Raw genomic sequence first — 57,671 nt, forward strand, 5'->3', positions numbered from 1 at the left:
AGAGAAATGTTGGAAAAACAACACTACCTAAATTCAGATCAGACCCAATCTGGTTTAGGTCGAGGAGAAGAACCCATGAGTGTAATTAGAGAGATCATTGAGGGATTATTCATCGGATTTACTTCTGCGGTGGGTGTAATCGGCACATATCAAACATTAGTTTCATGTGCAGGCCTGTTCCGCAAAAAAGAGCAAGTAACAACTGAGCCGCAAAAGACGTTTGCTGTGCTCGTGGCAGCTCACAATGAGAGCGCCGTAATTGCTCCGCTAATTGAAAACCTGAAGAAACTCGACTATCCACGTGAAATGTACGACATCTTCGTCATTTGCGACAACTGTACAGATAACACGGCAGAAATTAGTCGGGCGCATGGTGCAATTGCATGTGAGCGTTTTGACACATCAAAGCGTGGGAAAGGCTACGGCATCGAATGGATGCTGGAGAACCTCTGGGCAAGACCTAAGCAGTACGACGCTGTCGTCATGTTTGATGCTGACAACTTGGTTGAGAAAAACTTCCTGAAAGTAATGAATGACCGTCTCTGCAAAGGGGCGCGTGTGATCCAAGGTTACCTCGACTCCAAGAACCCGTTTGATTCATGGATTACGCTGTCCTATGCGGTTACCTACTGGTTTACAAACCGTATGTGGCAACTGGCTCGTCACAATTTGGGACTGCCGAACACTTTGGGCGGAACCGGCTTGTGCATTGAGAGCAACCTGCTCAAAGAAATGGGTTGGGGAGCAACCAGTCTCACGGAAGACCTGGAATTTGCAACACGTTGTATTGAACGCGGTATTTACCCGACATGGGCACATGACACCAAGGTCTGGGATGAAAAACCGATTGACTTAAAATCGTCTATGCGCCAGCGTTTGCGTTGGATGCAAGGGCACTACGATGTGGCAGGACGCTACATTCGATCTGTCTTGTTTAATGGTATGAAGTCGAGAAAGCTGGGAATGCTTGATGCAGCCTTCTACCTCTTCCAACCGATGTACGTGCTAATGGTGACGATGATGTCGGTATTGTTCCTGGCAAGATTTTTTGATGTTGGTACCCTGACAACGGTATCCACGATCTTGCCTACGTGGCTGGTATACGGTTCTACTGCCGTGTTCTACCTGTTGCCGATCCTGGCCCTCTATTTGGATAAAGTTCCGTGGAAGGGGTACTTCGGGCTCCTCTTGCTACCATTCTTTTTCCTGACCTGGCTTCCGATTATGTTTTACGCGTTCTTTACGAAGAAAAACCAAGAGTGGAGTCATACCTCTCATACACGCGCGATTCGTATCGAGGAGATTCAGCAATAGTGACATAAACAAGCAAAAACCACAGGGGAATCTTCACCTGTGGTTTTCCTATTATCTTAAAGTAGCGAGACCGTTGCCGAATTTGGTATAATGACGTGATCAAGCAAGTAGCGTTCGCCAACGGGATTAAGGCACCAGCGCCAGACGTAGCGGTGCCCATAGGAGGAAAACAGCAATGAAGCTCGCGACAGATATTCACAACAACGACGTCCCATTGTTGTGGGGCGATAAACGATACCATACATGGAATTACCATTTAAGAGGGACTTTTCACGAAAAGATTTTCAAGGTTCCATTGGATGGCGGTTTTAGTTGTCCGAATCGGGATGGGAAAGTAGCGACAGGCGGTTGCACGTTTTGCAGTGCGAGAGGATCTGGAGATTTTGCTGGTGATCGCAGAATGGACCTGGAAAGACAGTTTCATGATGTGAAAAACCGGATGCACGAGAAATGGCCGCAAGCCAAGTATTTGGGCTTCTTCCAAGCGTACACGAATACGTATGCACCTGTAGAGGAGCTGCGGGAGATGTACGAAGTCATCCTCCAACAAGAAGGTGTAGTCGGACTCTCCATTGCTACGCGTCCTGACTGCCTGCCAGACGACGTTGTGGAGTATTTGGCTGAATTGAATGAGCGCACATATTTGTGGGTGGAGCTCGGTCTACAGACAGTCCATGAGCACACAGCCCAGTTAATTAATCGAGCGCACGATTATCAATGCTACGTGGATGCTGTTGAGAGATTGCGCAAGCACAACATCCGTGTATGCTCTCACATTATCTACGGATTGCCAGGAGAGAGCCACGAAGAAATGATGCAGACTGCAGAAGCTGTGGCACATCTGGATGTGCAGGGGATCAAGATACACCTATTGCACCTGCTGCGCAAAACGCCGATGGTGAAGCAATATGAAGCAGGACTCTTGGAATTCCTGTCACAGGAAGAGTACACGAAGCTCGTTGTGGATACATTGGAAATTTTACCTCCAGAAATGATCGTCCATCGAATCACAGGAGACGGACCACCTGATCTCTTGATTGGGCCGATGTGGAGTCGTAAAAAGTGGGAAGTTCTGAATGGTATTGATGCAGAACTAAAAGCCCGAAATAGCTGGCAAGGAAAATTTTTTGTACCACATACGTAATGATGCAATTACAAAAAGGGAGCCTTTTCTTGGCTCCCTTTCTTTTTTATAGATTGCGAATCAGATTTCTCGCACGCTTCGGGTAATTGGTGATCAGACCATCTACACCACAGTCAATGGCTCGCTGGATTTGCCGACCAGTATTTACCGTCCAGCTCAAAACTTCAAAATGATGCTCCTTTGCTTGTTTGACCAAGTCTTCCGTCAACTGATCAAATGGGACGTGCAATTGATCAGCTCGATAGTTGCGGGCTATTTCCCAAGGCTTGGCGAGTGGTCCAACGTATAAAAGTCCTGTCGTTTGTGTTGCATCCAATTGCTTGATTCGTAAAAGGCTGTCGAAGTTAAACGTTGAAATGATGGTTCGCCCTGTTAGCTGGTATCGCCTGATTTGTTCGATGACGAGCTCCTCTAAGTGGGGTTGATCCTGGAAAAAATTTTTCATCTCGATAATGAAGCGCAGAGGTGTGTCGACAAACGTCTGGAATACCTCCTGTAAGGTTGGGATGTGGGCTTTTGGTACTCGCATAGAGGAGTCTTTATCCGCACGTAGCTGACGCAGTTCGCGCAGTGAGTAATGGCGCACCAAACCTGAACCATTGGTCGTGCGCTCCAGGCTATGGTCATGAATAACAACCAGCTTATTGTCACTGCTGAGCTGGACGTCCAATTCGATCCCATTGGCTTTTCGCCGGACGGCTCCTTGAAACGATTCCATCGTATTTTCCGGAAACAGGCCGGAAGCTCCACGATGGGCATAGATGAGTGGGGGCACGAGGGCTTCCTCCCTTCTCGAGCGTGTCATGTAAAGGGCCCCTCGATACGACCTGACATGAGAGGCATCTCCAAAAGTCTATCCGATTACGACGAGTACGATGACCAAAAGGACAAAAAGGACAAGGATCAGGGCAAAATTGTTATTGCAGCTCACAAAAAACACCCTCCTTCTCGCACATGAAGCATCTACTTTCATGGTATGAAAAACGAGTGAATATGACCCAACAGAATGCCCACCTTGTGTTTTTTTGTGCATGAGGAAAGCTTTTTTATACAGATTGGCAGATGACGGTCTTATTTGTTTTGCTACAATGAGAGGAGGAGTACTGTAGGGGAGGATGAAGACCGTGATAAATGTTGGAGGTGCACAGGACGCTGGCGACCTGATCATTGATCGACAAAATCGCCGGGTAAAGCTGCACGTGTATGAACCATCACAAATCGAGCAGTGGGATCGGGTCTTGAAGGAGCTAGCCGAAAAGTCAGAGGCAACAAAAGTCATTGTGTACGGGAAAAAACAAGATATTACGCAATGGCAATCCCTGGGTTACGAGCTAGAGGGAACCATCGATGGTTTTTTTCAAGGGGAAAACGCACAGATGCTCACCTGCTATCTGACAAAAGAGCGGGCTACCTCTGGGGCAGCAAAACTTGCCGAGGAAATTCTTACGCTGAGCCTGTTACGAGCGGGGAGTACGATAGAGAAATCATTACCTGAGGGATACTACCTGCGTGAAGCAACGGATGCAGACACGAAGGAATTGGCGTGTTTGTATGGACTGGTATTCGCGACGTATCCTACACCGATGAACGATCCGTCCTACATTCGCAAAACCATGCAAGAGGGCACCATCTACTATGTCGTTGAATTTGAAGGCAAGATTGCATGTGCTGCGTCAGCTGAAGTCTCCGAACGATTTGGTTCAGCGGAGATGACAGATTGTGCAACCCATCCAGATCATGCGGGGAAAGGTCTCCTCCAACCGCTGTTTATCGCGCTGGAACAAAGGATGGAGGAGGCGGGGATTTACTTTTTGTACACCTTGACCCGGGCACAATCTGCAGGAATGAATGTGACGGCTGCCAAAATGGGCTATGCATACCGTGGACGGCTGATTAACAATTGTACGATCTTTTCAGGCTATGAAGACATGAATATATGGGTAAAGCCACTTCGCCCGACGAGGGAATAACGGGCTACCTGTTTGTAGGATACAACTGCTGTTGCAGACGACGGGCCATCAGGGCCAACTGAAGCTGCCAGCGTTGATGAGCATCCTCCAGGCGGTAGCCTGTTTTTTCTTCAATTTGGGTCAACCGGTACTTGAGCGTGTGTCGATGGATATACAAGGCTTGCGAGGTCTGTAGACCGTTTCCATTCTGGGCCAAATACACTTCAAGTGTTTCGAGAAGCTGTTGATTGTATTTCGTATCATAGCGAATTAATGGTTCCAGCAATGGGTTCCACAGGCGGAGCAAGCTTTCTTTTTCACGATGGTACGGAAACAAAAACTGATAGCCCTGCATATCCCGGTATCGCAAAATTTTCGGGGATTGGGCCAACAGTGGGTACGCTTGTAGAGCAAACATCGCTTCTTCGGAGGCACTGACGACGTTTGGCAATTGCTCACAGGGATTGCTCAAGGCGATTTGTAGGTCAAGTGAAGGATGAAGCCCTCTCCAGCGGGAAGTGAGCTGTTCTAATAAGCGCAGGCTCGTCTGATCATCCGGCAAAATAAACAAGAGGCAATGTGGCCGTTCACGCAGCAAATAAGAGCGCTGATGACGGTCGCTAAGCCTCCGCATCAACGTAATGACACTTTGATGCATGTCTCCGAGCATCGTCTGATCGGCTACATCTACGCGAACAGCGACACAGAGATGATGTCCAGCAAGGGGGTACCCCAGCATGCGGCAACGGCTCTCCAGCTCCGTATGGGTCATTTGCTGTCCGTTTAGGAGTTCCTCCACAAAATCCCCTTTTAACCGCCATTCCGTTGCGGCTACTGCCCTTTCCTTTACATATTCGAGAGCACATAAGGTAGAAGCATGCTGTAGTGCGACGTCATCGAGCTCTTTCCAGGCGTGCTCGGGTTTCGTTAATGTCAACGTGCCAAAATGCTCGCGATTGGCTCGAATCGGTACACGATGCGCGATTTCCTGGGACTGATCATGCGGCAGTGCTTCCGAGCTGCCATGCTGCGTGACTTCAAAGCCTAATGCATCGATGAGCGACACGGCGCCTCCGGTAAGTGCAGCGAGCTCGCCAGCGATGGCGGGAAGGCCTCCCTTGGACAGGGCAGCATCAATCATTCGGTTATGAATCGCTGAGGAATAAGCCAGTGTTTCAAATTGCCGATTCATGATCGGCTGCAAGATGGCTTTGGTTATGGTTGAAAAGTTTATCTCCGTGGGAATTTCAATCAATGGAAGTTGATAGTGATCTGCCAAAGTCAAAAACGTCTCGGGAATTTCCCGTAAATAAAAGCCCGTATGAATCGCAACACCACTCAGCTTTTGCTTCGCCAACGAAGGAATAAAAGAAGCGAGCTTTTCCGTATGTTCAGCAAGCCCAAAGCCGGTTGTAATCAAAAATTCGCCTTCCTGCAAGCGACTTGTATCCTCCAGCACCTCGACAATTGTCACCCAACGAATCGGATTGTCCAGTCCGCCTGCTCCTGCGATCAGCCTGGTGTGAACCATGTCCGGCAGTTGCAGCGCTTCTCTTATCGTGATGGTCATCAGGTATCTCCTCCAAAAGCCTCGGTAAAGGTTCTCTTATACAAAATGTACAAAAGATTTTGTCTCTTTACCATGTTTTTTTGCCAGCACGTAGGATGGCTCTTGCGTGCTGGTCAGCTAGGATAGAGGTAGAGAATAAGCGAGGTGGCGACGAAAATGACGAAAAGCTATGTAATCAAGCCTGAATTGGGCAAAGAGTATCCGGTTATTTCTCACGGCAAAGGGATCTATCTTTACGATCAAGAGGGGAATCGTTACATCGACGGTTCCAGTGGAGCGGTGACGGCAAGCATTGGTCACGGTGTAGAAGAAGTGGCTGAGGCGATGTATGCGCAAGCCAAGGAGGTTTCCTTCGTATACCGCTCGCATTTTAGCAGCGATGCTGTGGAGAAGCTGGCTACAAAGCTGGCTGAGTGGGCACCGGGCTCACTGAACTGGACGTTTTTTGTCAGTAGCGGTTCGGAAGCAACAGAGACGGCACAAAAAATCGCGATTCAATACTGGCAGGAAAAAGGAAGGCCAACGAAAAACCGGATCATCTCCCGCTGGATGAGCTATCACGGGATTACAATGGGTGCTCTTTCGATGTCTGGGCACGTCTTGCGCAGAAAGCGATTCACTCCATTATTGGCTGACTATCCGGCGATCACAGGACCATATCCGTATCGCAAACCAGAAGACATGTCCCTCGATTCGTATGCGCTTGCGTGTGCAAACGAGCTGGAGACGGCGATTTTGCGCGTCGGACCTGAGCAGGTAGCGGCATTCATCGCTGAGCCTGTCATCGGGGCTTCTGGTGGAGCGGTCGTGCCGCCAGATGGTTACTTCCAACGCATTCGCGAGATTTGCGACAAATATGAGGTTCTATTTATCGCAGACGAAGTGATGACAGGGGTAGGTCGCACGGGGAAAGCGTTTGGGATCGACCATTGGGGCGTCGTACCTGACCTGATGACATTGGGCAAAGGTATGAGTGCCGGTTACACACCTATGGCTGCTACGATTGTCTCGGACGAAATCATTGAGACCATTACAAAAGGCAGCGGCTCGATTATGGCAGGACATACGTATAGCGCCAATCCACAATCTGCTGCTGTTTCTCTGGCTGTCCTTGACTATGTGGAGAAGCATCAGCTAGTCGACAAAGCAAGAGAACAAGGTATGTATTTGCTTGCCCGCCTAAAAGAACTGGCTGACGAGCTCCCGTTGATCGGAGATGCACGCGGTCTTGGCATGCTGTGCGCGCTGGAATTTGTGAAAAACAAGCAGACAAAAGAGCCGTTTGCGCTTTCGCAAGGAGTAGGTGTGAAGGTCATTGAAAAAGCATTTGAAAAAGGCTTGCTTATTTATCCGGCAATGGGCGGAATCGAAGGAGTGGCAGGAGACGCTGTCATCATCTCGCCTCCACTGACCATTACTACAGAGCAAATCGATGAGCTGATATCTCTGCTGAAAGAAGCGGTGATAGCTGTTCAGCAAGAGCTCCAAGACAAGGCACTGATCGGATAGAGAAGGAGGAACGAGGATGACAAACCGATTTGAAAAGGTCGTCTCCCTGTCCGAAGCGCTCACCCATTTTCGTGATGGGATGACGCTGTTGGCAGGGGGCTTCGGTGGGGTAGGCAACCCGCCTACTTTGATTCAAGGGATTTTGGATAGGGGCGTGCGTGATCTGACGCTGATCAGTAACGATACTGCTTTTCCGCATATCGGAATTGGCAAGCTGGTGACCGAAAAGCGCGTCAAAAAAGTGATAGCTTCCCACATTGGCTCCAATCCGAACGCAGGGGCCCAAATGACGGCTGGAGAGCTGGAAGTAGAGTTCTGCCCGCAGGGGATACTTGCAGAGCGTGTACGGGCAGGTGGAGTCGGTCTGGGAGGCATCCTATCAGATGTCGGTATCGGGACGATCGCGGAAAAAGGGAAACAAAAGGTCGTTCTGGATGGAAAAGAATATCTATTGGAGACACCGCTCACTGCCGAAGTGGCTATCGTACATGCGAAAAAAGCGGATCGCTTCGGCAATTTGGTGTTTGATACAAGTGCACGCAATTTCAATCCATTAGTGGCGATGGCAGGCGACATTACCATCGTGGAAGCGGATGAGATAGTTGAGGTAGGCATGATCGACCCGGAAGAAATCGTCACCCCGGGCGTTTTCGTGAACTTTATCGTCCAAAGTGAAGGGGTGAACTGGCAATGGGCATGGGAGAAGTAAAAGAAACAGAGAGCTATCGTGAACGTATTGCCCGCCGCGCAGCATTGGAAGTAGAAGACGGCATGATTATTAATCTGGGAATCGGCATTCCAACGTTGGTTGCGGATTTTATCCCATCTGAAAAACGAGTCATGTTTCACGCGGAGAACGGTATTCTTGGTACAGGACCAAGCCCTGCGAAAGGCGAGGAGAATGCCATGCTTTGCAATGCGGGCGGTTTTCCTGTCACGCTTGCCACTGGGGCATCCTTTTTTGACAGTGCGACTGCTTTTGCCATCATCCGCCGTGGGCTATTGGACATGACGATTTTAGGAGTCCTGGAAGTCAGCCAAAATGGTGACATTGCCAACTGGATCGTTCCAGGCAAACGCGTCCCAGGCATGGGAGGAGCCATGGAGCTGGCACAAAAGGCCAAGAAGGTCATGGTTGTGACCACGCATCTGGATAAAAACGGACGTTCGAAAATCGTTCGAGAATGCTCACTGCCGTTAACCGCGACAAAAGCTGCGGATTTGATCATCACAGACATGGCAGTAATGGAGGTCATGCCAGATGGCTTGTATCTGCGAGAAGTCATGTATCCATACAGTGTCGCTGACGTAATTGGAGCAACGGAAGCCGAACTCAAGATGGACGGAGAGGTTGGCGTTTTCCGCTAAGCAAAGACAAAAACCATGGAACGGAGGAAAAACATGGCAAACTGGCAGGTGCTTATACGGGAGCAATTGGAAAAGGATCGCGAGGCTGCTGTTCAACTGCTGCAGCAATGGGTAAAAAGCCCGAGTGTACAAGGAGAAGAGCAATCTATCCAGCAAAGTATTGCAGAGCTTTTGGGGCAGATGGGGCTGGACGTTGACTTATGGGTCATGGAAGGCGAAGAGCTGGTGTCACATCCATATTTTGTCTCCCCGCGTACTACCTTTGAAGGCAGCCCGAATGTCGTCGGTGTGTGGAAGGGGCATGGGGATGGGCGTTCCATCATTCTAAACGGACACGTGGATGTAGTGCCCGCGGGCGATCTGGCACAGTGGAGCGATGATCCTTTTAGCGGGAAGATTGAGGACGGCAAGCTTTACGGACGCGGAGCAACCGACATGAAGGGTGGAAATTTATCATCGTTGTTGGCGATCCAGGTTCTACAGAAGTTGGGTGTGCAACTGAAAGGCGACGTCATTTTTCAGAGTGTCGTAGAAGAAGAAAGCGGCGGTGCAGGCACATTGGCGACGATCATTCGCGGGTACAAAGCGGATGCTGCCCTGATTCCAGAGCCGACCAATATGAAAATTTTCCCGAAGCAGCAAGGCTCCATGTGGTTCAGATTAACCGTCAAAGGGCGTTCTGCTCACGGAGGTACTCGCTACGAGGGAGTCAGCGCCATCGAAAAGAGCATGCTCGTCGTTCAAGCAATTGGCCAATTGGAAAAAGAGCGTAACGATCGACTCGACGATCCGCTCTACGCCAAGCTGCCCATTCCGATCCCGATTAATCTGGGGGTGATTGAGGGTGGCAAGTGGCCTTCGTCTGTAGCTGACCTCGTCAAGCTGGAAGGAAGGATGGGGGTTGCCCCAGGAGAGCAGATGGACGATGCCAAAGCCGAAATGGCAGCAGCACTCAAAAAGCTGGCAGAGGTCGACCCGTGGTTTGCAGAACAGCCTGTTGAGCTGGAGTGGTTCGGAGCTCGCTGGGTTCCGGGAGCAGTGGAGCTCGATCATCCGTTGATGGATATTTTGCAAGCGCAGTTTGAAGCTGTGACAGGAGAGCGTGCCACTGTGGAAGCATCGCCTTGGGGAACAGATGGCGGTTTGTTGACTGCTTTGGTCAATACCCCAGCGATTGTTGTTGGACCCGGAGTCACACAGGTTGCACACTACCCGAATGAATACATCGTTTTGGATGAGGTATTCCGTTGTGCTGAGATCTTTGCGCTTACGTTACTCGAATGGTGCGGTGTGGCTGAAAGTGTGAAAGAGTAAAAGAGATATCTAAATATTTCAAAATCGAGACAGGAAGGCACGCGTATGAGGGAGAATGATTGGAAGATGAACGCCAATCCATGAGAGTGGGGATATGCCGATGAAAAAAACGTGCTTTATCGGGGGAGAGTGGGTGCCAGCTACTGCTCATGCACCGCTATTGTCTCCATGTACGGGACATGAGATTGCACAAATTTCGCAAGCAGACTCATCATTGGTTGAAAAAGCAATTGCTGCGGCCCACGAAGCGACTGCCGTCATGCGTCGCCTTCCTGCCTATCAACGCGCCTTCCTGCTTGAAAAAATCTCGATCTTGATGAATGAACGTTTGGAGGAAGCGGCGCGGATCATCGCAATAGAAGCGGGAAAACCAATTAAAACAGCCCGCGGTGAAGTGATTCGAACGATTCAGACGTATAAGTTCGCAGCAGAGGAAGCCAAACGCCTTCACGGAGAAACTGTACCACTCGATGCAGCTATCGGGGGAGAGGGACGCTTGGCTTATACCGTGCGTGAACCATTGGGAGTCATTGGAGCAATTACGCCCTATAATTTTCCGATGAATCTCGTCGCCCATAAGGTCGGACCTGCTCTCGCTGCTGGCAATACCGTTGTTCTCAAGCCTGCATCACAGACACCGCTTAGTGCATTATTTCTTGCAGAGCTCGCAGAGCAAGCTGGGGTGCCAGCAGGAGCGCTCAATGTGATCACAGGCAGTGGTGCGAGTGTTGGCGATAAAATCGTGTCTGACCCGAGAGTCAGGGCGGTGACGTTTACAGGGAGCCCAAGTGTTGGGCTGGATATACGTAATCGAGCGGGTATGAAAAGAGTCACGCTCGAGCTGGGATCGAATTCGGCAGTGATCGTTGATCGTGATGTGCAACTGAATGAAGTAATTCCCCGATGCGTTTTTGGCGCCTTCGCCTACTCTGGGCAGGTATGTATCTCTGTGCAAAGAATTTATGTGGTCAAAGAGATCTATCAAGATTTCGTCCAACGTTTTGTTGAACAGACACGAGCACTTCGCGGTGGTGATTCGCTCTCTGAGGACGCGGACTATTCCGCCATGATCCATCCACGCGAAACAGAACGTGCGATGGAGTGGATTCATGAGGCGCTCCAGCAGGGGGCACGTTTGGAGTGTGGAGGACAGATCGTGGATCGGATGCTAGAACCTACGGTGTTGACGGGTGTTCCGGCAGATGCAAAAGTATCTTGTCAGGAAGTATTTGGTCCTGTCGTTCTGATTAATCCAGTGGAGTCCGTCCGGCAAGGCATTGCGTTGGTCAATGATTCACGGTATGGACTACAGGCTGGTGTCTATACCAACAATCTGTCATTGGCTCTGGAAGCCGCAGAAGAACTGCGCGTGGGTGGTGTGATGGTAAATGACATTCCGACTTTTCGCGTAGACCATATGCCCTACGGTGGCGTAAAGGAAAGCGGACTTGGTCGGGAAGGGGTCAAATACGCGATAGAACAAATGACGGAATTGAAACTCGTTGCGATCAAACGATAAAGGAAACAAATCCGGGCTCTTGCAAAAAATAGTAGAGCTGTGATATAGTAAGTATTGTTGAAATACGGAGGGATACCGAAGTGGTCATAACGGGGCGGTCTTGAAAACCGTTAGAGTGCAAGCTCACGCGGGTTCGAATCCTGCTCCCTCCGCCATAAATACAAATGAACCGACTCCAGTTGAGAAGCTGGGGTCTTTTTTATGGTTGAGAAAAAATATCAGAAAATAAAGAAAATTATTATATAATGGAGATGAGACTATAAGTGATGGGGGAATTTGCATGCTCGAAGCGCAAAGAGTTCGTAGAAATACACTTGGCGATATTTTGCGAAGAAGTCGTAGGCGAAATCCTGATAAGCCTGCCCTGTACTTTGAAGAAGAAGTATTGACCTACACGCAGCTTGATCAGCTTGCAAATAAGACGGCTCATACGCTTCTTTCAAAAGGCTTGCAAAAAGGGGAGCGGGTAGCAGTACTGTCACGCAACTCGATGGATTTTGCGATTCTGAACTTTGGGCTAGCGAAAGCAGGAGTCATCATGGTGCCGATCAACTTCATGTTGAATAAGGAAGATGTCGCCTATATTTTCGGTCATGCGGAAGTGAGTGCGTGCTTCGTAGCTCCCGAATTCCTGCAGCTCGCTCAAGACGGACTCCAATTAGCTGGAATTTCCCCCAATCTGCTTTGCCTCGTGTCCAAACCAGCAGTACAAGCAGGAGAATGGTTGCCTTTTCGCACGGTGATTGAAGCGGCAGACGACCATGAGCCTGAAATAGACATAGCGGATGAAGATGTTGTGCAAATTTTGTATACCAGTGGAACGGAATCAAAGCCAAAGGGCGTTATGCTCACTCATAAAAGCATCATCTCCGAATATGTCAGCGCGATTATCGAAGGCGGGATGACAAAGGATGATGTGGCTGTTCACGCACTTCCCTTGTTCCATAGTGCGCAGCTTCATTGCTTTTTGGGACCGTACGTGTACCTAGGTGGGAGCGGAATTATTTTGGAACAGGCAACCCCTGCGTTGATGTTGCAGACGGTAGAGGCGTACAAGGCTACTCAGTTGTTTTGCCCGCCAACCGTGTGGATTGCTTTGCTGCGTTCTCCTGATTTTGCCGCGCGTAATTTGAGTTCTTTGCAAAAGTGCTATTACGGTGCAGCAATCATGCCGGTAGAAGTGTTAAAAGAACTTGGTCAACGCCTCCCGAACGCCCAGTTTTACAATTTTTACGGGCAGACGGAAGTGGCGCCATTAGCAACTGTTTTGCCACCGAAGGATCAAATGAGAAAAGCAGGCTCTGCAGGCAAGCCTGCGTTAAATGTGGAAACGAAAATCGTCGATGATGATGGAAAAGAAGTCCCTCGTGGGAGTGTTGGTGAGATTGTTCACAGGACCAGCCATGCGATGCTGGGGTATTTCCGTGATGAGGAAAAGACACAGGCTGCCTTCCAGGGAGGGTGGTTTCACAGCGGGGATTTGGGCATCATGGATGACGAAGGCTATATCACCGTCGTTGATCGGAAAAAGGACATGATTAAATCGGGGGGAGAGAACGTTGCAAGCAGAGAGGTTGAGGAACTTATTTATCAACATCCGAAAGTGTCTGAGGTCGCAGTGATCGGAGTTCCCCATCCGTACTGGATCGAAGCAGTGACGGCTGTCGTTGTACCAAAAGCAGGTGAGTTACTGACTGTTGACGAGATGCTTGCTTTTTGCAAAGATCGTCTTTCCTCCTTCAAAACACCCAAATATGTAGTGATTGCTGACAATCTTCCAAGAAACCCGAGCGGCAAAATTTTGAAAAGAGAGCTGCGCCTCCGATACGAAACGCTGACGACTTAGCCAATTATAACAAGGTCAAAGTACAGCAAAACCCGCTCTGTTACTGAGCGGGTTTATTTGCTGCTGAGATTATTTTACGTTGGAAACAGTTGGACGATCAGCTTGAATGACTTCAAAACGATAGCCTTTTTGTTTCAAATACGAAATGATTTCTGGGAGAGCTTCAACTGTTGGCGACTTTGTGCTGGAATCATGCATCAAGACGACGATTTCTTTTTGTGACTTTACTTGCTGCTTTATATTTGCCAGTGCTTGAGCGGCTGTGTATTTGTTGCTTCTTGCATCGCCGTTTGTTACATTCCAGTCGATAAACGTATAGCCACGTTGTTGCGCCTCTGCTTTGATCGCCTGCATGACTGTGTGCTGCTTGTTATAGCGTTTGGGATCTTGATATTTCAAACTGACTGTATTCGTGCTGCCACCTGGATAGCGGAATACTGTTGGTTTTACGCCGGTTACTTTTTCAATCATTTGACTTCCTTTTTCTACGTCTGCAAAAAAGCTCTCCATGTTTTTGTAAACAAGCTGATAATTATGGGAATACGAATGTCCTCCCACCGCATGGCCTTCGGCTACAATCCTTTTGAGAATGGCCTCATGACCAGCTACCTCACGACCTACAATAAAGAAGGTGCCTTTGACCTGATGCGTTTTCAGCGTATCCAAAACGCGTGGAGTTACAGGGGAGGGTCCATCGTCAAAGGTTAAATAAGCGATCTTCTCAGAAGACTTCGGTGTCTGAGGGACCGGTTTTGTAGCTGGTTCAGGCTTCTTCGTCTGATTGGCTGTTCCATTATGCTTACCAGGCTGCGTTGGAGTCGGTGTTTCTGGCTTTCCTGGCTTGGATGGTTTCGGTTGTTCTGGTTGTTCTGGTTGCTTTGGTTGTTTCTGTTGAATCGGCTGCAGCGGGATTAACGGTTCATCGCCATAGATCAAATATTTTTGTCGGAGCTCTACAAATTTCTTAAGATCCGCTTCATAGGAAGAAACAATCTCCTGTGGGGATTTGCCTTGTTCGAGAAGCAGACCGATTTTGTTGGTACCCATCACCTTGTCGAACATGGAGATTTGCGTACTCGTACTTTTTGGTATAGGGAATGGCTTCAATTGCTTGGCATAAGCAAGCGCGTAAATACCTGTTTTTACCGGGTTAAACTGATGTGAATCATTGATTTGAAGGCGTACGCCCCCGGCCGTTCCTTTATTCTCAGGAATAAAGATGACACCAGGTAGAAGACTTCCATTTAACAGATCGGCGTACTTGTGCGAATCTAAACCCTCTGCCCCAATCCAGGTGAAATGGTCGCCTTGCCGAATAGGAGTACCCTCACCCAAACCAGTTGCCATATACCCGAAAACCGAGGTCAAGTTAGGGATATGCGGAGAACTCGGAATCCAGGCCAAACCTGTCTGTTGATAAATCATGTTGCGTGTATACCCTTGCATTGGAATGACGGTAAGATCTACACCGATGGTACGATTGAAAAACAATGCCAGCTCTCCGATTGTCATGCCATGTGCAAGCGGGAGGGTATCCACTCCGATAAAGGAGCGGTAAGGCAGTTCAACGACAGGACCCTCGACAATTGTTCCGCCGAGAGGATTCGGTCGATCCAGTACCATTACTTCTTTTCCTTGTTCCTTTGCAGCAGTCATGGCGTATTGCAAGGTAGATATGTATGTGTAGGTTCTCGATCCGATATCCTGTAAATCGACGAGAAGAACATCAATGTCTTTCAGCATTTCTGGTGTCGGCTTGCGAGTTGATCCAGACAAGCCGTAGACCGGTATAGCGTAGACAGGATGAACAAAGCTCGTTACTTGTTTTCCTGCGACCGTTTTTCCGTCGAGGCCATGCTCAGGTGCATACAGAGTGGTTAAATGGACCGAGCGATCACGTCGTAGTATGTCGATCGTGCTAACCATTTGACTGTTCAGACCTGTTTGATTCGTAATCAACCCGACTTTCTTGCCTTCAATGAGATGGTGGAACTGATTGAACAGTACATCACTTCCCAATTGAATGGCAGTCGTATTGGCGGAGCTTCCTACTGGAGGAATTAAAGTTAAGATAAGTGCCAGGATGAGGAAAGGGAGAAATTTGTTCATCATTCATTGCCTCTTTCAAGATAAAATACTGTCGCTTCTTGTCTATTGTAACGTTTTTGGAAAGCAAGATGGTTGCATTTTTGTAACAATTTGAAATTAGGTCAAAAGGAGGAGGAAAAAGTAACGTAAAAGAGGGAGCTACTAGGAAAGAACGATCTTTTAAAAGGAAGACTACAGGAAATTCTTGAAACAGCCCTCATCCTATAGTAGATTAAGAATCGTGTGAACCTTTTTGGAAATGGAGTGAATGTTTTGCTTAAAAAAGTAACCTCATTACTGCTAGCAATCGCCTTGGTACCGATGGCAGCATTTTCTGCAGCGGCAGCACCTGCATCTGTAGCGCCTAAAGCCGTACAGAATGCTGTTAAAGTGGAGTACAATAAAAAACAAATCGCGTTTCCTGACCAAGCACCTATTATCAGCCAGGGGCGTACACTGGTTCCGATTCGTCCGATTGCAGAAAGCCTTGGTTTTGAAGTGCAATGGAACGAAGCTACTCGTACCGTAACGATTAATAAAGGGAAAGATAACATCAGACTGGTCGTTACACAAAAAATTGCCAAGAAAAATGGACAAACGATCAACCTGGACGTGCCTGCACAGATTGTGAACAAGCGCACTGTAGTACCTGTTCGTTTTATTGCGGAAGCGCTGAGTTACAAAGTAGATTGGGATCCAAAAACGCAAACCGTTTTGATTGCGGATAATGTGAACCCTAATCAAGCCGGACAACAAGAAAAACCAAAAGATCCGACGAAACCAGCAACAGACGAGAAAAAGCCTGAGCAGGTTGCATTTATTGACAAGGAAAGTGTTGAAGGTAAGACCTTTTCTTTAGCCAATTTGGGAGTTTACCAAATCGTCGGTAAAGTAGAACCTGGAACAGATGTTACCGTAACGTTGGAAGACAAAACATACGAAGTTGAAGTAACTGCTGAAGGTACTTTTGAGTTTTACCAATCCACGAATGATGGAATCAGAAGTTACACGCTCAATGCTGAAAAAGGCGGCAAAAAGGATACGTTTGAAGGGGACTTCAAAAAGACGAATTAAGGCAGCTACTTCCTGAGTAAGAACACCTCCTGCACATCACACTAAGTGCAAGGAGGTGTTTTTGTTGTGAGACGAATGAGTGGGAGTATCATTGCTGTGCTCCTGTTTGCCGGCTTGCTGACAGGGTGTTCGCCTAACAAAGAACAGGGCACCGAAGATCAGAACGGAAATAAGGCCAAATTTGAATCTCTCGGGATTAACATCCAGAACGATAACGTCGCTAGGGACAAAGGACCGGCAGCCATGATTAGCCAAAAGATGGTTCATCAGCGAGAGCCGCAACTCGTGACGCGCTTGGAAGGACATGCGGAAAAGCTACCCGGTGTAACCGATATCAAGGTGTTGGCCTACAAGGATAACTTGATTGTAGGTGTGCTGCCAGTCGATACACCAAAGCCTGACGAAGTGAATCCGCGGCCGTCGATCCCGTATACGCCTGGGAAAATTGTGCGAGTCGATAATGGACATCCAGATTCGCTGCACAAACGTGTTGTGGATCGGATGAGATCACGCTTACAGGCAGAAACACGCTTCAACATTTTGTACGTGTCTACCAATCGCGCAGTTTACGACCGAATCGCAAATTTGCATTCACGAATTACGAACGGAGAGCACATCAGTGACGAAGAATTCCAAGTCCTGTTAAATGATATTGGCTATTCAGTCATTGGATATAATTTAGTGGATTGAAAGAGCACCACCTGGACTCCCGGGTGGGCTTTTTGTCGATTAAGGGCTAAATGGCAGGAGAATAGTTAGAAATGGGGAAATAGTCAAAGAAGAGCAGGAGAACGGCAAGGAGTGCACATTCTATGATTCCAATCCACATCCCTATATCCAAGATAACTCCTCCAGGACAGAAGCCATACGTCTTACGGCGACCTGCATTGGCAAAAAAAATGCGTCTGTTGAAATATACGCAGCTTTGTCTCATTCATGCAGGGACAGGCTATGGCAAAACGACATCTCTGGCTACATTTCTACATGATGAAGCACTGGCTGCGTCCTGGTATACCATCCAGGATGGAGACGATGCTCTTCTTGCGTTTGTCATCTGTCTCGTCGAAAGTGTTCGTCAGGTTCATTCTGATTTTGGTCAGGTATTGCGAGAGCAGCTTGTACGTATCACAGAGCAAAGTCCGGTGCCTTCCATAGACAGTAAGGTACTGGTCGACTGGTTCGTCGGGGAATGTGTACAGCTCCAGGTGGACCACATACTTGTTTTGGACCATTACCAACGAATGGATAGTGATAGTGACGTCGATCGATTTGTTCAACGGTTAGCCGAGGCTCTTCCACAAAAGGTCAAGCTGGTCATCTTAACGCGCGCTCGACCGAAATGGTCCAATCTCGACTTGTTGTCCGCAAGAGGAGAGTGTCTCGAACTTACAACAAATGACCTTTCTTTTACGTTGGAGGAGAGTGAAGCCTTTTATTCTGATCAATACGATATCACGCTATCCGAAGACGATTGGGGCCGAGTAGAAGAAGTGGCACAAGGCTGGGTGATGGCGCTTCGCACTTTTGGGGAAATGGTAACGAGGGGGCAGACGGTTTCTGACAGTCTGCGTGAGTTATCCCGATTGTTGCATTTGCTGGAAGTGGAAGTCTGGACACAGCTTGATGCAGGTATGCAGCGCTTCTTGATGGAGGCAGCGGTTCTCGAACAATTCGATCTGGAGGATTGTAAGCAAATACTCGGGGAAGGATGCATTGAGTATCTGCTGGAAGCACAGCGTTGTAATCTTTTTCTTCATGTCCATGCAGGATCTCATTATTCCTTTCATCCGCTTTTCCAGCGCCTCCTATCTAGCAAGCTGGCTGCGAACCAAGCGACATACGTGCATGTCAATCACAAGGCCGCAGGATGGTACAGACGTAAAGGGGACGAGGCAAAAGCTTTTGGGCGGTTGCGTCTCGTCGAGCAGTGGGAGGTGCTGGGTGAATGGTTGTGCCAAGCATCGGAAAGATTGCTGCAAGCAGGGAAGCTGGACTTTTTATACGAGTGGATAACACTGTTACCAGATAGCATCAAGTGCGAACAGCATTGGCTGTTGTTTTATCAAGGTGAAGTAGAACGCTATCGCTGTCTATATGCGAAGGCCTTTTCTTCTTATGAGCAATTTCTGAAACAATGTGAACAAAAGCAAGATCAAATCGGATTGTGTCGCGGGCTGGAAGGGCAAGCTCGCGTTCATCTCGACAGCGTACAAGGCGTCCGGGCAGAAGAACTGCTGAAGAGGGCGATTCAACTGTTGCCTCCATTTGAGCAAGAGAATGAAATGGCACCGAGACTATACCGCTTGCTGGCAGAAATTTATACGAATCGCGGAGATGCCAAACAGGCGGCAGCATGGTATGAACGGAGTCAGGAATTAGAGCAGCAGACGGAGGTGGAGCTGGAATCGCGCCTGTTGTTCCGTACCGGCCGATTGCAGTCCTCCATTCAGCTCTTGGAGAGTAAGTGGCAGGTAGAACAGAGGAAGCATCCTCCGCTGACGAGATCGTATCGCGAAACCTCTTTGCTGCTATCTTTCGTCTATGCATTGAATGGCGAATGGGAGCGAGGGTGGGAATCGGCAGAAACGGCCATACAACTCGGACGTGCAGCACATTCCCCTTTTGTAGAAGCGAATGGCTATGTTCGAAAAGCCCATGCAGCCCTCATCAGTCAAACATTGCCTACGGATGAGATTCGTCAGCTTTATGAAAAAGGCTTGCAAATCATGGAGGAGCTCCAGTCGACACGCGGCAAGTCAGAAACGCTTCTGGGACTAACCTTGCTTCACGCAAGAGAAAAGGCACTCGACCAAGCTCTTTTGTATGGCAACAGGGGGATACAAGAGACTGAGGCGATGCGCGACGACTGGTTAGGCAGTCTGGTACGGATGGCGATTGGGATTGCATACGCCAAATACGGTAAAGAAGAGGAAGCGTGGGCTACCTTTATCGATTGTGCCGATCGACTTAGTCACTGCGGGGATAGCTACAGTGTCGTCATTTGCCAATTATGGCTGAGCTTCTTGGCTTATCGTAAAAAGCAATGGGATTTGTTCATACCTGCGGTGACGCAAGCTCTGTCCTTGATGCAGTCTGGTGAATATCAATTCCTTCTGCAAAGGCCTACTCTGCTTACCCCCCATGATGTGCAGCAGCTTATGCCAATTCTGATTGAGGCAGAGCGTCGAAAGGTATCGCAGGATTACGTCTCTCAGCTGTTAAATGATTTGGGCTTGCAAAACGTGACATTCCACCCCGGCTATACCCTTCGCATTCAGACGTTGGGCGCGTTCCGTGTATGGCTGGGAGAGCGGGAACTGAGCGAAAAGGCATGGCAGCGAGGGACGGCAAAGCTGTTGTTTCAGCTTTTATTGACAAAGAGACATCATTTGTTAGCCCGGGAAGAAATCATGAACCGACTTTGGCCAGACAGTATCGAGGAAGCGGCAATCCGCGACTTTAAAGTGTCGCTGAATGCATTGAACAAAGCACTCGAGCCAGATCGTGCTGCAAGAACAGATACATTCTTCATTCAACGCCATGGCAGCTCTTACGGTTTTAACCTGGCATCGGGCTACCATATGGACGTCGAGGAGTTCGAGAAGCTCGTTACCCTGGGCCTGGCAGAATCAGACCGGCGTCAGAGCGCCATCCTTTTGGAAAAAGGGCTTGCGTATTACTTGGGCGATTACATGCCGGAATGCCGTTATGAGGATTGGTGTGTAGAAGAGCGTGAGAGAGTGCAGGCACTGTTTTTACGCGGAGCAGAGAGGGTAGCCAAAATCATGCTTGAGGATGGGCAATTGGAAAAAACGATCCGCTGGTGTGAAGCGATTCTGCGGGTGGACGATTGCTGGGAGGAGTCGTACCGCTTACTTATGACTGCGTATTATCAGCAAAATAATCGGACACAGGCCATTCGCTGGTACGAAAAATGTGTAGCAAAACTGAGGGAGAACCTCGGTGTCGCACCAATGCCTGCAACCATGGAGACATACCTTCAAATTATAGAGAAGTAAAAGATCGCCTACAAAGCGATCTTTTTTTGTACATAGAAGGAATGGCTGCTTGACAAAACTAGGAAGTATTCGTAATATAATCTTTGTACTGACCAGTCAGTTCAAAAGATCGAAAGGGGACAGGAGTGATGGCACCATCCAAAAAAGATCAAATTGCAAATGGAGCTTTAACCGCATTTGCCCAATTGGGATATAGCGAAACAACCATGGATGCAATCGCGGAAATGGCGCAGGTGGCAAAAGGAACACTCTATTATCACTTTTCCACAAAGGAAGAGCTGTTTTTGTACGTGATAGAAAAAGGCGTGAAGATGCTGATTTACCATGTAGATAATGTCATGCAAAATGAAGAGCTTTCCTTGGAGGATCGCATTCTGAATGTGCTGGATGAGCATCTTCGCTTCTTTTCCGAGAATCAAGATTTGTGTTTCCTGTTGCTGAGCGCCTTTTCAGGAGATGGACAGCGCGACAGGATGGTTGGCAATCTGTTAGGTGGCTATTTCAGCACAATGGAGTCACACATGCTGGAATTGCAGCAGCAAGGGTATATCCGGGCAGATATCGATATTCGTACACTTGCTTCCGCATTGTTTGGCATGGTTGGCTTTACCGTGCTTCGCAAGCAATTTCGCAAAGAGCCAGTGAATAGTGCCGCAGATAAACAGACGCTTCGTTATATGCTTTCAGGAATGTTTCAAACCAAATAACGTCTAGAGAAACGTAAAACAAGAGGAGAAGACAGATGAACAAACGTGCATGGATCGGTGTAGGTAGCTTTGTAGTTGGCATTGCAGTACTGGGAACCGTATTGTTTGGTTCAAATGTGAGTAGCATGGCTGGTCAGAATACAACGAAATTAGCAGGTGTAATCGAGGGAACAGAGGTAGACCTCTCTTTTAAAATGGGCGGTTCCATCGAACAGCTCTCACTAAAAGAAGGAGACGAAGTAAAAGCAGGGCAAGTAGTTGCCACGCTAAGCAGCGCGGAGATTCTCGCGAAAAAAGAGCAGGCTGAAGCTGCTTACAAGCTCTCTCTAGTCAAACTTGACCAGGCGAAAAAAGGAGTATCGGTGACGGATAACTCCAGCAATGCCCAAGTCGACCAAGCAAAAGCAGCAGTTAACTCGGCGCAAGCACAGCTTGACGCGAACAAAAATGGAGCGCGTTCAGAAGAAATTACGCAGCTCAAAGCGAAATTGCAAGCAGCACAAACATCGAATCAAATTGCCGCGACGAATTTGGAACGAATGAAAAAATTAATGGCGGAAGGTGCCGTTCCACAAGTGAAAGTGGAAGAGGCGCAGATGCAAGCAGAAAAGGCGCAAGCGGAGTTTAAAGCAGCAGAAGAGCAGTTGAAAATGGCTCAAACTGGATCGCGCAAAGAGCAGGTGGATGCTGCACAAGCACAGCTGGATCAAGCAAAAGCTGCATACAACCAAGCTGTCGCAGGGAGAGGTCAAGTAGGCTTGAAGGAGCTGGATGTTAAATCCGCAGAGGCGAACGTGATGCAGGCAAAAGGTGCACTGGCAGAAATGGAAGCCTATGTGAACAACACCAAGCTGACAGCTCCAGTAGACGGTATTGTAAAATCAGTTGCCGTTCAAAAGGGAGAGCTGGTTTCCCAAGGCTTCACCGTTTTGACGATCCAAACGAAATCAGACAACTATGTCAAATTTTATGTAAATGAATACATGCTCGCGAATGTGAAAACAGGCGATCAAGTGAAATTGTTTGTCCCAGCCCTGAGCAGAGAAGTAGACGCCAAAGTGGTTACTGTAGCTCCTGCTGCTGACTTTGCCGTAAAAAAAGCCACACAAGAACTCGGTGATCGTGACATTCGTTCCTTCCAGGTGAAGCTGCTGGTGTCCGATCCGGAATTACGTCCAGGCCTGACGGTTGAGTGGAAGCTTGAAGGAGCTGGTAATGGTGAATAGTTTCTATCACCTGTTCTGGAGCGAATGGAAAAATCTTTTTGCAAACAAAACCATTCGTAATATTCTCTTTCTTGTTCCGCTGATTTATCTGACGATGTTCGGATTTCTGTACAGTGAGAAAAAAGTGATGGAGATCCCTACTGTGATGGTGGATGCCGATCAAACCGAATTGAGTCGTGAGCTCTATCGCGCCTTTGAGGTCGATCACACATTTCGAATCACGTCTGTTGTAGGAACAGAAGAAGAAGCAATGAAATTGGTTGACAAGGGCGAAGCAAATATCGCCCTGATCATTCCTGCTGGATTAGAAAAGGATGTGAAGGCTGGGAGAGAGGCAGAGGTACTGACTGTTATCGACGGCAGTAACATCATGATTTCGAATACGGCAGTTCGAGCAGCGAATACAGCGATTAAGTCTGTTTCAGCAGGAACCACGCTGAAGAAGATGGAAGCACTTGGAGGCTGGGGAGAAGAAGGAAAAAACATGTTTACCGGTATCGACTATCGATACAGAGTGCTGTATAATCCGACCTTCAGCTATCTGTCTTTCATGGTATTCGGACTTGCAGGTACAGTACTTCAGCAAGTGCTGTTCCTCGGAATCGTATTGTCTGTAGCCCAACAAAAAGAAGAGGGTACCTGGAAGGATACACTCTCTCGCTATAGCTTCTTCGCAATCACAGCGAGCAAATTGCTGCCGTACTTTCTGGCAGGAACCCTCAACATGTTCCTGGCGTTTACACTTATGTTAAAAGGTTTTGATATCCCTTATTACGGAAGCACTGTCGACGTGATGCTACTGGCTACCATGTTTAACTTGGCGGTGTTGGCTATTGGTTATGCCATCTCCTTTGTGTCTAGCAGCCAGCTCCAAGCTACTCAGATCGGGATGATGATTGCCGTACCTTCGTTCATGTTATCTGGCTATACCTGGCCACTCATGTCGATGCCGACCGGAATTGTCGCGATTGCAAAATCTTTGCCACTGACGTATTTCTTGAATGGTGTCAGAGAAATATTGACGAAGGGACATGGTCTGTCAGCAGTGAGGAACGACTTTGTAGTTCTCGGCTTCATGACTCTCATCGGGTTGTTCGCAGCCTATGTCATTTATTTGTTGCAGATAAGGAAAATTAAGGGAAAAGTTAGTGAGCAAACAGCAGCATAAATAGCAATTGCATAGGATAACTGGGCTGCGCCAAAGCTTTGGCGTAGCCTTATTTGCGCTTATATGATGTTCCTTATCAACTTCCAAAGCAGCCTGGTTGTATAAAAATAACCCTTGTGTAATAAATAATCTTTCCTTTATACTTATTATAAAAAAGGCAGATTCTTCAACATTAGGGGGACTTTATGTCAGCGACTCATCTAAAGCAATTGTGCGAAGAGACGTACACCAAGTTGAAAAAGGTCAGCATGGAAGTGGAACGTTTTTTGAATCAGATTACCTTAGCTGGTCTTGTATCCGCGTCAGGTGATCCTGAAGAATTTGAAACGTATTACCGTAACTATCTTTCCGACTTGCGCCACCTTTTGGTTTACTGCGAAAATGCATACGAAAGGCTGGGAGTATCGCTCCGACGCGCACGATTTCATGAGGAGTTCGCCGAGGAAGTATTGTATCAGGTATACCATACCTGTATAAATAACTTCTACTATCCCAAAGGTGAGGTTTACGAAGAAGATGGGCGATTGGCCTATACGGGTCAGGACTGTATCATTTTTCGCAAGCAGGTGACCCCTGAGTTACAGCAGTTGACTTTGTCCCTGTCCAGAGTGTTCGAACAGATGCGTAATGATCTTCAATATTACGAGACAGACTATATCGCGAAAAAAAGTATGCAAATAGAAAAAGCACAGGCCTAATAAGCCTGTGTTTTTCTATGGCTTCCCGGTCGGGGGAGAACCCTGATGGAAGTCCTATTATTTATAAAAGTGTAGCGTAATGGATAATGGCTGTTTACATTATGCTTCGAAGGAATCACTTTTTTCCTCATCAAAAGAGAGAGAAGAGTTCACAAGAAAAAAACGAATTTCCTCAATGCTTAATCCCATTTTTCGTGCTGTAAGGATTAAATCGATCCATTCCTTATCCAGGAGATCTTTAGGAGACGGAGTGGTTTTCATGTTAGTTCCCCTTTTACCCTCCTTTTGTAAAAACAAATAAAATACCCAAAAAATGGTTGGAAAAAGATAGGTAAAAAGCTTATATCAGAAATGATACTTAATTCAGTTTCATATGTAAATCTAGTATTTGTGACTTTTATTTTAAATTCATGCAAAAAATAATAAGCCACCACTATATTAGTGCTGGCAAAAATGTTATTTATGTCGATTTAACCGCCATTTATTGTACTCCAAAAACTCCCGAAACTGTTCTTTACTTACCCCGGATTTCATAGCCTCTTCGATCAGCTTGTACCATTCTTCATCAACATTCTCGCTTGAAGGAATATCTTTTTCCTGAAGCAATGTGTCTACTGTCACATTTAATACTAGTGCGATTTTCTCAAGAAATTGAATAGAAGGATTTCGCTGAATGCCGCGCTCGATTGAGCTCAGATAAGACTTTGCGACACCAGCGCGTTCAGCTAAATCAGAAAGAGAAAGGCCTTTGTCTATTCTAAGCTGCTGTATACGCGAGCCGATCATGTAATAGCCACCCCTTTAAATCTCTTCGTTTATTATAACGTCAATATAGCTGAAACACAACTTTTTGTGGGACTAGTCCTGTGTCGTTTGGCTCATTTATTCGATTTGACTCTACTGACATTGCTAAAAAATTACCTTTCTACTAGATAAAATGAAGCGTCATTATGGCTAAGTATCTATAATTGTGTTCGTTCTTTATAAGAAACGAAGTGTTCGTTATTAAGGTTGAGAAAAAACGAGATATTCAGACGATATTCTACAAAATAGTCGATTTTCGCTGTTTTTAGTCTATTTTTAGAGAAAATTGATATTTTACATTCCATTGCCCGTACAGGATACTAATTTCAAATCGTTCTTTATAAAGAACAAAACGAACGAATTGTTCTCTATAAAGAAACGTTCGACTTTGAATGGTGCTAACCGCTGTCGACTTGAAATGGATAGGAATGCACAGAAAAACTTACAAAAACTGGAGAGGAGAGATCCATTCTGCATGCCAATTTGTCAGAAGCAGTAACGGTAATCTGCCTGCTAATTGTAATAATTATACTATTTTTTATGGGGATCTTGGTGATTAAATCAAGGAATTTGTTGATAGAAAGGAGAACGCGCATTTACCTGGGACAGTTTCAAGACTACTTCACGTATATCCAGTCTCATATGGACTCGCCTGAGAGGTTGAAACCGCCTTACTGGCAGTTAAATCGTTTGGAAATGAGCGTTCTGCAACAAAAACTCATTGATTGGATCGAATCTCTTACAGGCAGCCACCGAAAGAAAATGATCACACTATGTGAGGATACAGGGCTCGTCAAGCAAAACCTCCAAAGGCTGTATAGTCGCTTCCATTGGATAAGGATCGATGCGGCCTATCATGTAGGAGCAATGCGATCCGAGGAAGCCGTACCAAGACTTCTGCAATTGTTGCAGACAAAAAAACTCGATCCCACTCATTTTATCATCGCGAGATCTATCGCCAAGTGTGCGAGAAATCTGGACGATTTAAGGAACATGCTGATGCTCCTTGTAAAGCATCGAAAAAGCAATCATTACCTTGCTGTTGACATCATGAAAGAGACAGAGCTGGATTGTACACCATTATTGCTTGAATGCTTGCGAAGTACGGACAAGGATTTGATTAAAATCGCTTTGATTGGATGGTCTGCTCCATTAACTGCAGAGATTGCCGATTTGGTATATCGGCAGATCGATTCGGAAGACAAGGAAGTCCGCATCCAGTCAGTGAGGCTGCTTTTCGAATATGATGCTGTTTTGGCAACGGCATTATTCGAGTCGTTGATGAAGACGAACGATACGGAAGTCTGTCAGAATACTGAAATGATTGAGATGTATGCCAGTTGCAAAAAGCAAATCACTGAGGAGGAGCAAGAGGACAAGAAAAATCGATATGTTTATGCCGTGTAACTACACCTGAAAGGAGATTGACATGAGGGACTTTTTGCAAGCATACGGGATCTTTGCTGTTTATTACGTAATCGTAATTGAGACGCTCTATTTAACGATTCTAAGTCTGTCCATCAAAAATATTTTTTCCATCATAAAAAGCTCCATGTATTCTCGCTTTCAGTCACTCTCTGGGTCAGAGTACGTACCACAAATTTCGATTCTCGTTCCCGCTTACAATGAGGAATTGACCATCATTGAAAACGTTCGCTCGCTTCTCGCGCTAGATTATCCCAAGTATGAAGTTGTTGTTATTAATGACGGTTCAAAAGATGACACGTTGCAAGTTTTGTTACAGGAGTTCCAGTTAACCCGCACAGAGTATGCAGGGGGCTCCAGAGTATTGGAAACCTCCAACGTACGAGGCGTTTATTACAATTCGCAATATCCCAATTTATATCTCATTGATAAGGAAAACGGAGGAAAAGCCGACTCGCTAAACGCCGGGATTAATCTTTCCCATTACCCATTGATTGCTTCCATTGATGCTGATTCGTTATTGGAAAAGGACGCGTTGATCCGCATTGCCAAGGTGTACATGGAAAACCCTGAAGAAACGGTCGCGATCGGCGGTATCGTCCGAATCGCAAACGGCTGTGAGATCGAGGATGGAATGATAAAGAAAGTCAATCTTCCAACCAAAATCTTGCCTATGTTCCAGTGTGTCGAATACTTAAAGGCATTCCTAGGGGGAAGGATTGGGTGGAGTTCAATCAACGGGCTGATTATTGTGTCTGGTGCCTTTGGGGTATTTCGAAAAGATTTCGTTGTCAAAGCCGGCGGTTATCGAGGGGGATATCCCGGCGAGGACATGAACATCATCATCAAGCTTCATAAATATATGCTTGAAAATAAACTTCCGTATCGAGTGGCTTTTTGCCCCGATGCCGTTTGCTGGACCCAGGCTCCTGATACCCTGAAAATACTTGGCAGCCAGCGAAGAAGATGGGGACGCGGCAACCTCAAAAACATGCTGGAGTACGGCATTTATATAGTAGGCCGTCCCAAGTACAAAGTTATGGGGTTGATTACATTTCCCTATAACATCATTTTTGAAACACTGAATCCATATTTCAGATTTACCGGTTTTTTGGCTCTGCTGGGATATACATTGATGGACATGACTCAATGGAGAATACTAGCTATCTATGCGTTGCTGAATCTCTTGTTTGGCGTACTGCTCGGGATAGGCTCCCTGTTTATGGAAGAGTTGGCCTTCAAGCGTTACACAAGAGTTCGCGACAACCTTAAGATGTTGGCATTCCTCTTCTTCATGTTTCTTGGATATCAGCAGTTGGGAGTCATCTGGAGATTTTTGGGTCATATCGAGTTTCTGCGCAACAATAATACATGGGGAACCATGACGAGAACAAGCTGGAAAACATAGAGAACCAGGGCACAGGAGGGAGATACCATGAGTCAGATTGCAAAAGCGTATTCGTTTCCTTTATTTCAAGCCTTTGAACATGTGCTTACCTTCTATGAATCGAGTCAGTTGCCATGCGGGATTATTCTGGCTGTAACGAATGGAAGCAGTGAAGAAAAGATCCAAGATTTGAAAATATCTTTGGCAAAAGCAGAGGGGTTTACGGATATCCATTGTTTTTACGACAAACAAAGCAGCATTCTCGGTATTCTCCTCGGCGACCAAATGCTAGGTAATACTCATTTCCATTCTCTCTTCATCAAGGAACAGCTACAGACCCAACGTATGTTGGCAGGGCCAGTATTCATCGCGAGCTTCCCTGAACAGGGGGAATCAGCAGCACAAGTTCTCAGTGGTATGGTACAGGAGATTACTGCTGGAATGGGAAGTGCTGGTGATATTCACATATATAGCGGTAAAAGATCATCGGAAGTAAAGAGGAGTCTTTTGCTTGTTTCGCAAGATGAAACTGTGAATGAGTTTTTACGCATCTATTTACAAAGAAAAGGTTACTGCGTTTATTTGGCGGACAATGGGAGAGAGGCTTGGGAAAAATACAAGCGATTTTTACCGGACGCTGTTATCACCGATGTCAATTTGGCCATTGAAGACGGTTACCAGCTTATCAGCAAGATCAATGGAGTGGAGCATGGCACCAAAATTGTGGTATTAACCCACAAACGGTTGGAAGACGACAAGAAAAGATCATTCGAGCTGGGAGTCTCAGATTATATAGCGAAGCCATTTTCACCAGTAGACCTGGAAGCACGAGTGAGAAGTCTATTGTCTTAAAAACAGATAAAAGGGAGGAAGAAAAATGAGCTACTTCACAAAATTGAAGCAAAAAATGGAATCAAAAACCGTAAAAGTTGGGGTAATTGGACTTGGGTACGTTGGTCTGCCCCTCGCTATGGAAATGGCAAAAAGCGGTTTCTCTGTTTATGGGATCGATTTGGACCAGCGGAAGGTAGAAAGCTTGCTCGCAGGCAGATCATATATCCAGGACGTTCCTTGCGATGTGATCCAATCAAGTCTTTCTGCTCAGCGATTCTTCCCGACCACTGATTATCGGGTGCTCAAGGAGCTGGATGCGGTCAGCATATGTGTTCCAACGCCGCTCAGTGAAAATCAAGACCCGGATACGTCCTTTATTAAGGGGGTTGTCCGTGAAATTATCAAATACAAAAAGAAAAACCTTCTGATTACGCTTGAAAGCACAACGTACCCTGGTACGACAGAAGAATTGATCCAATGGGAGTTCGAAAAGCTGGGTCTGACTGTCGGAAAGGATTTCTTCCTTTGCTTCTCTCCTGAGCGTGTCGATCCAGGTAACTATTCCTTCAACACGCACAATACGCCAAAAGTAATCGGGGGAACCACGCCGAAGTGCTTGGAGTTGGGAGCTCTGCTCTATAGCAATCTGGTTACTAACGTAGTAACGGTTTCATCCCCGAAAGTCGCAGAAATGTCTAAATTATTGGAAAATACATTTCGGAGTGTAAACATTGCCTTTATCAATGAAATGGCTATGATGTGCGACAAAATGGGCATTGATGTGTGGGAAGTTATCAAAGCTGCGTCAACGAAACCGTTTGGATATATGCCGTTTTATCCAGGTCCTGGAATTGGGGGGCATTGCATTCCGCTTGATCCGATGTACCTCTCTTGGAAGGCAAAGGGCTTCCGTTTTCATAGCAAATTTATCGAACTGGCACAATCGATTAACGACAATATGCCAGACTATGTGATCAATAAAACCGCACAGGTACTGAATCTTTATGCCAAATCAATCAAAAACTCGCGGATTCTCATTTTGGGGATGGCCTACAAGCCTGACATTGATGATCTGCGTGAATCCCCTGGCTTGCATATATACGAACTATTCCAGGAAAACGGGGCACGTGTCGATTACTACGATCCTTATGCACAAAGCTTTGTAGACAAACGAGGGAACACAATTCGTTCCATTCCGTATGACTTGGAACAAATGAAAAATTACGATTGCATGGTACTCGTTACGAATCATAAGAGCTTTAACTACCAGATGTTTGCTGATCTGGGTGTAGCTATCATTGATACACGAAATGCTTTTGACAGCATAACGGGTCAACACATTTACAAGCTGGGGAATCCAGCAAGGATGCACGTCGGAGAAGAACGAGTCGTACTCCTGGCTTAACTAGAAAACTGGCTGATGATTACGGAACAGGGAGGCAATCGTATGTGCGGTATCGTGGGATATATTGGTGAGGGACAAGCGCAACAAATCCTGACAAATGGTTTGCAGAAGTTGGAGTATCGCGGCTATGACTCGGCAGGTGTCGCAATATTTAACGGTGAAAAAATAGAGATTTGCAAATCGAAAGGAAGGCTGGCCGTTTTGGAAGAACGGCTCGTCCAATCTCCTATTCGAGGTTGTTTAGGAATCGGACATACGCGTTGGGCCACTCACGGCCGTCCATCCGATGAGAACTCACATCCGCATACGGATGAATCAGGAAAGTTTTCTGTTGTCCACAACGGTATAATCGAAAACTATATGGAAATCAAACAGGAGCTATTGGACCATGGGGTTACGTTTACATCCGAGACCGATACAGAAGTCATTGCACATCTGATTGCTGTCCTATACGAAGGCGATCTCGTCGCCGCGGTTCGAAATGCAGTACTGCGTATGCGCGGCGCATATGCTCTCGGTGTTGTTTGCGAGTACGAGCCAGATAAAATGGTGGCAGTCCGATTGGCAAGTCCTTTAATTATCGGGGTAGGCAAAAGAGAAAATTTCATTGGCTCCGACATCTCTGCGGTTCTTGAGCACACACGAGACATTGTCATCTTAGAAGATGGGGAAATGGCGGTTCTCAAGAAAGACAGCGTTTCTCTTATGAAAGTGGAAACATGCGAACCGCTTCAGAGAGAGTTGTTCCGCGTAGATTGGAATGTGGAAGAGACGGAGAAGGACGGTTTTGAGCATTTCATGCTAAAAGAAATTTACGAGCAGCCAAATGCATTTCGTAACACATTGCTCAACCGGATTGACGAGGAAGGAAAGCAAATTGTTTTGAAGGATTTCCAATTACAACTAGAACAGATCAATCAATTTGAGAAAATATTCATCGTAGCGTGCGGAACAGCATTTCATGCAGGTTTGATCGGCAAGAATGTAATCGAAGAATTGGCGAGGATACCTGTAGAGGTCGATGTCGCTTCAGAATTCAGATATCGACGCCCTATTATATCTGAAAAAACACTGGTCATTGTCGTGAGTCAGTCGGGTGAAACAGCTGATACGCTGGCAGCGTTGCGGGAGAGCCAACGCCTGGGAGCCAAGGTCTTGGCCATTACAAATGTACAAGGCAGCTCGATTGCCCGTGAAGCCGATTATGTGCTTGCTACCTTTGCCGGACCTGAAATTGCTGTGGCTTCAACGAAGGCGTACACCTCTCAGGTAATCGTTTTTTATCTACTCGGATTGTATCTGGCTCAAGCGAAGGAGACGCTTGCGGAAACAGAACGGGAATTCATGATTGCCAATTTGAGACAGCTGCCTGAGCAGGCTGAAAAGGCACTCCAACATGCGGATGATATTCGCGTTTATGCCGAGTCGATAAAAAATCATACCAGCCTGTTCTTTATCGGTCGAGGCATTGATTATGCTGTGGCGCTGGAAGGGTCCTTGAAGTTGAAGGAAATTTCGTACCTTCACTCAGAGGCATACGCTGCAGGGGAATTGAAGCATGGAACACTGGCTTTGATCGAAGAGGGTACGCCTGTCATTGCCTTGGTGACACAAAAAGAGCTGGAAGAAAAAATGATTAGCAATATTACAGAAGTGAAGGCACGAGGTGGGAATGTGTTAGCGATCACATTGGATGGGAATGTTGAACTGCACAGAAATGTAGATGAAGTATGCTTTGTGCCTGCGACATTACCTGTGTTTACCCCTATCCTGTCCGTTATTCCACTGCAGTTGATCTCGTATTACACTTCTCTGGCATTGGGCAATGATGTAGACAAGCCCCGGAATCTTGCCAAAAGTGTAACCGTTGAATAAAAAATAAGATTTGGAAGAATCCCGGAACAGCCAGCTTATTGGAGAGAACGGGATTCTTTCCCCATTTTGACTTGTCGGATTTACATTATTTCCGTAAGGGGCTGAATTGTCCATGATGGATACCACTGACCAAACTCTTGATCAAAAAACATTGATAGAAATCATGCTTCAGGTTTACGAGAAGGGTCAACAGACAACGACAATGGGGACGAGAGATATTGTTGAGGATATTGTCAACAGAGTAAGGCCGTACTTCAAAGAAGCCAAATAAGTCGATCTGTTGGGAGGATCACATGAGTAGTCGTTATGCAATTGTATTGGCAGCGGGAAAAGGGACACGGATGAGGTCTACGCGTTGCAAAGTGCTCCATGAGGTTTGTGGAAAACCAATGATTCAGCATATTGTCGACCGATTACATGGTCTTGGCATCCATGAGATTATTTTGATTGTAGGGCATGGGGCCGAGCAAGTGAAAAAGCAGTTCGGTGCTTCTGTCCGCTATGCCTACCAGTCCGAGCAATTGGGAACTGCCCATGCAGTGATGATGGCAGCTGACCTCCTGCAAGACAAACAGGGAACAACGCTCGTGTTGAGTGGTGATACACCATTGGTGAGGGAGAAAACACTGGAGCAACTGCTCGAGCAGCATGAAACGCAACATGCAGCAGCAACTGTATTAACGGCACGAGTAGACGATCCTACAGGGTACGGGCGATTAATCCGCGACGCAAACGGTCTTGTAGAACGGATCGTGGAGCACAAGGATGCGACAGCCGAAGAACGGCTTGTATGCGAAATCAATACAGGAATGTATGGTTTCGACAACCAAAAGCTGTTTCAAGCCATATCCCGAGTGAAAAATAATAATGCTCAGAAAGAGTATTATTTGCCTGATGTTATGACTATTTTAAGCGAGCAAAACGAGCCCATTGCTGCTTTCATGACCGATGATGCGGAAGAGGGGGGCGGCGTGAATGACAGAATCCAGCTGGCTTGCGCCGAGAGATTGCTCCGTATGCGAATCAATGAGCAGCATATGCAAAACGGGGTCACGATCATTGATCCAACCGCCACCTATATTGATGCCGATGTGTGTATCGGATCTGATGCGGTTATTCATCCGGGAACGTATCTCCGCGGGAAAACAACAATAGGACCCGGTTGTGTCATCGGACCGAACGTAGATGTAAGTGATTGCATCGTAGGAAGTAACGTAGAAATTCGCTACTCAAATGTATGTAATAGCACGATTCGAGACGGAGCAGCTGTTGGTCCTTATGCCTATATTCGTCCAGGTTCAGATGTAGGTGAGGAGGCGAAGGTCGGAGATTTTGTCGAACTAAAAAATTCACGTCTCGGGAAAGGAGCAAAGGTTGCTCATCTCTCGTATATTGGTGATTCCGATATTGGTGAACAGGTAAACGTAGGCTGCGGTACAATCACTGTCAACTACGATGGCGTACACAAGCATAAAACGATCGTTGGTGATCACGCCTTTATTGGTTGCAATGCCAATTTGATAGCTCCAGTTACCATCGGAGAGGGCGCTTATGTAGCCGCAGGCTCTACGATCACAGAGGATGTTCCGAACGACGCTTTGGCCATCGCCAGAGAACGCCAAAGCATCAAAGAGCAGTATGCCAAACGATTGATGGTAACCCGCACATAATTGCAGTCAGTAGGAGGATGTCTTATTTTTACAGCTAACACAGAACCAGAACAGAATCGATCAAGCAAAAAAAAGCTGCTGCTTGGCTTTTTGATCATCATCATACCAGTCATCGCAATCATTGCTTATTTGTATAGGACTCCGCCGATGATTGCGACCTGGATTTGGAATACGCAGCTCATTGTCACTGAAAGAGAAGAAATCATCGCATTTGCCAAGCAACATGACGTCAATCTCATTTATTTGCATATTGACCAAGAAAATGTTTCCACTCAAGATTATCGTTCCTTTATGAAGGAAGCAAATGCTTCTGGTATTCGCGTGGATGCTCTTGCAGGAGATCCGGTCTGGTCTCTCGTTTCCAATCGAAAAAGTATTACCACCTTTTTAAACTGGGTTCAGACCTATAATCAATCAGCAGGAGAAGGTGAAAAATTTAGTGGCCTCCATCTCGATATTGAACCTCACGTACTACCCGAATGGAATGAGAACAAGGAAGTAATCAAAAACGAATGGGTAGCTAATATCGAGTATTTGTCCGCGGAAATCAAAAAGGACCCGGCTTTGGAGTTAAGTGTCGATATCCCGTTTTGGATGTACGAGCTGTCGCTGGCAGACAAATCGGAAACTGTCAGCAAATGGCTGGTCAGCACGCTAGATCATGTAACGTTAATGGCCTATCGCGACAGGGTAGAGGGACCGAACGGGGTATTGGAAATTGTAAACCCGATCATGAACGAAGCGGACGATCAAAAAAACAAAGTGGTCGTAGGCCTTAACCTGCTGCAAAGTGCAGAGGGAGAAAACACAACTTTTTATGAGGAAGGGCATGGCGGATTGGAGGAGCAACTGACCGTTCTCGAAGATAACCTCGAAGAATTTGCAGGCTACGCCGGATACGCCATCCATGACTACGAGAAGTGGAGGGAACTGGTCAAAAAAAGTGAAGCCCAGATGGAAGCAAGCAAAGCGTCAAAACCGATGCCTGTATTCGAAGGTGAAGGCAAAAAGCTGGTTGCCAAAGTAGATGGTGGGGATATTACCCTCTACAACGGGCAAGGCTGGGAACCCGTGTTTTGGGCGGGAATCAATCTGGGTGCAACGACACCAGGACACTATCCTGGAGAGCTCTCCCCAACCCGCGAAGATTACTTGCGCTGGTTTTCGCAGATGAAGGAAATGAATAACAAAGTCGTCCGCATTTATACGATTCTACCTCCGATTTTTTATGAGGCCTTACACGAGTTCAACCAAAAGCAGGAAGAGCCTTTGCTCCTGCTGCAAGGAATCTGGTCGCCGGATGAAGCGCTCGCGGGTGAAGATCGGAAAGGACGGGATGCATTTACTCCCGAAATCACCAAAGATTTTCGCCAAGAGATTAGAGACGCTGTACAAGCAGTCCATGGAGACGTGACACTCCCGGAGCGGTACGGTCGTGCCAGCGGTGAATATCGGACAGATGTGTCACAGTACTTGGTAGGATGGATACTCGGTACCGAGTGGTATCCGTATACGGTACAGGTGACGAATGCATCACATCCGGACATGCCTCCTTATCAGGGAAAATATATCACGGCATCGGAAAAAGCGTCTCCTTTTGAAAGCTGGTTGGCCTTCATGCTTGATTATTTGGCTGAGGAAGAGATGAAATATGGATGGCAGCATCCCGTATCGTTCACAAACTGGCTGACGACCGATCCGCTGTCGCATCCTAATGAGCCGCTATCGCAAGAGGATATGGTCTCGATCGACCCGATGAATCTGAAGGCTTCACCGGAATGGGCAGCCGGTTACTTTGCCGCTTATCATGTTTATCCGTATTACCCGGACTTTTTGCGATATGAGGAAAAGTACCAAGCGTACCGGGATTCGAGCGGCAAGATAGACCCGTACGCCGGATACTTGCGCGATTTGCGTGCCCACCATAAAGGAATCCCGTTGTTGGTTGCAGAATATGGGGTACCTAGCTCACGGGGAATGACTCATTATGGGCCTGCTGGACGGAACCAAGGAATGCATACGGAACAAGAGCAAGGCGAGATGAACGCCGATATGCTGCGCAATATTTATGAAGAAGGTTATGATGGCGCACTTTTATTTGCATGGCAGGATGAATGGTTCAAATTTACCTGGAATACAATTGACCTAGAGTTGCCGTGGGAGCGGAGGGCGATGTGGAACAATCCGTTGACGAACGAGGAAAAATTCGGCGTCATTGCGGTGGAACCGGGTAACTACGCCTCTGACCAGATCATCCTTGATGGGCAAACAGCAGATTGGGAAAAAAGGCTTCAGCGAGTCAAACGTGCTTATCCGGGATTTGATCTATCTGTTACACACGATGAAGCGTACTTGTTTCTCATGCTAAAGAAGAGCGAAGGCGTTTGGGATTTCTCAAAGGACAGGCTGGATATTGGCTTCGATACGCTGAGTGGTGGGAGTCGAACTGCTGATAAAGCACCAGGTATTACATTTTCCCAAGAGATCGAATTTTTGTTGCAAATGCAAGGGGACAGCAATTCTCGCATTTTTGTCAACAGCGCCTATGATCAGCATAGTTGGCTATATGGGTACATCAAGGGAATGCTGCCTTGGGACGAGCGTTATGATCAAGCAGATAACGGCATATTCTTGCCATGGAAGCTGGCACTGAACAAAGCATTGTATTTACCAGAATCAAAGAAAACAGTACCTTTTGAAGAGCTGGAAGTGGGTATTATGAAGCCAGGGATTTCCGATCCGCAAGATCCGGTGTACTACTCACTGGCAGATTGGTATGCAAAGGGAAATGTCTTGGAAATACGCATTCCTTGGATGCTTTTGGGGTATACTGACCCGAGCAGCAAGCAGGTTTGGAAATATCCGTATGAAGCGAATGGAGTTGTACCAACCGAAAGTATAGGTATCGGCGTGGAAGTATTTGCACATTCCAATCAGAAGCCATTCTCGCGGGAAGCTTCCAAACCACTCTTGTACCAATGGGACAAATGGGATCTGCCAACGTACCATGAACGAAAAAAGCAGAGCTTTGAGATTCTGCGCAAGGCCTATGAAGCCTATGGTATGCCAAAGTCTGAGTAATATCCGATTTAACACCGAAAAACAGAGAGGTGGGGGAGTGATCCCCACATAAAAAAGGCGTGCGAACCCGAAATCAGTTCGTACGCCTTTTTGTTCATTGAACTTATTACCCACCAAAACGCAGTCGTTGAAAGAATTTATTAAGCAAGCCGCCGATTGTTTTGGGCGGTTGTTCTGTTTTGACTCGCTCGGCCGGCTGGGCTTGGCGAAGGGCCTGGTTCACATTGATCATACCGTACCCGTATAACTGATCGTGCCCAGGAGCACCGAGGTCAGTCGAAGACTGTCTAATGAGATTCATCACGTCTTGGGTATTCATATTGGGATGAATGGAACGGATGAGCGAAGCGAGTGCAGCGACATGAGGGCACGCCATCGAAGTACCTGATAGCGAGGCATAGTCACTATAAATGTACGTGCTCGGAATATCCACCCCAGGAGCAGATACATCCACATAATCACCAAAGTTGGAAAAATCGGCGCGTTCTTTACGGTGATCGACAGCGGCGACGGCAAGGACTTCATCATAGGCAGCAGGAAAGCTAGGCTGATCGCTCGCATCGTTTCCGGAAGCCGCGACTAACACGACATTATTATCAAAGGCATAGCGACAAGCTTCCCGCAGAGCAGCAGAAGAGGTGTAGTTACCTACACTCAAGTTGATGACATCTGCTCCGTTATCTGTCGCCCAATAAATACCTTGTGCGATGTCCACCGCTGATCCGGAACCGTCTGCGCCAATAGCTTTGACCGGCATGATCTTGCTATTCCAGGACATTCCAGCAATGCCATCTTTGTTATTCGTTTTCGCCGCTATGACACCAGATACGTGGGTTCCATGGCCATTATCATCCTCCGGTTTGTTACTGCCATCCAAAACGTTGTAGCCTTTGACCAGCTTACCAGCAAATTCCGGATGCTTCATATCCACACCTGTATCGACGACTGCAACAATGACATCACTGCTGCCTTCGCTGACGTCCCAGCTTTGCTCCATGCCGATCAGAGGAAGATTCCACTGGTATTCCTTGTAATACGTATCGTTTGGTTTCACGTTAGGAAGTAAGAGGTAATTTGGCTCGGCAAATACGGAGTCAGGGTGTTCAGCCAGTTTTTTCATGAGCTGCTTGGTAGTCATACTCTTTGATTTGATAATGAGAAATTTGTCAAAATCATGTTTGATCTTGGCATCCAAAGAAGAAACGAGCTGATCAATTTTTTCTTGCTTGGGGCGTGGTGAAAAGCGCACGACGACTTCGTTTTCTACATAATGACTGCGGTCACGCTGGTTATGATGAAGCGTTTGAATATGGCTTTTTTTCTCCAGGTCACGACGAATGTCTTTCACCTGTTCAATGTAGTTAATGCGGGGAATTCTCGCTTGAACCGATGTCACGCGGGGATGAGGTTCGCGCATTTCCTGTTCTGCATTCTGATTCATCCGATACGGGACAACTACGAGACCAACCAAGGCAACAGCGGCAATAAAAGGCCAGACGCGCAAAAAAACTCACTCCCTCCAGTGCTGTTGTCTATAGCGTGCACATGAAGGGAGTGATTATGAAGGAAATAGCTTACAATTAGCGTAACTAGATTAAACCAAGCTTTGCTAAGCCATGCTGGATGCCACTGTCGTTTACATGGCGCGTAATCATATTGGCGAACGGCTTCAATTCTTCATGAGCATTACCCATCGCTACCCCCATACCAACATAGGAGAGCATCTCTTTGTCGTTCAATCCATCTCCAAAGGCAACAGCATCCGCAGGAGTGAGTCCAAAATGTTTTAAGACGGCTTCAATTCCTTTTGCTTTTGAGCCGTTTGGGGGCAAAATATCCATGCAGTGCTCATGCCAGCGAATGTAAGAGACGTCATGGAATTCACCCGTGTATCTTGATTCATCAGCGCCACAGTAGAGAAATGCTTGATAAATCGGCGTTTCCTCCCAGTAGCGATGGCGATACGCTGGAGATTCCAGTCGCAACCAATCAAAAGACTCAATGATATGTGGGTGGTCCATCGCATTGGCATAGCAGTGTTCTGCGCTCAAAAATACCATGGGATGGGAATGACCCTCAGCCATTTGTTCGAGCGTTGCCAATGTATCTGTAGCAATTGGCGTGTGATGGATGATCTTCCCTTCGCTCTTCACATACGACCCGTTAAAGCCCACGAATGTCTCAATGCCCAATTGCTCAGCGATGGGCATCAAATGATAAGGAGCTCGGCCAGTTGCGATCGCGACATGGACACCGTTTTGTTTTAATGTTTGTACGGCGTCCACTGTTGTTTGTGGAATGATGTGATCGGTGTTCAGTAAGGTTCCGTCAATGTCAAAAAAGACGATTTGATAAGCCACTTCTTATCCGCTCCTCTCCACGCTATCTCTAGTTGTTCTCTTTATATAGGTTTTGCACAAAAAAATAGGAAAAGGAATGCCTGCTGGGACACTCCTTCTCATTTCGCTATTAGAATACAGCTACTTCTGTCTCGCTGTCAAATACATGACATTTGGCAAGATCCATCGCTAGTTTTACCTTCATCTTTGGTTTTAGCGCTTCACGAGAATCCACGCGTGCTACCATCTGGGTATCCCCGATATTGTGGAAATAGACGTACAATTCGGAGCCCATGTTTTCTACGACTTCCACTTCTGCTTCCAGTGAGCTCTCAAAGGGATTGGCTTCCATAAAAGAGGCGTCGCTGTAAATGTCCTCCGGGCGAATACCAAAAATAACCTGCTTATTTACATAACCTTTTTCCCGTAAAGTTTTGGCTTTATCTTCTGGGAAGCGTACATGAATATTTTGTGCATCAAAATAGAGTGCCCCGTCTTTCTCGGAAAGACTCCCTTTCACAAAGTTCATCGCAGGTGAGCCGATAAAGCTCGCAACAAACAGATTGACTGGATAATTGTAGATTTCAGTAGGGGTTGCCACCTGTTGGATCAGGCCGTCCTTCATGACGACAATCCGGTCTCCCATGGTCATGGCTTCCGTCTGATCGTGCGTTACATAAATAATCGTCGTATTCAACCGTTGGTGCAGTTTCAATATTTCCGTGCGCATTTGTACACGCAGCTTCGCATCGAGGTTGGACAACGGTTCATCCATCAAAAATACTTGCGGCTCACGAACGATCGCACGACCCAACGCGACACGCTGTCTTTGTCCCCCTGACAGCGCTTTTGGCTTGCGGTCTAACAAATGGGAAATATCGAGAATTCGAGCTGCATCTTGAATGCGCTTATCAATATCGGATTTGGAGAATTTGCGCAATTTCAGGCCGAAAGCCATATTTTCGTATACATTCATATGCGGATAGAGTGCATAGCTTTGGAAAACCATGGCGATGTCGCGATCTTTGGGAGCCACATCGTTGACACGGCGATCGCCTATGTATAAATCACCTTCCGAAATCTCTTCCAGACCTGCAATCATGCGCAGCGTAGTAGATTTTCCACAACCAGATGGTCCGACTAGAACGAGGAATTCGCGATCTTGAATTTCCAAGTGAAAATCGTCAACTGCCGTAACGTTGCTTCCATATCGTTTATAAATGTGGGAAAGACTTACCTTTGCCATGAAAAAGGCACCTCCTCGGGTTTGTGAAGAGAGCAAATTCTTGGATGACTGTAAGGGTAGGGTACCAAGTCATAGGCAAGATGGATACGGACAGTATATACAAAATGTTTCGTCAATTTTGACGAAAGAGAAGGTAGAGCTGAAGCATGACGGCATCAGGAAACAATCGCGGGTCTAATCCGGTTTGTTCTGTCAGCTTGTCCAATCGATACAGCAGTGTATTCCGGTGAAGGAAAAGCTGCCGCGCTGTATCGCTTACATTCAATTGTCTGGCGAACAACGTATCTAATGTTTCCCGTTGTTCATCTGTCATGTGCGGAACGGTTATGACAGCGGCTAGCTCGTTGGCGATTGCGGCTGCTATTTCTTTGGGGAGAGAAGCTGCCCATCGTTCTAACGGATAAGACCAATCCCCAGCAACCATCATTTGTGGTCGATAGGATTGGAGGGTGCGGGCGAGTGATACTTGTCGTAAAAGAGTGTCGCCCAATGCAAGTGGACTCGTGATTGGCGATCCAACAACAAGGCGAACGGGTTCCATCCATTCCATCGAAATCAGATCATGTAAGCCAGATGCCCACTCCAAAAGCTCTGATGCCGATTTTTGATGATCGAGCATGGAGACAGGGACGATGAGAAGGGCATGTGTTTGGGTCAAAGGAATAAAATCGGGTACTCCTTCAAAAAAATCATGCAACAAGGGCTGCAAGGAACCCCATTCTCCTTTGCGGTCTGGTCTGCATCGCTCTAATAAAAATGAGACGCGTGCTTCTTTCCACGGCCATTTCGCTTCCAGCTGATCAGGCATTGCAACAGGGGTACCAGAGACAATGCCCGAAAGCCAATTGAATATCTGTTTTGAGAGGGGAAGCGTTGCTGGATCATCCACTTGAGGAAAAATCAGATCCAACAACGCCCGGGCTGAAGTATGCCAAGATGCCGTTTCGATAAGGATCAATGTCATTTCACCGTTGCTCGAATGGAGGGCAACTTGCTCCCAGCCCTTTTGTATCCAATCGAGCTGGACTTGTGCTGCTTCTGTTTGTGAGACATGTACATATTCGATAGGTAAATTTGTCGCTTGTCGGATGTGCTCGACATCTCTCTTCCATTTTTCCACAAGGTTCCCCCATCTCGACATGAAAGTAAGGCTATTATACCTTAGTCGAGGGCGAGCGTGGCAGCTGTTTCTTGTAGAGCCAAAGCTGGAGCGGCCATCTCGTTGAATGGAGCATCACTGCCCAGTACATGCAAAGTTATCTCGGGACGGGAACGCAGACGGATGTTTACCCCTGTTTGCCCCAGGCCCTCACTGATGTAAAAGAGTCGACCATCCATCTCGTGAAGACCTTTCACGATATTTAGCTTAGGCAGCTTCCCCATCGTTGCGAGATGAAAGGGGCGAGGCCAATGGATTTGTCCGCCGTGAAAATGCCCTGACAACAAATAATCGTAAGCATACTCTTTCATGTGCAAAACTATATTAGGATCATGAGTCAAGACGAGCTTTGCTCCAGTCTCGGGTACACCGAAGAAAGACTTGTCCAGGTTGCTATGGCGCGTGCTGAAATCATCCACACCGATAATGTGCAGGGGCTGTCCCTTGTGATAGATGGTTTCATTTTCGTTGATAAGAACACGGCAGCCAATACGTTCTAACTCTGATTTCAACTGTGCGAGCTTGAAAGGGGTAAGAACGTAGTCGTGATTGCCAAAAACCACATAAGTTCCGAGTGCTGGCTGTAATTGCTGGAGACATTGCACAAAAGCAACTGCCTTCGGAATGTTTTTTTCGCGGTCGAGCAAATCTCCGGTAATCGCAATCAGGTCTACCTGACGCTGCGAGAAGTCATCGACAATGCACTGGGGCAATACAGACAAGTTTTCCATGTGCAAATCAGACAAATGCAAGATCGAAAGCGGCTCAAACTCATGCGGTTGTTGAAGGTGTCGGGATTTTTTCAAGGGTATGGCTATTTCCTTTATTTGAACATCAAATGTATTGCGATAGGCTCGAAAAAGCAACAAGGCGATAGCGCCAAGTAAAATAAACCAGATCATCATGGTCAGCCATCTCCTTTGCGGTAAGAATACCGTCATTATACAAGAAAAAGTTCGCGATCGAATAAGTAGGTTCTGGCAGGAGGAATTACGCAAAAAATGTAGAAATATTATGAATGTTGCGTAGTGAGAAAAACGAAGTAGAGTGGGAGAGTGAAGACATGAACGTGGAGAAAATTCCAGCAACGGAAGGCCCTTATAATCTGGAAAATTATGACGAAGCATATGCGAATTTTGATTGGGCGGATGTGGAGAAGCAATTCTCTTGGTATGAGACCGGGAAAGTGAACATGGTGTATGAAGCCATTGATCGACATCTCGCTACTGATCGGAAAGACAAAATCGCATTGATGTACAGCAATGCGACGAGAGACGAGACTTACACTTTTGCGCAATTAAGTGAATTATCCAATAAATTTGGTAATGTTTTGCGGAATTTGGGCATTGTGAAGGGGGACCGCGTTTTCGTCTTTATGCCGCGTTCGCCGGAGCTTTATGTAAGCGTTTTAGGCACGATCAAGGTTGGCGCAATCGTAGGACCGCTGTTCGAAGCGTTTATGGAAGCAGCTGTTCGTGATCGCTTGGAAAATAGCGAAGCAGTTGCGATCGTTACGACACCTGCACTCCTGCCACGTATTCCCGTAAACGACCTGCCTGCCTTAAAACACGTAATTGTTGTAGGTGCAGAACAGGAGCTAAAAGAAGGTTACATCCGCTTTGAACAAGCGATGGAAGAAGCCTCCACCGAGTTGGAAATCGAATGGGTTGATCGTGAGGATGGAATGATTCTCCATTACACCTCAGGCTCAACGGGCAAGCCAAAGGGTGTTCTGCATGTTCACAATGCCATGATCCAGCATTACCAGACTGGGAAATGGATTCTCGACTTGCAAGAGGATGATATTTATTGGTGCACAGCAGACCCAGGCTGGGTAACGGGTACTTCTTACGGCATTTTTTCACCTTGGTTGAATGGAGCAACCATTGTTGTACGTGGTGGACGCTTCACTCCCGAAGACTGGTATAAAGTCATTGAGAAAAACAAAGTATCGATCTGGTTTAGTGCTCCGACTACGTTCCGCATGTTCATGGGAGCAGGGGATGAACTCGTCAAGCAATTTGACTTATCCAGTCTGCGTCACGTCCTGAGCGTTGGTGAACCACTCAATCCTGAAGTCGTTCACTGGGGAATGCGCGTGTTCAATCAACGCATCCACGACAACTGGTGGATGACGGAAACAGGTGCTCAGTTGATTTCTAACTATCGCTGTATGGCGATCAAGCCTGGATCGATGGGTAAGCCGTTCCCAGGTATTTATGCAGCGATTATTGACGACCGTGGAAATGAGCTGCCGCCGAATCGAATGGGGAATCTGGCAATCCGTACTGGTTGGCCAGCCATGATGAGACAAATCTGGAACAACCCAGCGAAGTACGAGGAATACTTCAGCATCCCGGGCTGGTATGTATCCGGGGATTCTGCATACAAGGATGAAGAAGGCTACTTCTGGTTCCAAGGCCGTATTGATGATGTGATCAATACTTCCGGTGAGCGAGTCGGTCCGTTTGAAGTAGAGAGCAAGCTCGTGGAGCATCCAGCAGTAGCCGAAGCGGGTGTCATCGGCAAACCAGATCCGGTTCGTGGTGAAATTATCAAAGCATTCATCGCGCTGCGAGCTGGCTATGAGCCAAGTGAAGCGTTGATGGAAGAAATTCGCAAGTTTGTGAAAGAAGGATTGGCTGCACATGCTGCTCCTCGTGAAATTGAATTTCGCGACAAGTTGCCAAAAACGCGTTCCGGAAAAATCATGCGCCGCGTCTTGAAAGCGTGGGAATTAGGTCTACCGACTGGTGACCTGTCTACCATGGAGGATTAATCACAAGAAAAACCATCTCTCGAAAATGTCGGGAGATGGTTTCTTTTATTTAGGAATGGCTATGTTGTTTATGATCATGCGGATGGTCGTGGTTGTGCTCATGGTTATGATCGTGATCATGATCGTGGGAATCGGCTGTTGCCTGGCAATGTAAGTCACCGTGTGTAGTAGACGAGTTCTCAATCTGGATGGTCGCGTGTGTAATGCCGAATTCTTTTTCCAACAGCGCAAGCGCGTCATTTAAAACAGGGTAGCTGGGCAAATCATCCTCGACAACGAGATGGCAGGTAAGAGAATCAAAGCCGGAAGTAACCGTCCAAATATGAAGATCATGCACCTTGACTACTCCGGTTAACTGGCTGAGTCTTTGTTCTACTTTGGTTGTATCCAGCCGAGATGGAGCTCCTTCCAGCAAAATATTGATGGATTCTTTCGTGACGCGCCATGCGCTCAGCATGATCAGGATAGAAACAATGATACTGATGATCGGGTCGGCAATATACCAACCAAATGCCCACATGAGAATACCGCCTAGTATCGCGGCTACGGAACCGAGTAGATCGCCGAGTACATGAAGGTATGCGCTGCGTAAATTGACGTTGTTCTTGGTATCACCACGCATGAGTACCATGGCTGCAGCGATATTGGCGAGGAGCCCTACAGTAGCGATGATGATCATTGAGCCGCTGGCTACCTCAGGTGGATTCCACATACGTTCGAATCCTTCCCAGAAAATGAACAAGGAAATCACGACGAGAGTGACGCCATTGGTCAGCGCAGCCAAAATTTCAAAACGCTTCATTCCGAACGTTCTCTTGGCAGAAGGGGGACGTGATGCGAAATGGACAGCAATCAAGCTCAACAAAAGCGCTAATGCATCGCTTAGCATATGACCAGCATCGGATAGCAATGCCAAACTGTTAGTGATGAAGCCCCCAATGGTTTCTACGACCAAAAATACAGCGATGATGAGGAAAGCAGTGAGAAGAGCACGTTTACTGGCTCCTTTTCCATGGTGATGGTGATCGTGTCCATCTCCATGATCGTGATGGTGAAAGCCCATGATAGAATCCTCCTTCTAGAAAATAATTTATAGATGTTCCACTAGATAAAGGGCGTCTTTTCCTACGCCGCCCATAAGTGCTGACGCCCTCGTATGCTGCCATGGAAGTCCGAGAAAGAATAGGCCAGGCACTTTTGTGACACCCCGAAGATGAATGGGTCTGCCTTTCGAATCAAGCACATCTGGAATACTCAGCCAATCGTAGTTTGGTCGAAAGCCAGTGGCCCACAATACGTTATAGACTGTTGCCTCTGTTCCATCTGCAAAATAAACGGTATGCCCATTAACCTGTACGGTTCGAGAAACCAACCGCAATGCTCCTGAGCGAGAGAGCTCGCGCACCTGCTTTTTGTAGCCGAATATCGGATCGGGTGAGCTGCGCATTTTCTTGCCGATCCAGGTGGAGTGGGGAGCATCGAGTAATCCAAGTGTTTTCATGTAATCAAATATAGGTTTTCCAAATATGAAGTTTGGCAAGTAAGAGCGTGAATCTCCCTGTGAAAAAATAACGGGTCGATGAGCGGCGAGCTCTACCGCAATCTGTGCCCCAGAGTTGCCGCTGCCAACGACAAGGACTGGGCCGTCGATGAGCTGGCTCTCATTCTTGTACTGCGAAGTGTGCAGTTGATGAACGGTGTGGTCCAAGCTATTCGCAATACCTGGGATAAACGGCGTATGAAATGGCCCTGTTGCAATGACGACTTGCTTCGCGTAGAGCAGACGGTCTTGTGTCCGTACTTGGAAGCGGAAACCAATTTTGCTGAGCTCCATAACAGTCGTACCCAGCATGACAGGCAATTCGAAATGTTTGGCGTACAATTCGAGGTAGTCTGCCGCTTCATCCTTGTTCGGGAGCGTATTCCGCTCTCCGGGAAACGTAAGACCAGGTAGTTGATTATGTTTACGTGGTGTAAAAAGCACCAGTGAATCGTAGCGTTGCCGCCAACTGTCCCCGATCCGTTGGTTTTGCTCCACGATGACAAAACGGCGATTTTTACGCTTGAGTGCATATCCGAGAGCAAGTCCTGCCTGCCCCCCGCCAATTACGATGACATCATAGTCGTTCATGATTAATGCCTTCTTTCGGTAAGGATTAACTAAATCATACCATATTCATTATTATATTCAAGTAATTGTTTGAATGTTTTTTGAGCATACGCAAAAAAAGCCGCCACTTATAGTGACGGACCTGTATGTAGCCAGTGGTTTTACGGTTTTGATTGCTTTAATTCGGCAGCATGCTCAATACCACACATGATTAAATGACGGACATGATCATCATCGAGCGAGTAATAGACGAGCTTGCCGTTTTTGCGGTACCGGGCGAGGCCCATGTTTTTTAACAAGCGCAGATGGTGAGAGGTATTCGGGATCGAACTATTGATGGTTGCAGCGACATCACAAACGCATAGTTCACCTTCAAGTGCCAGCGCGTAAATGATTTTTGCTCGCGTATCGTCTGCGAGAGCCTTGAATAGAGGGGCGACACCTTCCGTCTCCATCATTCTGGGACGAAGCCTGTTTACTTTTTCTTCATCGATCGTCTGTATCTCACAAACCTCTAGATCAGTGGGAATGCGCTGAATATCATCGCTCACTTCATTCACCCCGAACCGTACCATTTTCCCCATTATAAGACGGATAGAGGGGGAAGGGAAGGCTGTACAACCTGTTCATCTTGTAAAAAAAGTAAAGGACAAGAAGGAAATATAGATGTCTGTATATAAATAGGAATGATACCTATTTGCAAATGGAGAGGAGAGAATTCCCACTTGATTCTGAAGATTCGCCAATTCCTGGTTGAAATAATCGGGGCGCTCCTGCTTGGACTAAGTGTCGTCTGGTTAACCATGGGCAGAGAAAGCAGCTTGTTTTCCGGTTGGAGTATAGAATGGTCCCCCTTGTGGCTTGATGTGAAAACCTTTTTCCTTAGTATTTGGCTGGAAGCAATCCCGTTTGTCCTCTTGGGTGTATTCTTTTCTGCGTTTATCCAGACGTTTGTGACAGAAGAGCAGGTGAGGCGTTGGACACCGAAGCATCCACTCGTAGCCCTGCCGTTTGCCGGGTTGCTCGGGTTTTTGTTCCCTGTATGTGAATGTGCCATTATCCCTGTGGTTCGTCGCTTGATCCAAAAAGGGATGCCGCTGTCAGTCGGGATTGTTTTCTTATTGGCGGGACCGATTGTGAATCCCGTTGTTTTGTCATCGACCTATGTTGCTTTCGCCCGTCAGCCGGAAATGGCTCTGTATCGAGGCATTGCGGGATTCGTTGTTGCCCTCATTGTGGGCATGCTCGTCTTCCTGTTTGTCAAAAAAAATCCGATACGGCTCGGCATGGAATCGCAAAACAGTCATGAAGCCGAACATGTAAAAGCGACGAGTGGAAAGCTGTCCTCGACGTTTGCCCACGCTGTAGATGAATTTTTTGACATGGGAAAATATTTGTTGTTTGGAGCGTTTATCAGCGCGCTACTACAGGTGTACATCAGTCGGGACACGCTCATGGACATCGGTCAAACGCCGCTCACGTCCAATTTGGTCATGATGGGGATGGCGTATTTGTTTTCGCTTTGTTCAGAGGCAGATGCTTTTATCGCTGCTTCCTTTGCCAATACGTTTTCAAGCAGCTCGTTGCTTGCCTTTCTGGTTTTCGGTCCCATGCTCGATTTAAAAACGACGCTAATGCTTTTGGGAACGTTTCGCTTTGGTTTTGTTGTCAAGCTAGTCGTAGCTATTACGCTTTTGGTCATTTGCGTCACTATGCTCATACCGATGTAAGGAGGAAAATATGGATCAGAACAAATTAAAGCGTCATCATGTCATGCGCAGTTTGATATTGGCGGGCATTACAGCGTTGTTGGCCTATTTGATCCTGTCGGAAACGCTCAGTCACTACCTAGCACCGCGGTTACACATGTTCAGTTATGTCACACTCGTCATCCTGTCCTTGTTGACAATGGTCAGCATCCGGCAAATTTTTGTTGGCAGTAGTGTTTACGATTGCGATTGTGAGGAGCATCATAAAGTGCCGCGTACTCCCATGGGCTCCCTTTTGGTTTACAGCTTGTTTGTACTCCCAATCGTGATGGGTTTTGTCATGCCGGATAAAATTCTTGGCAGTGATGTAGCAGAGAAGCGGGGAATCACACTTCTCAGCAATGATGTACGAAAGCTGGCGGATGTTACGGCGAACGCGAATGCGAATGCAACAGAGAATGAGAAGCAGACAGCAGAGGTAAAAGAAGATGCCAAACCAAGCGTAGAACCACAGTCAGAGGCTACCAATCAAGTAGCAACACCCCCGGTGGAGGCTACAGATGACGAACAATTGCGGCAAAGATTCTCGAACGGGGGATTTGGTGACTTTTACACGGATATCGCCGTCTTTTTACATAAACAGCCAGTGATTGAACTGAATGACAAAGTGTTCCTGGACGGACTCACCACGATGGAACTATATGCAAAAGAATTTGCTGGAAAAGAGCTTGAGACGATCGGGTTTGTCTATCGGCAGCCTGATTTTACGAAGCAACAGTTTGTCGTAGCGCGCTTTTCCGTCACCTGCTGTACAGCAGATTCCAGTGTTTATGGCGTTTTGGTGGAAAAGGAGGACGCCAACAAATGGGCAAAAGATAGCTGGGTAAAAGTTCGCGGAAAGCTCGAGCTGCGTCAGGTGGACGGATATGACATGCTCGTTCTCAAAGCCTCTCAGGTTGAAGCCGTCTCCGCACCGAAAGATCCTTATGTGTACTATAGCTTTGAAGCAGCACCAGACAGTTAACATGCGGGGGAAACCGAAATGATCGTGCGACTAGATTTACAGGATGAACAAACAGTACAAAAACTTTGGGGCATGCAGCAAAGAGCGTATCGTGTAGAGGCGGAGTTAATTGGAACGGAAGAGATTCCTCCTCTGCGAGAATCAGTAGAACAACTGAGGACATGTGAAGAAACGTTCTATGGCTTCATAGAGGAAGGCAAGCTGGCAGGGGCGGTTTCTTTTGTGATCGAGGGGGAAACGTTGGATATTCATCGGATGATTGTCGATCCTGTTCATTTTCGCAAAGGGATCGCGAGTCAATTGCTTGCCTCTGTCCACGAGCATGGTTGCAGCAAGATCGTCGTTGCGACGGGGTCCTTGAATGAACCGGCTGTTCGCTTGTATGAAAGACATGGATTTACCTTGACGGATCAAAAAGAAGTGAAGCCCGGTCTGCGGCTGTCTTTTTTCGAGAAAACGATTCAACGATAAGGCGAAAGGTTGGGAGGGCTGGAGTTGATATCGAATAGGAAGGATATCAAGTGGCAGCAGCGTTTGCTCAAGGTGACGGCAATGGCTTCCGCATTGACTTTGGTGCTCGGTGGATCTGGAAGTGGCTGGTGGATGCCAGAACGGGTAGGGGCACAGTCTCCTTCGGTGGGGAAGATAGAGGACTTCACAGCCAAGCCCGTAGCAGATGGCAGTAAAGGCACATACGACCTGAAGTTCGAGATGTCGCCAGAAGGAATGTTTACCGCTGAGGCCAAGATCACTGTTGAAAATCGTTCCAAGGACGAATGGGATCAGTTGGTCTTTTATTTCCTGCCCAATGCATTTACAAAAGAGAACAAACCCCCATTCTTCGAGGACGCAGCCGAAGTGAAGATTCGTGATGTCAAGCTAGATGATGTGAAAGCAAAGTATCAGCTAACCGGTGATACGCTTGCCATCCCACTTGCCGAAAAGCTTGCGCCACATGAGACTCGAGATGTAACCGTAACATATGAGTTTACTGTTCCTAGGAAAGGTTTGCGCTTTGATCGTACAGAAAATGGCTTCCATTTGGCGCAAGCCTATCCGATGCTCGCCTCCTACCAGGGGAAGGACGGATGGAATAAAAAGCCGTACTCGCTTCGAGGCGAATCGTATCATACGAGTCATGCGGATTTTTCTATTTCGTACCGCTTGCCGCAAGGGTATACCGTCATCAGCTCGTCTGATCAGGACAAGGCGTCGAATAGTCAGAGCGGTAAAATAAAAGTGAAAAATACGAAAGAAGTATTCATCGCAGTTGTAAAAGGAATGCAGAGTAAAAGCAAAAAGGTCAAAGGTGTCGAGCTTCGAGTATGGGGAAAGGACGCAGACAAGGAAGCGATGACAGCCGCTCTGCAAGCTGCCGAAAAATCGTTTGAACAATTCACGGATAAATTGGGTCCGTACCCGCATAAACAACTCGATATCCTTTTGGATGAAACTGCAAGTATGGAATACCCCGGAGTGGTGACTGTCGGACACACGGGGAGTGTGGACCCTGATTTGAGTCATACCGTGGTGCATGAGATTACCCATCAATGGTTTTATGGAGTGGTCTCGAATGATCCGTTCCATCACGCCTGGCTGGATGAAGGAATAACAGAATTGGCCACAACGCTCTATTTTTACGATGTGGAGAAAAAAGGGGACGCCAGCTTTTATTTTGCCGAGCAAGCGGATGCGACCAAATCGGTTTCCAACCTGCCGTTGGATGCGTTTGACAAGGGACCGATCACGGGTCCGGTGTACGGACAGCCAGTGAAAGAGTTATGGAAGCTGATTACAACCTACGGCGATGAGGCGGATGGCTGGGAGTTTTTGCATGACTATTATCAGACGTACGCCTACAAACAGGTGGATACGCCTGAGTTTATTCGTTTTGCCACGGCATATTTTCCAGTGAACGAACAGTACTTCGCCAAGTGGTTGCGTTTATAGTTGCCCCTCTACACAGAACAACCCGGATAACGGGCACTTATTCCAAGTGTCTGTTTCCGGGTTTTCATTCTTCCTTAAGACCTTCGCTTATTTGGTATCATCTGTTTCTTTCTGTTGGTCTTCATAAAACCAGAGAGGATCATCGCAATCCTCATCACCATTGTAGTTGATTAAGATTTCTTCACCCGCTTGAATGTCCGTATAAGCATAAAAATCAAACGTGTGGTTATCGAAGTTAATCTCATACGTGGCATTTGGCGTGTAGGAATGATTAAATAGCATGCCATAGCCTAACAAGAAGGCTGTGTGATTGGCACCGTACTCAAATGCATAATCCGCGAGTAAGGTTTTCTCGATATGCTCATGCTCTTCGTTCAAATAGGGCAGCACGGGTGCTTCATGAATCAGGTCGCCTTTTCGGATATCTTGCGTTGCAAATACACCTCTATTTAATTCTCCATTGCTTAGTTTGGAGGTCTTGACTTCGATCATGCGGATCACCTGCATTTCTTATGTCTGTGGAAAACGTATCTTACTAAGGATGACAGTTGATCGAGAAGAAAGCAATGTTTTTTATTTGATGACCAAATGATGGCGAACTGCATAAGCAGCGAGCTGGACGCGATTAGCCAATTGCAGCTTCTCGAGAATGTTTTTCAGGTGGTTTTTCACAGTGTTTTCTGCGATGATCAGCGCCTCACTTATTTCCCGATTCGTTTTTCCTGCTCCTACATACATGACAATCTCTCGCTCTCGCGGGGTCAGAACATCTGGTACCATTTCATCTGTCGCCTCTTCTTGACGGAAGCGGTACATGAGGCGGGTTGCCATTTCACGAGTCAACTCACTGTCCTCGCCGAGCAAGGCATGCAAGTAGTTAATCCAGTCATCAGGCTCTAAATTTTTCAGCAAGTAACCTTGGGCGCCGAACTGAATAGCCGTGATCAGGTCAGCAACGTCATCGGAGACACTGAGAATGACGACCTTGATGTGCGGGTATGCTTTTTTCACCTCACGGGTTGCTTCGAGTCCGCTCCATTTCGGCATGTTGATGTCCATGAGCACAAGGTCCGGTTGTATTTGTCCGCATAAGAGAAAAGCTTCCTCGCCATTTTGCGCTTCTCCGATGACTTCAAAAGAGGGATCAGGATCAAGCAGACTGCGAATCGCCATACGAGCCATCGGGTGATCGTCAGCGATCAATACACGGTAAGCGTTCATTGGATTTTTCCTCCTGAATGAGAAGATAAGCGGATGATTGTACCGCCTGCCGATCGTAACTGAACGTCAATGGTGGCGTTTAACTGGCGTGCTCGCTCGCGCATCATGGACAAACCGTATTTTTTCGTATCGGGAGAAGGGTTGGAAATCCCAATGCCGTCATCCTCAACAGCGAGAACCCAGCCAGTTGTTTCATCTGTCGTGAGGTGAATCCACGAATGCTTGGCCTGAGAATGCTTGCGAATGTTGGCAAAAGCTTCTTGGATGATCCCGAACAGTTGTACTTCTGCGGTGGGAGTAAAAAAGCCATCTTTGACATGCAATTCGCTAGCAACGTCGATTCCAGATAAAGCGCTCCATTGCGCCAGCCATTTCTCAAGGCGTTGATCCAGACTGCCTTCTTCTGGTAATGAGCGCAAGTTGAAAATGGCTTGGCGTACATGATTGTCGATGGCAGAAACAGCGACCCGCGCATCGTCCAATTGTCCCTGCTTCAGCTTTACGTTAAGGAAGAACAGAGACTGTGCAATCCCGTCGTGTAATTCGCGGGCAAGGCGTTCCCGTTCTTCATAAACAGCGCGACGAGCTTGTTCCTCGACAATTCGTGCATTCATTTGTTTAAGCGTGTGAAACATCCAGGTAGCGAATAAAAAAGAGAGAAAGAGCGTCAAGAGGGTAATGTACACATTCCCGGCTTCCATAGACATATAGGGCAGCAGAAAGTCGTGACGGATGAATTCAAACCCCCCGATGATGATGGTTGGTATCAAAAAGGTCAACCAATAAAAGATCCGATAGGACATGCAGATGCCTCCTTGCATGACTGTTGGCAAACATTCCTTTAGTATACCGAATGGGACGAGCGGATGGTATACTCAGGTGAGAAAAGGTGGAAAGCAGGAGGGAATGTCATGAGCACGATTGCGAAAGCATTGACGATAGCGGGTTCAGATAGCGGTGGGGGAGCTGGGATTCAGGCAGATCTGAAAACCTTTCATCAACTCGGTGTGTACGGAATGAGTGCGATCACAGCAATCACTGCACAAAATACATTGGGCGTAGCAGGCGTTTATCCGTTGCCGACAGAGGCGGTTGCCCAGCAAATGCATGAGGTGCTGCGTGATCTTGGCGCTGACGCGGCGAAAACGGGAATGCTGTTTAACGCTGATATCATTCGTGCTGTTGCAGAAGAGGTCAAAGCATTTGGCCTGAAAAAGCTGGTAGTAGACCCGGTGATGATTGCCAAGGGAGGGTCAAAACTACTGTTGGATGAGGCGATCGTTGCATTGAAAAAAGAGTTGTTGCCTCTCGCAGAAGTCGTCACACCCAACTTGCCGGAAGCAGAATGCTTGACTGGCATGAGAATCGAGACGACAGATGAGATGCGCGAAGGGGCAAAAGCGATACATGCGTTAGGCGCTCGCAATGTCCTGATGAAGGGTGGACATATGCAGGGGGACATTGTCGTGGACATTTTGTTCGATGGCAGGGCATTCCATGAATTGTCCCATGAGCGTATCCATACACGTCATACGCACGGCACAGGTTGTACATTCTCAGCGGCTCTTACAGCAGAGTTAGCCAAAAATACACCGCTCATCACTGCGGTTGAAAAAGCAAATCGTTTTATTTTCGAAGCAATTAAGACAGCTCCGCAATTGGGTGGCGGGCATGGGCCGACCAATCACTGGGCGGTTGTAGACTAAGGTTATCAAATGAAGAATGCCCCACAGCGATGCCGTACAAGCAATCGCTAATGGGGCATTTATTATTTGACTTCAATAGAAAAAGTACCTTGAAGTCGTTCAGGATAGCTGGACAGAGGAAAGGAATAGGAAGTAGGCGTACCTTTGTTTGTTTTTCGTTTGAATAGCATGGAATAGTTTTGAATGGATTCATCTTTCGTTGCAGATGAAGAGCTCCCTTGCACGTATTCATATTCATTTCCTAGGTCATCCGTCATGTTATACCCAAGAGAGATATGAGAGTGATTATCTTGAGGCGGCACCTTCAAAGAGAAGTCCATGCCTACCACATCATCGACTTGACGCAGCGCCGTTAGTTTCAGGCGATCATTCGGGACTTTTGTGAGTGTACCGGTCTTCGCATCAATCACGATTTGTAATTGATCTTTGTCCAAAGCACGGATGCCATCTGTTTTCAGGTAGAGCTTTTCGGGTTCCACAAAATAGATGCTTTCCAGATGGTATATCTTTCCGTTTTCTCCGTTGTCACGAACAGGAACGCCATTCCCCCAAAAAGCAAACGTTTGCCCTTTTTCATCCTCAAGTCTTAGCTTATCGAAGTCAAAGAGATGTTTTTTATTGGCTGGGTCAAATCGGATACTTACTTCTGTTTGTGTAGGAAAGACTGCAATTTGTTCAATCGTAAACCGCTGTCCGTCAACCGTGACTTCCTTCGTCACCGGATACACTTTTTTCTCAAAAGTCTTGTACTTGCTTTTGTCGACCACAAAGTCAATCGATAGGGGATTATCTTGTTTGATATGATCGATTTCCAACGTGACTTTCGCTGTCATGAAATCAGGTATTTCGGTAGCTTCGTTGATGATAATATCGATGCGGTTTCGGATCACAGGGTCTTCGCTGCCCATGCCGGACCAGGAAGCACCGTGCTCCCATTCCTTTCCTGACTGATCGAACAACTCGATTTTGTGAAGTGCTACTTCTTTATCGGGAAGATCATTCTTCAGTGTATAGAAGAGGAGCATCCGTTTTTCATCTGCCAATACCTGATCGATCGTAAAGGTGACACCGTCAAGTGAACCACTGGCGCCAATATTTTGGACAAGATTGTGTTCGGCTGCCTTTTGCAAGCCTTTGTCATCCCGAAGGAAATCCACGATCTTTTCCATTCCAGGAATCGAGCTGACATAAGCGGCAACAGCGGGTGAAAGGCGAACGGAAAAAATAAACACAAAAAGGAACAAACAAGCAACGAGACTAGTACCAACGCGTATCCATCGATTGCGTCTCCGATTTTGACGCAGCTCTTTTGCTTGCTCCATCCCTCTTCGAATGTATTGATCAATCTCAGCGGGAATCATGAATAGACTCGCATTCTTTTTTTCATTTTCACGCATAAAGCTCACCAGCCTTTCCCGAGATCTTTGCGGAGTGCACCCAAAGCCTTGTGTAGCCATGTTTTGATAGTACCTTCCGGATGACCGAGTACTTCTGCAATATCGCGTATCGTTCGATCTTCAAAATATTTCAAAATAATAATGTGGCGATAATTCGGACTGAGACGAGCGAGAGCCTCTTCGATTTGAATACGCTCGACATTTTGGTCGTCCATAGGAATACTTGCACGACTTTCGACGTCATCTTCCATGGGGTCCAAGATGATCCGTTTTCGGCGCTTTTGTTCATCCAGACAAATATGAATAAGGATGCGCGTCAGCCAAGTACGAAAATACGCAGGCTGTTTTAAGCGTGCCAGCTTGAGATAGGAACGGCACGTCGCTTCCTGAATAGCTTCCAATGCATCTGTCTCATTACGAAGAAAGGCGTAGGCGATTTTATACAGTTGTTCTTTATGAAGGCTGACGAGTTGAAAAAAGGCATCATCATCCCCATTTTTTGCGCGTGAAACGAGCTGTTCCAGATTCACTTTTTCCCCCTCCTATACCATTAGACGGCTCAGAGGCAAAAACGGTTTTCCTAAAATGTCAGCAACTCTCTTTTGTTTTGAACCAATCACCCGTCCATTGCTTACTGTAAAAGAAAGAAGTTGTAAGGATGGGGTGCAGGTGCATGTGGATCAAATGGGTTACGATTCATGAATCGTATGGCCTCCCGCGGATTGCTCAGGAATGTCGGCGTTATTTGGAAATGAAAGGAATTCGAGTCAGACTTTTGTCCAGACAGACCAAAAAAGCAGGACATGTCTATACACTGCAAGTACCGCTAGCTCAACAGGAACAAGCAAAGGCGCTGCTACGCGATTTTAAGAACACCTTGAAATGACGGGCACAGCCATACTTCCCCTTACGTCCAGTCGAATGGCACGGGCATACTAGGTGAAGGGGGGATGATGGCTATGGGAACGACCCTTTTGGAAAGATCGGAAAAGAAGGAGCAGAAAGGTAGCAAGCTGTTTGTTCCGGATTATATTTTCGTCGAGCCACATGCATTGAATTATCCACTTGGTCAAGAACTGTATCGGCGTTTTCAAAAGGAAGGTATTCCGATGCAGATGACGACCAGCCATAATCAGGTCCGAGGCATCCCTGGGGATACAGAAGTGGAGAAGTATCGCAATGCGAAGCGGACGTTGGTCATTGGTGTACGCAAAACATTGAAGTTCGAGACCTCCAAGCCTTCCGCAGAATATGCCATTCCATTGGCTACGGGATGTGCTGCCCACTGTCATTATTGCTATTTGAACACAAACATCGGGACAAAGCCGTACGTGCGGGTGTACGTTAATACAGACGAGATTCTTGCGCAAGCCGAGAAGTATATCCAAGAACGCCCGGGTGAGATTACGCGTTTTGAGGCAGCTTGTACATCCGATCCGGTTAGCATTGAGCATCTTACGGGCAATCTGAAACGAGCGATTGAGTTTATGGGCCAGCAGGAGTTTGGGCGGTTGCGCTTCGTGACCAAGTTTCACCACGTGGATTCCTTGCTGGATGCCAAGCACAACAAGCATACCCGATTTCGCTTCAGCATGAATGCTGACTATGTCATCAAAAATTTCGAACCAGGCACCTCCAGCTTTCATCAGCGACTGGAGGCAGCAGGGAAGGTAGCGAAAGCTGGTTATCCGCTTGGCTTTATTTTAGCGCCTTTGTATTGGTTTGACGGATGGGAAGCGGGGTATACCGATTTGCTGGAAAGGCTACGTTCGCAGTTGGTTCCCGAAGCGATGGAGGATTTGACGTTCGAGCTGATCCAACATCGTTTTACCAAGATTGCGAAAAACTTGATCCTCCAGCGCTATCCGAAAACAAAGCTGGAGATGAAGGAAGAAGAGCGCAAGTACAAATGGGGCAAATACGGGAAAGGGAAGTATGTCTATCCCGATATCCAAGCAAAGGCTTTGCAGGCCCATTTGGAAAGTGAAATTGCCCGACTGTTTCCTCAGGCTCGTGTTGAATATTTTACGTAAGAAC

General features: G+C 47.0%; 51 protein-coding genes and 1 tRNA gene. 33 read left to right on the forward strand and 19 right to left on the reverse strand.

What is annotated here, in order from left to right; translation table 11 throughout:
• Positions 1-75 precede the first annotated feature (75 nt).
• Together AB432_RS11000 and AB432_RS11005 are read left to right on the forward strand one after the other, a co-directional pair.
• The gene (locus AB432_RS11000; RefSeq protein ID WP_048032309.1) at positions 76-1,314 is read left to right on the forward strand and encodes a glycosyltransferase family 2 protein; all 1,239 of its coding nucleotides are present in this window, start codon (positions 76-78) and stop codon (positions 1,312-1,314) included.
• A gap of 175 nt (positions 1,315-1,489) precedes the next feature.
• Positions 1,490-2,458 carry a tRNA modification radical SAM protein MnmL/YtqA gene (locus tag AB432_RS11005; protein WP_048032310.1) on the forward strand — a complete coding sequence of 323 codons (969 nt, stop codon included), beginning with the start codon at positions 1,490-1,492 and terminating at the stop codon, positions 2,456-2,458.
• Positions 2,459-2,504: 46 nt separating this feature from the next.
• Here AB432_RS11005 and AB432_RS11010 read toward each other — a convergent pair whose 3' ends face one another.
• Both AB432_RS11010 and yjcZ read right to left on the reverse strand, forming a co-directional pair.
• Positions 2,505-3,233, reverse strand: a complete 729-nt coding sequence (locus AB432_RS11010) for a glycerophosphodiester phosphodiesterase (RefSeq protein WP_053079566.1) — start codon at positions 3,231-3,233, stop codon at positions 2,505-2,507.
• A 78-nt stretch (positions 3,234-3,311) separates the two neighbouring features.
• A complete protein-coding gene (yjcZ, locus tag AB432_RS31500; RefSeq protein ID WP_113732303.1) occupies positions 3,312-3,626 on the reverse strand; it encodes a sporulation protein YjcZ in 315 nt (104 codons plus the stop codon).
• On the opposite strand from yjcZ, the gene ablB reads away from it, so the two are divergent.
• Positions 3,574-4,428, forward strand: a complete 855-nt coding sequence (ablB, locus tag AB432_RS11020; protein ID WP_048032312.1) for a putative beta-lysine N-acetyltransferase — start codon at positions 3,574-3,576, stop codon at positions 4,426-4,428. The two genes, yjcZ and ablB, sit on opposite strands and share 53 nt — an antisense overlap.
• A 4-nt stretch (positions 4,429-4,432) precedes the next feature.
• Here the strand turns inward: ablB and AB432_RS11025 are convergent, their stop codons facing one another.
• Positions 4,433-5,977, reverse strand: a complete 1,545-nt coding sequence (locus tag AB432_RS11025) for a PucR family transcriptional regulator (protein WP_048032313.1) — start codon at positions 5,975-5,977, stop codon at positions 4,433-4,435.
• Between the two features lie 156 nt (positions 5,978-6,133).
• On the opposite strand from AB432_RS11025, the gene AB432_RS11030 reads away from it, so the two are divergent.
• From AB432_RS11030 to AB432_RS11060, 7 genes are all read left to right on the forward strand, one after another.
• Positions 6,134-7,486: an aspartate aminotransferase family protein gene (locus AB432_RS11030; RefSeq protein ID WP_048032314.1), complete on the forward strand. Its 1,353-nt coding sequence runs from the start codon at positions 6,134-6,136 to the stop codon at positions 7,484-7,486.
• 16 nt (positions 7,487-7,502) lie between these two features.
• Positions 7,503-8,195: a 3-oxoacid CoA-transferase subunit A gene (locus AB432_RS11035; RefSeq protein ID WP_048032315.1), complete on the forward strand. Its 693-nt coding sequence runs from the start codon at positions 7,503-7,505 to the stop codon at positions 8,193-8,195.
• The gene (locus AB432_RS11040) at positions 8,177-8,854 is read left to right on the forward strand and encodes a 3-oxoacid CoA-transferase subunit B (RefSeq protein WP_048032316.1); all 678 of its coding nucleotides are present in this window, start codon (positions 8,177-8,179) and stop codon (positions 8,852-8,854) included. Before AB432_RS11035 ends, AB432_RS11040 begins: the two co-directional genes overlap by 19 nt.
• A 33-nt stretch (positions 8,855-8,887) precedes the next feature.
• Positions 8,888-10,168, forward strand: coding sequence for a peptidase (locus AB432_RS11045; RefSeq protein WP_048032317.1), 1,281 nt, complete (start codon positions 8,888-8,890; stop codon positions 10,166-10,168).
• Between the two features lie 100 nt (positions 10,169-10,268).
• Positions 10,269-11,687: an aldehyde dehydrogenase family protein gene (locus AB432_RS11050; RefSeq protein ID WP_201265921.1), complete on the forward strand. Its 1,419-nt coding sequence runs from the start codon at positions 10,269-10,271 to the stop codon at positions 11,685-11,687.
• 66 nt (positions 11,688-11,753) lie between these two features.
• A tRNA-Ser gene (locus AB432_RS11055) sits at positions 11,754-11,842 on the forward strand.
• 125 nt (positions 11,843-11,967) lie between these two features.
• Positions 11,968-13,533 carry an acyl-CoA synthetase gene (locus tag AB432_RS11060; protein WP_048032319.1) on the forward strand — a complete coding sequence of 522 codons (1,566 nt, stop codon included), beginning with the start codon at positions 11,968-11,970 and terminating at the stop codon, positions 13,531-13,533.
• Between the two features lie 69 nt (positions 13,534-13,602).
• On the opposite strand, the gene AB432_RS11065 is transcribed toward AB432_RS11060, so the two are convergent.
• Complete coding sequence (locus AB432_RS11065; protein WP_048035762.1) at positions 13,603-15,642, reverse strand: exo-beta-N-acetylmuramidase NamZ domain-containing protein; 2,040 nt, start codon at positions 15,640-15,642, stop codon at positions 13,603-13,605.
• Between the two features lie 222 nt (positions 15,643-15,864).
• On the opposite strand from AB432_RS11065, the gene AB432_RS11070 reads away from it, so the two are divergent.
• The 7 genes from AB432_RS11070 to AB432_RS11100 all read left to right on the forward strand — a co-directional run bounded on the left by AB432_RS11070 (position 15,865) and on the right by AB432_RS11100 (position 24,513).
• Positions 15,865-16,695 carry a copper amine oxidase N-terminal domain-containing protein gene (locus AB432_RS11070; RefSeq protein WP_048032320.1) on the forward strand — a complete coding sequence of 277 codons (831 nt, stop codon included), beginning with the start codon at positions 15,865-15,867 and terminating at the stop codon, positions 16,693-16,695.
• Between the two features lie 75 nt (positions 16,696-16,770).
• Positions 16,771-17,385 carry a YhcN/YlaJ family sporulation lipoprotein gene (locus AB432_RS11075; protein WP_217366405.1) on the forward strand — a complete coding sequence of 205 codons (615 nt, stop codon included), beginning with the start codon at positions 16,771-16,773 and terminating at the stop codon, positions 17,383-17,385.
• 122 nt (positions 17,386-17,507) lie between these two features.
• A complete protein-coding gene (locus tag AB432_RS11080) occupies positions 17,508-20,714 on the forward strand; it encodes an AfsR/SARP family transcriptional regulator (protein ID WP_048032322.1) in 3,207 nt (1,068 codons plus the stop codon).
• A gap of 128 nt (positions 20,715-20,842) precedes the next feature.
• Positions 20,843-21,421, forward strand: coding sequence for a TetR/AcrR family transcriptional regulator (locus tag AB432_RS11085; protein ID WP_048032323.1), 579 nt, complete (start codon positions 20,843-20,845; stop codon positions 21,419-21,421).
• 35 nt (positions 21,422-21,456) lie between these two features.
• Complete coding sequence (locus tag AB432_RS11090; protein ID WP_048032324.1) at positions 21,457-22,647, forward strand: HlyD family secretion protein; 1,191 nt, start codon at positions 21,457-21,459, stop codon at positions 22,645-22,647.
• Complete coding sequence (locus tag AB432_RS11095) at positions 22,637-23,815, forward strand: ABC transporter permease (protein WP_048032325.1); 1,179 nt, start codon at positions 22,637-22,639, stop codon at positions 23,813-23,815. Before AB432_RS11090 ends, AB432_RS11095 begins: the two co-directional genes overlap by 11 nt.
• A 185-nt stretch (positions 23,816-24,000) precedes the next feature.
• Positions 24,001-24,513, forward strand: coding sequence for a DUF3907 family protein (locus tag AB432_RS11100; RefSeq protein ID WP_048032326.1), 513 nt, complete (start codon positions 24,001-24,003; stop codon positions 24,511-24,513).
• 99 nt (positions 24,514-24,612) lie between these two features.
• Here AB432_RS11100 and AB432_RS11105 read toward each other — a convergent pair whose 3' ends face one another.
• Positions 24,613-24,774 (reverse strand): anti-repressor SinI family protein, encoded by a 162-nt coding sequence (locus AB432_RS11105; RefSeq protein WP_082195905.1) that lies wholly within the window; start codon positions 24,772-24,774, stop codon positions 24,613-24,615.
• A gap of 195 nt (positions 24,775-24,969) precedes the next feature.
• Complete coding sequence (locus AB432_RS11110) at positions 24,970-25,299, reverse strand: helix-turn-helix domain-containing protein (RefSeq protein WP_048032327.1); 330 nt, start codon at positions 25,297-25,299, stop codon at positions 24,970-24,972.
• Positions 25,300-25,857: 558 nt separating this feature from the next.
• Between AB432_RS11110 and AB432_RS11115 the strand changes: the two genes are divergently transcribed.
• From AB432_RS11115 to AB432_RS11145, 8 genes are all read left to right on the forward strand, one after another.
• Positions 25,858-26,724 carry a hypothetical protein gene (locus AB432_RS11115; RefSeq protein ID WP_162630237.1) on the forward strand — a complete coding sequence of 289 codons (867 nt, stop codon included), beginning with the start codon at positions 25,858-25,860 and terminating at the stop codon, positions 26,722-26,724.
• Positions 26,725-26,746: 22 nt separating this feature from the next.
• Positions 26,747-28,150, forward strand: a complete 1,404-nt coding sequence (locus AB432_RS11120; RefSeq protein ID WP_048032328.1) for a glycosyltransferase family 2 protein — start codon at positions 26,747-26,749, stop codon at positions 28,148-28,150.
• A 27-nt stretch (positions 28,151-28,177) separates the two neighbouring features.
• Positions 28,178-28,981 carry a response regulator transcription factor gene (locus tag AB432_RS11125; protein WP_048032329.1) on the forward strand — a complete coding sequence of 268 codons (804 nt, stop codon included), beginning with the start codon at positions 28,178-28,180 and terminating at the stop codon, positions 28,979-28,981.
• A gap of 25 nt (positions 28,982-29,006) precedes the next feature.
• Positions 29,007-30,368, forward strand: a complete 1,362-nt coding sequence (locus AB432_RS11130; RefSeq protein ID WP_048032330.1) for a nucleotide sugar dehydrogenase — start codon at positions 29,007-29,009, stop codon at positions 30,366-30,368.
• 42 nt (positions 30,369-30,410) lie between these two features.
• A complete protein-coding gene (glmS, locus tag AB432_RS11135) occupies positions 30,411-32,243 on the forward strand; it encodes a glutamine--fructose-6-phosphate transaminase (isomerizing) (RefSeq protein WP_048032331.1) in 1,833 nt (610 codons plus the stop codon).
• Positions 32,244-32,355: 112 nt separating this feature from the next.
• Positions 32,356-32,514 (forward strand): YwzD family small protein, encoded by a 159-nt coding sequence (locus AB432_RS30490; protein ID WP_162630238.1) that lies wholly within the window; start codon positions 32,356-32,358, stop codon positions 32,512-32,514.
• A 22-nt stretch (positions 32,515-32,536) separates the two neighbouring features.
• Positions 32,537-33,913 carry a bifunctional UDP-N-acetylglucosamine diphosphorylase/glucosamine-1-phosphate N-acetyltransferase GlmU gene (gene glmU, locus AB432_RS11140; protein ID WP_048032332.1) on the forward strand — a complete coding sequence of 459 codons (1,377 nt, stop codon included), beginning with the start codon at positions 32,537-32,539 and terminating at the stop codon, positions 33,911-33,913.
• Between the two features lie 90 nt (positions 33,914-34,003).
• A complete protein-coding gene (locus AB432_RS11145; RefSeq protein WP_162630239.1) occupies positions 34,004-36,994 on the forward strand; it encodes a hypothetical protein in 2,991 nt (996 codons plus the stop codon).
• Positions 36,995-37,100: 106 nt separating this feature from the next.
• On the opposite strand, the gene AB432_RS11150 is transcribed toward AB432_RS11145, so the two are convergent.
• The 5 genes from AB432_RS11150 to AB432_RS11170 form a co-directional block, all read right to left on the reverse strand.
• On the reverse strand, positions 37,101-38,498 hold the full coding sequence (locus AB432_RS11150) for a S8 family peptidase (RefSeq protein ID WP_048032333.1): 1,398 nt from the start codon (positions 38,496-38,498) through the stop codon (positions 37,101-37,103).
• Positions 38,499-38,583: 85 nt separating this feature from the next.
• Positions 38,584-39,354 carry a Cof-type HAD-IIB family hydrolase gene (locus AB432_RS11155; protein WP_048032334.1) on the reverse strand — a complete coding sequence of 257 codons (771 nt, stop codon included), beginning with the start codon at positions 39,352-39,354 and terminating at the stop codon, positions 38,584-38,586.
• A gap of 109 nt (positions 39,355-39,463) precedes the next feature.
• The gene (locus tag AB432_RS11160; protein ID WP_048032335.1) at positions 39,464-40,579 is read right to left on the reverse strand and encodes an ABC transporter ATP-binding protein; all 1,116 of its coding nucleotides are present in this window, start codon (positions 40,577-40,579) and stop codon (positions 39,464-39,466) included.
• Positions 40,580-40,691: 112 nt separating this feature from the next.
• Positions 40,692-41,699, reverse strand: coding sequence for a PucR family transcriptional regulator (locus AB432_RS11165; RefSeq protein WP_048032336.1), 1,008 nt, complete (start codon positions 41,697-41,699; stop codon positions 40,692-40,694).
• A 41-nt stretch (positions 41,700-41,740) separates the two neighbouring features.
• Positions 41,741-42,640 (reverse strand): metallophosphoesterase, encoded by a 900-nt coding sequence (locus AB432_RS11170; RefSeq protein ID WP_048035765.1) that lies wholly within the window; start codon positions 42,638-42,640, stop codon positions 41,741-41,743.
• Between the two features lie 161 nt (positions 42,641-42,801).
• Between AB432_RS11170 and acsA the strand changes: the two genes are divergently transcribed.
• Positions 42,802-44,517 (forward strand): acetate--CoA ligase, encoded by a 1,716-nt coding sequence (gene acsA / locus AB432_RS11175; RefSeq protein ID WP_048035766.1) that lies wholly within the window; start codon positions 42,802-42,804, stop codon positions 44,515-44,517.
• Positions 44,518-44,566: 49 nt separating this feature from the next.
• Here the strand turns inward: acsA and AB432_RS11180 are convergent, their stop codons facing one another.
• The 3 genes from AB432_RS11180 to AB432_RS11190 form a co-directional block, all read right to left on the reverse strand.
• Entirely contained in the window at positions 44,567-45,580 is a 1,014-nt protein-coding gene (locus AB432_RS11180) for a cation diffusion facilitator family transporter (protein WP_048032337.1), read from the reverse strand.
• A 27-nt stretch (positions 45,581-45,607) separates the two neighbouring features.
• A complete protein-coding gene (locus tag AB432_RS11185; RefSeq protein WP_048032338.1) occupies positions 45,608-46,648 on the reverse strand; it encodes a flavin-containing monooxygenase in 1,041 nt (346 codons plus the stop codon).
• A 140-nt stretch (positions 46,649-46,788) separates the two neighbouring features.
• Complete coding sequence (locus AB432_RS11190; RefSeq protein WP_048032339.1) at positions 46,789-47,202, reverse strand: ArsR/SmtB family transcription factor; 414 nt, start codon at positions 47,200-47,202, stop codon at positions 46,789-46,791.
• A gap of 150 nt (positions 47,203-47,352) precedes the next feature.
• On the opposite strand from AB432_RS11190, the gene AB432_RS11195 reads away from it, so the two are divergent.
• Genes AB432_RS11195 through AB432_RS11210 form a run of 4 tightly spaced genes read left to right on the forward strand, consistent with a single transcriptional unit; the run spans position 47,353 to position 51,310 of the window.
• On the forward strand, positions 47,353-48,357 hold the full coding sequence (locus tag AB432_RS11195; protein WP_048032340.1) for a permease: 1,005 nt from the start codon (positions 47,353-47,355) through the stop codon (positions 48,355-48,357).
• Positions 48,358-48,367: 10 nt separating this feature from the next.
• On the forward strand, positions 48,368-49,360 hold the full coding sequence (locus tag AB432_RS11200) for a TIGR03943 family putative permease subunit (RefSeq protein ID WP_048032341.1): 993 nt from the start codon (positions 48,368-48,370) through the stop codon (positions 49,358-49,360).
• A gap of 18 nt (positions 49,361-49,378) precedes the next feature.
• Positions 49,379-49,831 (forward strand): GNAT family N-acetyltransferase, encoded by a 453-nt coding sequence (locus AB432_RS11205; RefSeq protein ID WP_048032342.1) that lies wholly within the window; start codon positions 49,379-49,381, stop codon positions 49,829-49,831.
• A gap of 24 nt (positions 49,832-49,855) precedes the next feature.
• A complete protein-coding gene (locus tag AB432_RS11210; protein ID WP_235617663.1) occupies positions 49,856-51,310 on the forward strand; it encodes a M1 family metallopeptidase in 1,455 nt (484 codons plus the stop codon).
• Between the two features lie 87 nt (positions 51,311-51,397).
• Here AB432_RS11210 and AB432_RS11215 read toward each other — a convergent pair whose 3' ends face one another.
• The 3 genes from AB432_RS11215 to AB432_RS11225 all read right to left on the reverse strand — a co-directional run bounded on the left by AB432_RS11215 (position 51,398) and on the right by AB432_RS11225 (position 53,334).
• Entirely contained in the window at positions 51,398-51,802 is a 405-nt protein-coding gene (locus AB432_RS11215) for an SET domain-containing protein (RefSeq protein ID WP_012685826.1), read from the reverse strand.
• An 81-nt stretch (positions 51,803-51,883) separates the two neighbouring features.
• Positions 51,884-52,531 (reverse strand): response regulator, encoded by a 648-nt coding sequence (locus AB432_RS11220; RefSeq protein ID WP_007724217.1) that lies wholly within the window; start codon positions 52,529-52,531, stop codon positions 51,884-51,886.
• Positions 52,528-53,334 carry a sensor histidine kinase gene (locus tag AB432_RS11225; protein WP_048032343.1) on the reverse strand — a complete coding sequence of 269 codons (807 nt, stop codon included), beginning with the start codon at positions 53,332-53,334 and terminating at the stop codon, positions 52,528-52,530. The genes AB432_RS11220 and AB432_RS11225 overlap by 4 nt, the downstream gene beginning before the upstream one ends.
• 108 nt (positions 53,335-53,442) lie before the next feature.
• Between AB432_RS11225 and thiD the strand changes: the two genes are divergently transcribed.
• Positions 53,443-54,237, forward strand: a complete 795-nt coding sequence (gene thiD / locus AB432_RS11230) for a bifunctional hydroxymethylpyrimidine kinase/phosphomethylpyrimidine kinase (RefSeq protein WP_048032344.1) — start codon at positions 53,443-53,445, stop codon at positions 54,235-54,237.
• Between the two features lie 62 nt (positions 54,238-54,299).
• Here the strand turns inward: thiD and AB432_RS11235 are convergent, their stop codons facing one another.
• Both AB432_RS11235 and AB432_RS11240 read right to left on the reverse strand, forming a co-directional pair.
• A complete protein-coding gene (locus tag AB432_RS11235; RefSeq protein ID WP_048035768.1) occupies positions 54,300-55,634 on the reverse strand; it encodes a DUF4179 domain-containing protein in 1,335 nt (444 codons plus the stop codon).
• A gap of 5 nt (positions 55,635-55,639) precedes the next feature.
• On the reverse strand, positions 55,640-56,164 hold the full coding sequence (locus AB432_RS11240; RefSeq protein ID WP_048032345.1) for a sigma-70 family RNA polymerase sigma factor: 525 nt from the start codon (positions 56,162-56,164) through the stop codon (positions 55,640-55,642).
• Positions 56,165-56,292: 128 nt separating this feature from the next.
• On the opposite strand from AB432_RS11240, the gene AB432_RS11245 reads away from it, so the two are divergent.
• Together AB432_RS11245 and splB are read left to right on the forward strand one after the other, a co-directional pair.
• Complete coding sequence (locus tag AB432_RS11245) at positions 56,293-56,520, forward strand: hypothetical protein (protein ID WP_017247807.1); 228 nt, start codon at positions 56,293-56,295, stop codon at positions 56,518-56,520.
• A gap of 73 nt (positions 56,521-56,593) precedes the next feature.
• A complete protein-coding gene (gene splB / locus AB432_RS11250; RefSeq protein WP_048032346.1) occupies positions 56,594-57,667 on the forward strand; it encodes a spore photoproduct lyase in 1,074 nt (357 codons plus the stop codon).
• The last annotated feature ends 4 nt before the right edge of the window (positions 57,668-57,671 follow it).

Origin of the sequence: Brevibacillus brevis (genome assembly GCF_001039275.2) — a bacterium.
Taxonomy (GTDB): Bacteria; Bacillota; Bacilli; order Brevibacillales; family Brevibacillaceae; genus Brevibacillus; species Brevibacillus brevis_C.

What these genes read in the sequence shown, in the direction of transcription:
- AB432_RS11045 (WP_048032317.1), top strand. Translation starts at nt 8,888, where the DNA reads ATGGCAAACTGGCAGGTGCTTATACGGGAGCAATTGGAAAAGGATCGC.
- AB432_RS11080 (WP_048032322.1), top strand. Translation starts at nt 17,508, where the DNA reads ATGATTCCAATCCACATCCCTATATCCAAGATAACTCCTCCAGGACAG.
- AB432_RS11025 (WP_048032313.1), bottom strand. Translation starts at nt 5,977, where the DNA reads ATGACCATCACGATAAGAGAAGCGCTGCAACTGCCGGACATGGTTCAC.
- AB432_RS11200 (WP_048032341.1), top strand. Translation starts at nt 48,368, where the DNA reads ATGGATCAGAACAAATTAAAGCGTCATCATGTCATGCGCAGTTTGATA.
- AB432_RS11130 (WP_048032330.1), top strand. Translation starts at nt 29,007, where the DNA reads ATGAGCTACTTCACAAAATTGAAGCAAAAAATGGAATCAAAAACCGTA.
- acsA (WP_048035766.1), top strand. Translation starts at nt 42,802, where the DNA reads ATGAACGTGGAGAAAATTCCAGCAACGGAAGGCCCTTATAATCTGGAA.
- AB432_RS11170 (WP_048035765.1), bottom strand. Translation starts at nt 42,640, where the DNA reads ATGATCTGGTTTATTTTACTTGGCGCTATCGCCTTGTTGCTTTTTCGA.
- AB432_RS11220 (WP_007724217.1), bottom strand. Translation starts at nt 52,531, where the DNA reads ATGAACGCTTACCGTGTATTGATCGCTGACGATCACCCGATGGCTCGT.
- AB432_RS11190 (WP_048032339.1), bottom strand. Translation starts at nt 47,202, where the DNA reads ATGGTACGGTTCGGGGTGAATGAAGTGAGCGATGATATTCAGCGCATT.
- AB432_RS11120 (WP_048032328.1), top strand. Translation starts at nt 26,747, where the DNA reads ATGAGGGACTTTTTGCAAGCATACGGGATCTTTGCTGTTTATTACGTA.
- AB432_RS11160 (WP_048032335.1), bottom strand. Translation starts at nt 40,579, where the DNA reads ATGGCAAAGGTAAGTCTTTCCCACATTTATAAACGATATGGAAGCAAC.
- AB432_RS11050 (WP_201265921.1), top strand. Translation starts at nt 10,269, where the DNA reads ATGAAAAAAACGTGCTTTATCGGGGGAGAGTGGGTGCCAGCTACTGCT.
- AB432_RS11040 (WP_048032316.1), top strand. Translation starts at nt 8,177, where the DNA reads ATGGGCATGGGAGAAGTAAAAGAAACAGAGAGCTATCGTGAACGTATT.
- AB432_RS11000 (WP_048032309.1), top strand. Translation starts at nt 76, where the DNA reads ATGAGTGTAATTAGAGAGATCATTGAGGGATTATTCATCGGATTTACT.
- AB432_RS11005 (WP_048032310.1), top strand. Translation starts at nt 1,490, where the DNA reads ATGAAGCTCGCGACAGATATTCACAACAACGACGTCCCATTGTTGTGG.
- AB432_RS11030 (WP_048032314.1), top strand. Translation starts at nt 6,134, where the DNA reads ATGACGAAAAGCTATGTAATCAAGCCTGAATTGGGCAAAGAGTATCCG.
- AB432_RS11205 (WP_048032342.1), top strand. Translation starts at nt 49,379, where the DNA reads ATGATCGTGCGACTAGATTTACAGGATGAACAAACAGTACAAAAACTT.
- splB (WP_048032346.1), top strand. Translation starts at nt 56,594, where the DNA reads ATGGGAACGACCCTTTTGGAAAGATCGGAAAAGAAGGAGCAGAAAGGT.
- AB432_RS11100 (WP_048032326.1), top strand. Translation starts at nt 24,001, where the DNA reads ATGTCAGCGACTCATCTAAAGCAATTGTGCGAAGAGACGTACACCAAG.
- AB432_RS11115 (WP_162630237.1), top strand. Translation starts at nt 25,858, where the DNA reads ATGGGGATCTTGGTGATTAAATCAAGGAATTTGTTGATAGAAAGGAGA.
- AB432_RS11060 (WP_048032319.1), top strand. Translation starts at nt 11,968, where the DNA reads ATGCTCGAAGCGCAAAGAGTTCGTAGAAATACACTTGGCGATATTTTG.
- AB432_RS11095 (WP_048032325.1), top strand. Translation starts at nt 22,637, where the DNA reads ATGGTGAATAGTTTCTATCACCTGTTCTGGAGCGAATGGAAAAATCTT.
- glmU (WP_048032332.1), top strand. Translation starts at nt 32,537, where the DNA reads ATGAGTAGTCGTTATGCAATTGTATTGGCAGCGGGAAAAGGGACACGG.
- AB432_RS11065 (WP_048035762.1), bottom strand. Translation starts at nt 15,642, where the DNA reads ATGAACAAATTTCTCCCTTTCCTCATCCTGGCACTTATCTTAACTTTA.
- AB432_RS11035 (WP_048032315.1), top strand. Translation starts at nt 7,503, where the DNA reads ATGACAAACCGATTTGAAAAGGTCGTCTCCCTGTCCGAAGCGCTCACC.
- AB432_RS11235 (WP_048035768.1), bottom strand. Translation starts at nt 55,634, where the DNA reads ATGCGTGAAAATGAAAAAAAGAATGCGAGTCTATTCATGATTCCCGCT.
- AB432_RS11105 (WP_082195905.1), bottom strand. Translation starts at nt 24,774, where the DNA reads ATGAAAACCACTCCGTCTCCTAAAGATCTCCTGGATAAGGAATGGATC.
- yjcZ (WP_113732303.1), bottom strand. Translation starts at nt 3,626, where the DNA reads ATGATCAGGTCGCCAGCGTCCTGTGCACCTCCAACATTTATCACGGTC.
- AB432_RS11075 (WP_217366405.1), top strand. Translation starts at nt 16,771, where the DNA reads ATGAGTGGGAGTATCATTGCTGTGCTCCTGTTTGCCGGCTTGCTGACA.
- AB432_RS11225 (WP_048032343.1), bottom strand. Translation starts at nt 53,334, where the DNA reads ATGTCCTATCGGATCTTTTATTGGTTGACCTTTTTGATACCAACCATC.
- ablB (WP_048032312.1), top strand. Translation starts at nt 3,574, where the DNA reads ATGAAGACCGTGATAAATGTTGGAGGTGCACAGGACGCTGGCGACCTG.
- AB432_RS11090 (WP_048032324.1), top strand. Translation starts at nt 21,457, where the DNA reads ATGAACAAACGTGCATGGATCGGTGTAGGTAGCTTTGTAGTTGGCATT.
- glmS (WP_048032331.1), top strand. Translation starts at nt 30,411, where the DNA reads ATGTGCGGTATCGTGGGATATATTGGTGAGGGACAAGCGCAACAAATC.
- AB432_RS11085 (WP_048032323.1), top strand. Translation starts at nt 20,843, where the DNA reads ATGGCACCATCCAAAAAAGATCAAATTGCAAATGGAGCTTTAACCGCA.
- AB432_RS11110 (WP_048032327.1), bottom strand. Translation starts at nt 25,299, where the DNA reads ATGATCGGCTCGCGTATACAGCAGCTTAGAATAGACAAAGGCCTTTCT.
- AB432_RS11245 (WP_017247807.1), top strand. Translation starts at nt 56,293, where the DNA reads ATGGGGTGCAGGTGCATGTGGATCAAATGGGTTACGATTCATGAATCG.
- AB432_RS11215 (WP_012685826.1), bottom strand. Translation starts at nt 51,802, where the DNA reads ATGATCGAAGTCAAGACCTCCAAACTAAGCAATGGAGAATTAAATAGA.
- AB432_RS11125 (WP_048032329.1), top strand. Translation starts at nt 28,178, where the DNA reads ATGAGTCAGATTGCAAAAGCGTATTCGTTTCCTTTATTTCAAGCCTTT.
- AB432_RS11180 (WP_048032337.1), bottom strand. Translation starts at nt 45,580, where the DNA reads ATGGGCTTTCACCATCACGATCATGGAGATGGACACGATCACCATCAC.
- AB432_RS30490 (WP_162630238.1), top strand. Translation starts at nt 32,356, where the DNA reads ATGATGGATACCACTGACCAAACTCTTGATCAAAAAACATTGATAGAA.
- thiD (WP_048032344.1), top strand. Translation starts at nt 53,443, where the DNA reads ATGAGCACGATTGCGAAAGCATTGACGATAGCGGGTTCAGATAGCGGT.
- AB432_RS11185 (WP_048032338.1), bottom strand. Translation starts at nt 46,648, where the DNA reads ATGAACGACTATGATGTCATCGTAATTGGCGGGGGGCAGGCAGGACTT.